The sequence below is a fragment of the Streptomyces sp. YIM 121038 genome (assembly GCF_006088715.1).
Lineage (GTDB): Bacteria > Actinomycetota > Actinomycetes > Streptomycetales > Streptomycetaceae > Streptomyces.
Map to the genome: position 1 here is coordinate 5,456,932 of NZ_CP030771.1, position 56,255 is coordinate 5,513,186.

53 protein-coding genes and 2 pseudogenes (2 of these 55 only partly in view) are annotated in these 56,255 nt (G+C 72.6%); 33 read left to right on the plus strand and 22 right to left on the minus strand.

From position 1 onward, the window contains the following. From dacB to folE, 6 genes are all read left to right on the plus strand, one after another. Nucleotides 1–701, plus strand: partial view of a D-alanyl-D-alanine carboxypeptidase/D-alanyl-D-alanine-endopeptidase gene (dacB, locus tag C9F11_RS23270; RefSeq protein ID WP_249401850.1) — the 3' portion only. It extends 823 nt beyond the left edge of the window; only the last 701 of its 1,524 coding nucleotides appear in the window; its start codon lies beyond the left edge, outside the window; the stop codon is at nt 699–701. A 92-nt stretch (nt 702–793) separates the two neighbouring features. Then, the gene (locus tag C9F11_RS23275) at nt 794–1,915 is read left to right on the plus strand and encodes a zinc-dependent metalloprotease (protein WP_138961095.1); all 1,122 of its coding nucleotides are present in this window, start codon (nt 794–796) and stop codon (nt 1,913–1,915) included. Nucleotides 1,916–2,152: 237 nt separating this feature from the next. After that, on the plus strand, nt 2,153–3,238 hold the full coding sequence (gene tilS / locus C9F11_RS23280) for a tRNA lysidine(34) synthetase TilS (protein WP_138961096.1): 1,086 nt from the start codon (nt 2,153–2,155) through the stop codon (nt 3,236–3,238). Between the two features lie 76 nt (nt 3,239–3,314). After that, complete coding sequence (hpt, locus tag C9F11_RS23285) at nt 3,315–3,875, plus strand: hypoxanthine phosphoribosyltransferase (RefSeq protein WP_030679974.1); 561 nt, start codon at nt 3,315–3,317, stop codon at nt 3,873–3,875. A gap of 203 nt (nt 3,876–4,078) precedes the next feature. Next, on the plus strand, nt 4,079–6,115 hold the full coding sequence (gene ftsH / locus C9F11_RS23290; protein WP_138961097.1) for an ATP-dependent zinc metalloprotease FtsH: 2,037 nt from the start codon (nt 4,079–4,081) through the stop codon (nt 6,113–6,115). Nucleotides 6,116–6,228: 113 nt separating this feature from the next. Next, complete coding sequence (folE, locus tag C9F11_RS23295) at nt 6,229–6,834, plus strand: GTP cyclohydrolase I FolE (RefSeq protein ID WP_138961098.1); 606 nt, start codon at nt 6,229–6,231, stop codon at nt 6,832–6,834. Nucleotides 6,835–7,020: 186 nt separating this feature from the next. On the opposite strand, the gene C9F11_RS23300 is transcribed toward folE, so the two are convergent. The 6 genes from C9F11_RS23300 to C9F11_RS23325 form a co-directional block, all read right to left on the minus strand. Next, entirely contained in the window at nt 7,021–7,509 is a 489-nt protein-coding gene (locus C9F11_RS23300) for a DUF3180 domain-containing protein (RefSeq protein WP_138961099.1), read from the minus strand. Nucleotides 7,510–7,568: 59 nt separating this feature from the next. Then, nucleotides 7,569–8,165 (minus strand): 2-amino-4-hydroxy-6-hydroxymethyldihydropteridine diphosphokinase, encoded by a 597-nt coding sequence (folK, locus tag C9F11_RS23305; protein WP_138961100.1) that lies wholly within the window; start codon nt 8,163–8,165, stop codon nt 7,569–7,571. After that, nucleotides 8,162–8,521: a dihydroneopterin aldolase gene (gene folB / locus C9F11_RS23310; protein WP_138961101.1), complete on the minus strand. Its 360-nt coding sequence runs from the start codon at nt 8,519–8,521 to the stop codon at nt 8,162–8,164. Before folB ends, folK begins: the two co-directional genes overlap by 4 nt. A 176-nt stretch (nt 8,522–8,697) precedes the next feature. Continuing rightward, complete coding sequence (locus C9F11_RS23315) at nt 8,698–9,327, minus strand: nuclear transport factor 2 family protein (RefSeq protein WP_249401851.1); 630 nt, start codon at nt 9,325–9,327, stop codon at nt 8,698–8,700. Next, nucleotides 9,324–10,208 carry a dihydropteroate synthase gene (folP, locus tag C9F11_RS23320; protein WP_138961102.1) on the minus strand — a complete coding sequence of 295 codons (885 nt, stop codon included), beginning with the start codon at nt 10,206–10,208 and terminating at the stop codon, nt 9,324–9,326. Before folP ends, C9F11_RS23315 begins: the two co-directional genes overlap by 4 nt. A gap of 30 nt (nt 10,209–10,238) precedes the next feature. Continuing rightward, nucleotides 10,239–12,056: a phosphatidylglycerol lysyltransferase domain-containing protein gene (locus tag C9F11_RS23325; protein ID WP_138961103.1), complete on the minus strand. Its 1,818-nt coding sequence runs from the start codon at nt 12,054–12,056 to the stop codon at nt 10,239–10,241. A gap of 280 nt (nt 12,057–12,336) precedes the next feature. On the opposite strand from C9F11_RS23325, the gene C9F11_RS23330 reads away from it, so the two are divergent. Further along, the gene (locus C9F11_RS23330) at nt 12,337–13,470 is read left to right on the plus strand and encodes an alpha/beta hydrolase-fold protein (protein WP_138961104.1); all 1,134 of its coding nucleotides are present in this window, start codon (nt 12,337–12,339) and stop codon (nt 13,468–13,470) included. 183 nt (nt 13,471–13,653) lie between these two features. On the opposite strand, the gene C9F11_RS23335 is transcribed toward C9F11_RS23330, so the two are convergent. Continuing rightward, entirely contained in the window at nt 13,654–14,811 is a 1,158-nt protein-coding gene (locus C9F11_RS23335) for a betaine/proline/choline family ABC transporter ATP-binding protein (RefSeq protein WP_138961105.1), read from the minus strand. A gap of 308 nt (nt 14,812–15,119) precedes the next feature. Between C9F11_RS23335 and C9F11_RS23340 the strand changes: the two genes are divergently transcribed. The 4 genes from C9F11_RS23340 to C9F11_RS23355 all read left to right on the plus strand — a co-directional run bounded on the left by C9F11_RS23340 (nt 15,120) and on the right by C9F11_RS23355 (nt 18,804). Then, the gene (locus C9F11_RS23340; RefSeq protein WP_138961106.1) at nt 15,120–15,860 is read left to right on the plus strand and encodes an ABC transporter permease; all 741 of its coding nucleotides are present in this window, start codon (nt 15,120–15,122) and stop codon (nt 15,858–15,860) included. Further along, a complete protein-coding gene (locus C9F11_RS23345; protein WP_138961108.1) occupies nt 15,857–16,537 on the plus strand; it encodes an ABC transporter permease in 681 nt (226 codons plus the stop codon). Before C9F11_RS23340 ends, C9F11_RS23345 begins: the two co-directional genes overlap by 4 nt. Nucleotides 16,538–16,608: 71 nt before the next feature. Next, a complete protein-coding gene (locus tag C9F11_RS23350; protein WP_138961109.1) occupies nt 16,609–17,571 on the plus strand; it encodes an ABC transporter substrate-binding protein in 963 nt (320 codons plus the stop codon). Between the two features lie 159 nt (nt 17,572–17,730). Then, complete coding sequence (locus C9F11_RS23355; RefSeq protein WP_138961110.1) at nt 17,731–18,804, plus strand: hypothetical protein; 1,074 nt, start codon at nt 17,731–17,733, stop codon at nt 18,802–18,804. Nucleotides 18,805–19,056: 252 nt separating this feature from the next. Here the strand turns inward: C9F11_RS23355 and C9F11_RS23360 are convergent, their stop codons facing one another. Then, nucleotides 19,057–20,343 carry a PH domain-containing protein gene (locus C9F11_RS23360; protein WP_249402217.1) on the minus strand — a complete coding sequence of 429 codons (1,287 nt, stop codon included), beginning with the start codon at nt 20,341–20,343 and terminating at the stop codon, nt 19,057–19,059. A gap of 68 nt (nt 20,344–20,411) precedes the next feature. Beyond that, nucleotides 20,412–20,924 (minus strand): PH domain-containing protein, encoded by a 513-nt coding sequence (locus C9F11_RS23365; RefSeq protein ID WP_138961111.1) that lies wholly within the window; start codon nt 20,922–20,924, stop codon nt 20,412–20,414. A gap of 114 nt (nt 20,925–21,038) precedes the next feature. Here C9F11_RS23365 and C9F11_RS23370 point away from each other — a divergent pair, with 114 nt between their 5' ends. Beyond that, a complete protein-coding gene (locus tag C9F11_RS23370; protein ID WP_138966889.1) occupies nt 21,039–22,181 on the plus strand; it encodes an NADH-quinone oxidoreductase subunit D in 1,143 nt (380 codons plus the stop codon). Here the strand turns inward: C9F11_RS23370 and C9F11_RS23375 are convergent. Next, on the minus strand, nt 22,146–23,174 hold the full coding sequence (locus C9F11_RS23375; RefSeq protein ID WP_138961112.1) for an SAM-dependent methyltransferase: 1,029 nt from the start codon (nt 23,172–23,174) through the stop codon (nt 22,146–22,148). The two genes, C9F11_RS23370 and C9F11_RS23375, sit on opposite strands and share 36 nt — an antisense overlap. 105 nt (nt 23,175–23,279) lie before the next feature. On the opposite strand from C9F11_RS23375, the gene C9F11_RS23380 reads away from it, so the two are divergent. Next, nucleotides 23,280–24,482, plus strand: a complete 1,203-nt coding sequence (locus C9F11_RS23380) for a sensor histidine kinase (protein WP_138961113.1) — start codon at nt 23,280–23,282, stop codon at nt 24,480–24,482. 149 nt (nt 24,483–24,631) lie between these two features. Continuing rightward, nucleotides 24,632–25,306: a response regulator transcription factor gene (locus tag C9F11_RS23385; RefSeq protein WP_138961114.1), complete on the plus strand. Its 675-nt coding sequence runs from the start codon at nt 24,632–24,634 to the stop codon at nt 25,304–25,306. A 34-nt stretch (nt 25,307–25,340) separates the two neighbouring features. On the opposite strand, the gene C9F11_RS23390 is transcribed toward C9F11_RS23385, so the two are convergent. After that, nucleotides 25,341–26,450 carry a DUF5937 family protein gene (locus C9F11_RS23390; protein WP_138961115.1) on the minus strand — a complete coding sequence of 370 codons (1,110 nt, stop codon included), beginning with the start codon at nt 26,448–26,450 and terminating at the stop codon, nt 25,341–25,343. Nucleotides 26,451–26,745: 295 nt separating this feature from the next. Here C9F11_RS23390 and C9F11_RS23395 point away from each other — a divergent pair, with 295 nt between their 5' ends. Further along, complete coding sequence (locus tag C9F11_RS23395) at nt 26,746–26,982, plus strand: hypothetical protein (RefSeq protein WP_138961116.1); 237 nt, start codon at nt 26,746–26,748, stop codon at nt 26,980–26,982. On the opposite strand, the gene C9F11_RS23400 is transcribed toward C9F11_RS23395, so the two are convergent. Continuing rightward, the gene (locus C9F11_RS23400) at nt 26,942–28,204 is read right to left on the minus strand and encodes a beta-eliminating lyase-related protein (protein WP_138961117.1); all 1,263 of its coding nucleotides are present in this window, start codon (nt 28,202–28,204) and stop codon (nt 26,942–26,944) included. The genes C9F11_RS23395 and C9F11_RS23400 overlap by 41 nt on opposite strands. Before the next feature lie 136 nt (nt 28,205–28,340). Between C9F11_RS23400 and C9F11_RS23405 the strand changes: the two genes are divergently transcribed. The 11 genes from C9F11_RS23405 (at nt 28,341) to C9F11_RS23450 (ending at nt 37,052) form a co-directional block, all read left to right on the plus strand. Next, a complete protein-coding gene (locus C9F11_RS23405; RefSeq protein WP_138961118.1) occupies nt 28,341–29,339 on the plus strand; it encodes a DUF2520 domain-containing protein in 999 nt (332 codons plus the stop codon). Next, the gene (gene panC / locus C9F11_RS23410; RefSeq protein ID WP_138961119.1) at nt 29,336–30,337 is read left to right on the plus strand and encodes a pantoate--beta-alanine ligase; all 1,002 of its coding nucleotides are present in this window, start codon (nt 29,336–29,338) and stop codon (nt 30,335–30,337) included. Before C9F11_RS23405 ends, panC begins: the two co-directional genes overlap by 4 nt. Nucleotides 30,338–30,392: 55 nt before the next feature. Beyond that, a complete protein-coding gene (locus C9F11_RS23415; protein ID WP_138961120.1) occupies nt 30,393–32,096 on the plus strand; it encodes an L-aspartate oxidase in 1,704 nt (567 codons plus the stop codon). Continuing rightward, complete coding sequence (gene nadC / locus C9F11_RS23420; protein WP_171075824.1) at nt 32,093–33,115, plus strand: carboxylating nicotinate-nucleotide diphosphorylase; 1,023 nt, start codon at nt 32,093–32,095, stop codon at nt 33,113–33,115. Before C9F11_RS23415 ends, nadC begins: the two co-directional genes overlap by 4 nt. 6 nt (nt 33,116–33,121) lie before the next feature. Beyond that, a complete protein-coding gene (locus tag C9F11_RS23425) occupies nt 33,122–33,928 on the plus strand; it encodes a type III pantothenate kinase (RefSeq protein WP_138961121.1) in 807 nt (268 codons plus the stop codon). 87 nt (nt 33,929–34,015) lie between these two features. Then, nucleotides 34,016–34,285: a hypothetical protein gene (locus C9F11_RS23430; RefSeq protein WP_138961122.1), complete on the plus strand. Its 270-nt coding sequence runs from the start codon at nt 34,016–34,018 to the stop codon at nt 34,283–34,285. 141 nt (nt 34,286–34,426) lie between these two features. After that, nucleotides 34,427–35,092 carry a hypothetical protein gene (locus tag C9F11_RS23435; RefSeq protein ID WP_242720602.1) on the plus strand — a complete coding sequence of 222 codons (666 nt, stop codon included), beginning with the start codon at nt 34,427–34,429 and terminating at the stop codon, nt 35,090–35,092. 13 nt (nt 35,093–35,105) lie between these two features. Beyond that, complete coding sequence (locus tag C9F11_RS47495) at nt 35,106–35,282, plus strand: hypothetical protein (protein ID WP_171075825.1); 177 nt, start codon at nt 35,106–35,108, stop codon at nt 35,280–35,282. Between the two features lie 163 nt (nt 35,283–35,445). After that, complete coding sequence (locus tag C9F11_RS23440) at nt 35,446–35,889, plus strand: BlaI/MecI/CopY family transcriptional regulator (protein ID WP_138961123.1); 444 nt, start codon at nt 35,446–35,448, stop codon at nt 35,887–35,889. A 9-nt stretch (nt 35,890–35,898) separates the two neighbouring features. Next, on the plus strand, nt 35,899–36,492 hold the full coding sequence (locus tag C9F11_RS23445; protein WP_138961124.1) for an amino-acid N-acetyltransferase: 594 nt from the start codon (nt 35,899–35,901) through the stop codon (nt 36,490–36,492). A 224-nt stretch (nt 36,493–36,716) separates the two neighbouring features. Next, entirely contained in the window at nt 36,717–37,052 is a 336-nt protein-coding gene (locus C9F11_RS23450) for an Lsr2 family protein (protein WP_030679881.1), read from the plus strand. Here C9F11_RS23450 and C9F11_RS23455 read toward each other — a convergent pair. Further along, nucleotides 37,031–37,687, minus strand: coding sequence for an SCO3374 family protein (locus C9F11_RS23455; RefSeq protein ID WP_249401852.1), 657 nt, complete (start codon nt 37,685–37,687; stop codon nt 37,031–37,033). The genes C9F11_RS23450 and C9F11_RS23455 overlap by 22 nt on opposite strands. Before the next feature lie 466 nt (nt 37,688–38,153). On the opposite strand from C9F11_RS23455, the gene C9F11_RS23465 reads away from it, so the two are divergent. Then, nucleotides 38,154–40,679: an ATP-dependent Clp protease ATP-binding subunit gene (locus C9F11_RS23465; RefSeq protein WP_138961125.1), complete on the plus strand. Its 2,526-nt coding sequence runs from the start codon at nt 38,154–38,156 to the stop codon at nt 40,677–40,679. Between the two features lie 82 nt (nt 40,680–40,761). Here the strand turns inward: C9F11_RS23465 and C9F11_RS23470 are convergent, their stop codons facing one another. Further along, nucleotides 40,762–41,739: a PDDEXK nuclease domain-containing protein gene (locus C9F11_RS23470; RefSeq protein WP_138961126.1), complete on the minus strand. Its 978-nt coding sequence runs from the start codon at nt 41,737–41,739 to the stop codon at nt 40,762–40,764. A 645-nt stretch (nt 41,740–42,384) separates the two neighbouring features. On the opposite strand from C9F11_RS23470, the gene C9F11_RS23475 reads away from it, so the two are divergent. Next, the gene (locus tag C9F11_RS23475) at nt 42,385–42,942 is read left to right on the plus strand and encodes a M23 family metallopeptidase (RefSeq protein ID WP_138961127.1); all 558 of its coding nucleotides are present in this window, start codon (nt 42,385–42,387) and stop codon (nt 42,940–42,942) included. A 24-nt stretch (nt 42,943–42,966) separates the two neighbouring features. Here C9F11_RS23475 and C9F11_RS23480 read toward each other — a convergent pair whose 3' ends face one another. After that, nucleotides 42,967–43,548, minus strand: coding sequence for a TetR/AcrR family transcriptional regulator (locus C9F11_RS23480; protein ID WP_138961128.1), 582 nt, complete (start codon nt 43,546–43,548; stop codon nt 42,967–42,969). Between the two features lie 274 nt (nt 43,549–43,822). Here C9F11_RS23480 and C9F11_RS23485 point away from each other — a divergent pair, with 274 nt between their 5' ends. Both C9F11_RS23485 and C9F11_RS23490 read left to right on the plus strand, forming a co-directional pair. Then, nucleotides 43,823–45,286, plus strand: a complete 1,464-nt coding sequence (locus tag C9F11_RS23485) for an MDR family MFS transporter (protein WP_249402218.1) — start codon at nt 43,823–43,825, stop codon at nt 45,284–45,286. A gap of 292 nt (nt 45,287–45,578) precedes the next feature. Beyond that, a pseudogene (locus tag C9F11_RS23490) lies at nt 45,579–45,797 on the plus strand (VOC family protein); the annotation flags it as partial. Nucleotides 45,798–45,840: 43 nt separating this feature from the next. Here C9F11_RS23490 and cseC read toward each other — a convergent pair. From cseC to C9F11_RS23515, 5 genes are all read right to left on the minus strand, one after another. Further along, nucleotides 45,841–47,439: a two-component system sensor histidine kinase CseC gene (gene cseC, locus C9F11_RS23495; protein ID WP_249402219.1), complete on the minus strand. Its 1,599-nt coding sequence runs from the start codon at nt 47,437–47,439 to the stop codon at nt 45,841–45,843. Beyond that, a complete protein-coding gene (cseB, locus tag C9F11_RS23500) occupies nt 47,328–48,041 on the minus strand; it encodes a two-component system response regulator CseB (RefSeq protein ID WP_138961130.1) in 714 nt (237 codons plus the stop codon). The genes cseC and cseB overlap by 112 nt, the downstream gene beginning before the upstream one ends. 87 nt (nt 48,042–48,128) lie before the next feature. Continuing rightward, entirely contained in the window at nt 48,129–48,743 is a 615-nt protein-coding gene (locus C9F11_RS23505) for a hypothetical protein (protein WP_138961131.1), read from the minus strand. A gap of 59 nt (nt 48,744–48,802) precedes the next feature. Then, the gene (locus C9F11_RS23510) at nt 48,803–49,342 is read right to left on the minus strand and encodes a SigE family RNA polymerase sigma factor (RefSeq protein WP_138961132.1); all 540 of its coding nucleotides are present in this window, start codon (nt 49,340–49,342) and stop codon (nt 48,803–48,805) included. A 256-nt stretch (nt 49,343–49,598) separates the two neighbouring features. Then, entirely contained in the window at nt 49,599–50,531 is a 933-nt protein-coding gene (locus C9F11_RS23515) for an A/G-specific adenine glycosylase (protein ID WP_138961133.1), read from the minus strand. A gap of 765 nt (nt 50,532–51,296) precedes the next feature. On the opposite strand from C9F11_RS23515, the gene C9F11_RS23520 reads away from it, so the two are divergent. Together C9F11_RS23520 and C9F11_RS23525 are read left to right on the plus strand one after the other, a co-directional pair. Then, the gene (locus C9F11_RS23520; RefSeq protein WP_249401853.1) at nt 51,297–52,868 is read left to right on the plus strand and encodes a histidine kinase; all 1,572 of its coding nucleotides are present in this window, start codon (nt 51,297–51,299) and stop codon (nt 52,866–52,868) included. Continuing rightward, nucleotides 52,865–53,551: a response regulator transcription factor gene (locus tag C9F11_RS23525; protein WP_138961134.1), complete on the plus strand. Its 687-nt coding sequence runs from the start codon at nt 52,865–52,867 to the stop codon at nt 53,549–53,551. Before C9F11_RS23520 ends, C9F11_RS23525 begins: the two co-directional genes overlap by 4 nt. Before the next feature lie 494 nt (nt 53,552–54,045). On the opposite strand, the pseudogene C9F11_RS23530 reads toward C9F11_RS23525, so the two are convergent. Then, nucleotides 54,046–54,666: pseudogene (locus C9F11_RS23530) on the minus strand (phosphatase PAP2 family protein); the annotation flags it as partial. Between the two features lie 229 nt (nt 54,667–54,895). Here C9F11_RS23530 and C9F11_RS23535 point away from each other — a divergent pair. Continuing rightward, on the plus strand, nt 54,896–55,729 hold the full coding sequence (locus C9F11_RS23535; RefSeq protein ID WP_138961135.1) for a hypothetical protein: 834 nt from the start codon (nt 54,896–54,898) through the stop codon (nt 55,727–55,729). An 82-nt stretch (nt 55,730–55,811) separates the two neighbouring features. Here C9F11_RS23535 and disA read toward each other — a convergent pair whose 3' ends face one another. Further along, a protein-coding gene (gene disA, locus C9F11_RS23540) for a DNA integrity scanning diadenylate cyclase DisA (RefSeq protein WP_138961136.1) crosses the window boundary here: on the minus strand, nt 55,812–56,255 show its 3' portion. The gene runs 681 nt beyond the window's last position; the window shows 444 of its 1,125 coding nt (coding positions 682–1,125); its start codon lies beyond the right edge, outside the window — the gene reads right to left on this strand; its stop codon occupies nt 55,812–55,814.

Here is a 56,255-nt window from a genome sequence, read left to right on the forward strand (position 1 = left end):
ACGACTCCACCTCGGGTCCCGCCCCGCGCAGCACCGACCCGGCGGCGGACGCCGCGCGGAAGTTCTCGGACCTGCTGCGCGAGCGGGGCGTCGACGTGCAGGGCGACCCCGCCCGCGGCGAGGCCTCCCCGCGCGCGGGCAAGCTGGCGCGGACCTCGTCGCCCGCCCTCTCCGTGCTCGTCGAGCGCATGCTGACCCACAGCGACAACGACATCGCCGAGGCCCTCGCGCGCGAGGCGGCCAGGGCGAGCGGGCAGCGGCCGAGCTTCGATGGCGGCTCCCGGGCGATCCGCGCCCGCCTGAAGAAGCTCGACCTCCCCTTGTCGGGGGCGAAGTTCGCCGACGGCAGCGGCCTCGACCGCGAGGACCGGCTCAGCGCGGACCTGCTCGCCGCGCTGCTCGCCCGCGCCGCCGACCGCGGCCACCCCGAACTGCGCTCCGTGGTCACCGGCCTTCCCGTCGCGGGCTTCACCGGCACCCTCGTCGACCGCTACCCGAAGGGGTCGCCGGGCACGGGCCTGGTCCGCGCCAAGACCGGCACGCTCACCGGTGTCAACGCCCTGGCCGGCACGGTCGTCACCGCCGACGGGCGGCTCCTGGCCTTCGCCTTCATGACGACGGGCACGACGGACGCGGTCGGGGCCCAGGCGGCCCTGGACGCCATGGCCTCGGCGACCGCCGCCTGCGGCTGCGCCCCGTAGCCGCGTTCACCGGGCCCGGCGCCGCCGCCGGGCCCGGCCGAAGGGCGCCCCAACCCGGTACGCGCGCGCGGCCGACCACGTACCGTTGACACATGACGAGCCTCGGTGGTGCGGAGATGGTCGACTGGAATCTCGCGGTGGCGACCGCGACCCGGCTCGTGCGGCCGGGCCCGGAGGTGAGCCGGGACGAGGCCCGCGCCGTGGTCGCGGAGCTGCGCCGGCACGCCAAGTCCTCGGAGGAGCACGTCCGTTCCTTCACCAGGATGGGTACGGACGCGACACACGACACACCCGTGCTCGTGGTCGACCGCGCGGGCTGGGTCCGGGCGAACGTGGCCGGGTTCCGGGAGGTCCTCAAGCCCCTCCTGGAGAAGATGAAGGACCGGCGCGGCGGCGGCCCGGGCGGCGCCGTACTCGGCGCGGTCGGCGGCAAGGTGACGGGTGTGGAGCTCGGCATGCTGCTCTCCTTCCTCGCGTCCCGCGTCCTCGGCCAGTACGAGACCTTCGCCCCCGCCACCCGCGAGCTGCCCGCCGGGGCGAACGGCGGCGGCAGGCTCCTCCTCGTGGCGCCGAACATCGTGCACGTGGAGCGCGAACTGGACGTCGACCCGCACGACTTCCGCCTCTGGGTGTGCCTGCACGAGGAGACGCACCGCACCCAGTTCTCGTCCGTGCCGTGGCTGCGCGACCACCTGGAGAGCGAGATCCAGGCCTTCCTCGGGGAGACCGAGGTGGACCCGATGACCGTCCTCGAGCGCATCAGGGAGGCCGCGCAGAGCCTGGCGGGCGGCCGCCCGGAGGCCGAGGAGGACGACGGCGGCCGCTCCTTCGTGGACCTGGTGCAGACCCCGACGCAGCGCGAGATCCTGGCCCGCCTGACGGCCGTGATGTCCCTCCTGGAGGGCCACGCGGACTACGTGATGGACGGCGTCGGCCCCGGTGTCGTGCCGTCCGTCGGCGAGATCCGCGAGAAGTTCAAGGAGCGCCGCCAGCGCGGCGCCAGCCGCCTCGACCAGGCCCTGCGCAAGCTCCTCGGCCTGGACGCCAAGCTGCGGCAGTACCGCGACGGGGAGCGCTTCGTGCGGGCCGTCGTCGACGAGGTCGGCATGGACGGGTTCAACCGCGTATGGACCTCTCCGAACACGCTTCCCACCAAGGCGGAGATCGCCAAACCAGCGGACTGGGTCGCGCGGGTGCACCGTAAGGCAGACTGAGCGAACAGATGCGGCCGACGGCAGGAGAACGCCCCCGTTATCACCCGTCCGAGGGACCGTGAGCCATGGGTAGGCGTGCAATGCTCGGGTAACGGCTCGGTTCTGTCACCATCGACACACTCTCAGTGACCGATTGTGTGGGGATCATGGGATCCGTACCTCGCGACCCCCACGCGAGGGCGCTGAGTGACAGCCCCGAGGCTCACCCCCCGAACTTCATGAAGGGAACCAACCGGAATGGGTCCCCATCCTGCGGTCGCGGCGATACGCCTGGCGGTCCGCCGCGTACTTCACGACGTACTGACCGACGTCGCCGCCCAGCGCGAACTCGACTCCCCGCACGCCCCCCACGCAGACGCGCACGCCTCCCCGACCTCACGTCCGACGCTCCCCGCACACGAGCCGCTCCCCTCGCCGCTCGTGCTCGTGGCGTGCTCGGGCGGCGCCGACTCCATGGCGCTCGCCTCCGCCCTCGCCTTCGAAGCCCCCAAGCTGGGCATCCGCGCCGGTGCCGTCACCGTCGACCACGGCCTCCAGGCGGGCTCCGACCTGCGGGCCGCCGAGGTCGTCGCGCGCATGACCGCCCTCGGCCTCGACCCGGTCGAGTCGCTCGCCGTGTCGGTGGGCCGCGGCGGCGGCCCGGAGGCCGCCGCCCGCGACGCCAGGTACGCGGCCCTCGACGCCGTCGCCGACCGCCACGGCGCCGCCGCCGTGCTGCTCGGACACACCCGCGACGACCAGGCCGAGACGGTCCTGCTCGGCCTCGCACGCGGCTCCGGCATCCGCTCCCTGTCCGGCATGGCCGCCGTGTCCGGGCGCCGGGGCCGCTACCGCAGGCCGTTCCTGCACATCGACCGGCAGACCGCGCGCAAGGCGTGCATGGTCCAGTCCCTGCCGGTCTGGGACGACCCGCACAACGCGGACCCGGCCTACACCCGCTCCCGCCTGCGCCACGAGGGCCTGCCCGCCCTGGAGAAGGCGCTCGGCAAGGGCGTCGTGGAGGCCCTCGCCCGTACGGCCCAGCTGTCCCGGGACGACGCCGACGCCCTTGACGCCTGGGCCGCCCAGGCCGAGACGTCCGTACGCGACGCGAACGGGCGCCTGGAGTGCGCGAAGCTCTACGCCCTGCCGCCCGCGGTGCGCCGCCGCATCGTGCGGCGGGCGGCCATCGACGCCGGTGCTCCGGCGGGCGCGCTGTTCGCCCGGCACATCGAAGAGGTCGACCGGCTCATCACCGGATGGCGCGGCCAGGGAGCCATCAATCTCCCGGGCAAAGTCGTCGCTCAGCGGCAGGGTGGCAGACTGGTGATCCGGCAAGGCTGACGCGGAAGACCGGTTACAACTGATTCCAGCTGTTTTCCCGACTCTTCTCCGCGGGCCGGTGGGACGACCGAAAGTGATGCGGGTGGACGCGAAAGACATGGGCACCGACCTCCAGTCGGTGCTCATCACCAAGGAAGAGATCGACGCGAAGCTGGCTGAGCTGGCCGCGAAGATCGACGCGGAGTACGCGGGCAAGGACCTGCTCATCGTCGGCGTGCTCAAGGGCGCCGTCATGGTCATGGCGGACCTGGCTCGCGCCCTGTCCACCCCGGTCACCATGGACTGGATGGCGGTGTCGTCGTACGGCGCGGGCACCCAGTCCTCCGGCGTGGTCCGGATCCTCAAGGACCTCGACACCGACATCAAGGGCAAGCACGTCCTGATCGTCGAGGACATCATCGACTCCGGCCTGACCCTGTCCTGGCTGCTGTCCAACCTCGGCTCGCGCGAGCCCGCGTCCCTCAAGGTGTGCACGCTGCTGCGCAAGCCGGAGGCCGCGAAGGTCGCGATCGACGTCGAGTGGGTCGGCTTCGACATCCCGAACGAGTTCGTCGTCGGGTACGGCCTGGACTACGCGGAGAAGTACCGCAACCTGCCGTTCGTGGGCACCCTCGCCCCGCACGTGTACGGCGGCTGACGGCGCGCGACTCGCGCGGGGAGGCCCGGGCGGCGTAAGACGCCCGGGAACCCCCAGCCGTTTCCCGCCGTTGGAGCATGCGAAGGCGGGATTGCCAGCCGTCCCGTGCGGCTTCGGGTGACAATGCTGGGGTACCGTCCGAAGAACAGTCTTTTATCAAACTCACTATGGCAGGAGGTACGGAGCGGCATCGCTCCGTGTGGATGGACGTGAAGCGATACTTCCGTGGGCCAGTCATGTGGATCGTGCTGGCCGTCCTTGCCGTGGTCGTGTTGATGCAGGTCGTCGGTTCGGGTGGCGGCTACAAGACAGTGGACACCGGCCAGGTCGTGCAGGCCATCAACGACAACAAGGTCGAGTCGGCCAAGCTCACGACCGGTGACGATCACACCATCAAGGTCGAGCTCAAGGACGGCCAGAAGGTCAAGGGCAGCAGCAAGATCCAGGCGAGTTACATCGGCGACCAGGGCGTCGACATCGCCAAGATGCTGCAGGCCAAGTACGAGGACAAGCAGATCCCCGACGGTTACACCGTCTCGCCGTCGAAGCAGAACCCCTTCGTCGGCATCCTGCTGTCGCTCCTCCCCTTCGTCCTGATCGTCGTCGTCTTCCTGTTCCTGATGAATCAGATGCAGGGCGGCGGCAGCCGGGTCATGAACTTCGGCAAGTCCAAGGCGAAGCTCATCACCAAGGACACCCCCAAGACGACGTTCGCCGACGTCGCCGGTTCGGACGAGGCGGTCGAGGAGCTCCACGAGATCAAGGAGTTCCTCCAGGAGCCCGCCAAGTTCCAGGCGGTCGGCGCCAAGATTCCCAAGGGCGTGCTGCTGTACGGCCCGCCCGGTACGGGCAAGACGCTCCTCGCGCGCGCCGTCGCGGGCGAGGCGGGCGTCCCGTTCTACTCGATCTCCGGTTCCGACTTCGTCGAGATGTTCGTCGGTGTCGGTGCCTCCCGTGTCCGTGACCTCTTCGAGCAGGCCAAGGCGAACGCCCCGGCGATCGTCTTCGTCGACGAGATCGACGCCGTCGGCCGCCACCGCGGCGCCGGCCTCGGCGGCGGTCACGACGAGCGCGAGCAGACGCTCAACCAGCTGCTCGTCGAGATGGACGGCTTCGACGTGAAGGGCGGCGTCATCCTGATCGCCGCCACGAACCGCCCGGACATCCTCGACCCGGCCCTCCTGCGGCCCGGCCGCTTCGACCGGCAGATCGCCGTCGACCGTCCGGACATGCAGGGCCGTCTGGAGATCCTCAAGGTCCACCAGAAGGGCAAGCCGGTCGCCCCGGACGTCGACCTCGCGGCGGTCGCCCGCCGCACCCCGGGCTTCACCGGCGCCGACCTGAGCAACGTGCTGAACGAGGCGGCGCTGCTCACCGCCCGCAGCGACAAGAAGCTCATCGACAACCACATGCTGGACGAGGCCATCGACCGCGTCGTGGCGGGCCCGCAGAAGCGGACCCGGATCATGTCCGACAAGGAGAAGAAGATCACCGCGTACCACGAGGGCGGACACGCCCTGGTCGCGGCGGCTTCCCCGAACTCCGACCCGGTGCACAAGATCACGATCCTGTCCCGCGGCCGTGCCCTCGGCTACACGATGGTCCTCCCGGACGAGGACAAGTACTCCACCACGCGCAACGAGATGCTGGACCAGCTGGCGTACATGCTGGGCGGCCGCGCGGCGGAGGAGCTCGTCTTCCACGACCCGACCACCGGTGCGGCGAACGACATCGAGAAGGCCACCGCCACGGCCCGCGCGATGGTCACGCAGTACGGCATGACCGAGCGGCTCGGCGCGATCAAGTTCGGCGGCGACAACACCGAGCCGTTCCTCGGGCGCGAGATGGCGCACCAGCGGGACTACTCGGAAGAGGTCGCGGCGCTGGTCGACGAAGAGGTCAAGAAGCTCATCGAGACCGCGCACAACGAGGCCTGGGAAATCCTCGTCGAGAACCGCGACGTCCTGGACAACCTGGTCCTCGCGCTGCTCGAGAAGGAGACCCTCGGCAAGGAGGAGATCGCCGAGGTCTTCGCCCCGATCGTCAAGCGCCCGGCCCGCCCGGCCTGGACGGGTTCCACGCGGCGCACGCCGTCGACCCGCCCGCCGGTGCTCTCGCCCAAGGAGCTGTCCCTGACGAACGGTGCGAACGGGGCCTCTCCCGCGGTGACCGCCTCCAGCGGTTCCGGCGGAGAGACCAAGTCCCTCGAGGTGGCCCCGGAGGACCGCCCCGAGAGCTGATCCCGCGCGCCTCAGCAGGCCCGGAATGGATGCCGTGCCCCCCTGGTTCTAGCCTGGGGGGCACGGCTCTTTTCGGCCGTCCGCAAGTACCAGGAACCAGGAACGAGGCATAGATGACCGACCCCGTGACGCTGGCCGGCGAGGGCTCGATCGGCGAGTTCGACGAGAAGCGGGCCGAGAACGCCGTGCGGGAGCTGCTGATCGCGGTCGGCGAGGACCCGGACCGTGAAGGCCTGCGCGACACTCCGGCCCGGGTGGCGCGCGCCTACCGGGAGATACTCTCCGGGCTCCGCCAGGAGCCCGAGGACGTCCTGACGACCACGTTCGACCTGGGCCACGACGAGATGGTCCTGGTGAAGGACATCGAGATCGTCAGCCTCTGCGAGCACCACCTGCTGCCGTTCCACGGCGTGGCGCACGTCGGCTACATCCCCGCGGACTCCGGCAAGATCACGGGTCTGTCGAAGCTGGCCCGGCTCGTCGACGTGTACGCCCGCCGCCCGCAGGTCCAGGAGCGGCTGACCACGCAGATCGCCGACTCCCTGATGCGCATCCTCGAAGCGCGCGGCGCGATCGTCGTCGTGGAGGCCGAGCACATGTGCATGTCGGTACGGGGCATCCGCAAGCCCGGTGCCAAGACCACGACGTCGGCGGTGCGCGGCCAGCTCAGGGACGCGACGACCCGGGCCGAGGCGATGAGCCTGATACTGGCGCGCTGAGGCCGCTGAGAGGCCCGTACACGGCGTAACGGCCCTCCGGAGGAGCGGGAGCTCCTGCGGGGGGCCGCAGGCGTCTGTGGGGCCGGTGAGGCGCTGCGGGGGCGCCGGTGTCACGCCGCCGGGACAGCCTTGGGGGCCGCCGGGGCGGGCGGGGCTCCGCCGGGCCACCGCGACGGTGCTGTCGGGTCAGGCCGCCGGGGCCGCGCCGCCGTGCTCGTCGTCGCCGTTCTCCGGCAGCCTGCACACGCGCTCCAGGAAGAACGCGGCCGCTATCACGCCGATGCCCGCGACCACCGAGAAGGCCGCGTAGTACGCCTGGTCGCGGCGGTCGGGGATGTCGAGGAAACCGAGCAGGAAGACGCCCACGCCGCCGTACATCCCGCACACCAGGGCCGCGACCAGGGCGCTCGCCTGGCCGAAGACCACCGCGCGGGCCGCCATCAGCGGCTCGACGCCCTTGGCTCCGGGCCGCCGCTCGCGCTGGGCCCGCAGCCGGGCGCGCAGCGAGATCGCCGTGGCGAGGAGCACCACGGCGATCACCGCCAGGACGATGGGCGCGGCGAGGGGCACGCGCGGCAGCGTGTCCACGGAGTTCCACAGCCGGGCGCCCGCCCAGGAGAGCACTCCGGCGACGACGAAGAGGCCTGCCAGCGTCCTCACGCGCAGTTGCTTCATTCCGGAGGTCGCCCCTTTTGCCTGTGTCCCGCTGCCGCCTTCTCGGTAGACCCTAACGACTACTCGGGCAGGCGGAGTTCCAGGTCGGGGCGCGGCGTGACGCCTTCGCGGGTGACGTCCTGGAGCAGGTCCGCGACCGGGCCGCGGCCGGTGATCCGTGCCTCCGGCTCCACGTCGTGCCACGGGACGAGCACGAAGGCCCGCTCGTGCGCGCGCGGGTGCGGCAGGGTGAGCGCCGGGTCGTCCGAGACGACGTCGGCGTACGCCACGATGTCCACGTCGAGCGTGCGGGCGCCCCAGCGCTCGTCGCGGACCCGGTGGAAGGCCTCCTCGACGGCCTGCGCGCGCTCCAGGAGCGAGGCCGGGGGGAGGGTGGTCTTCACGACCACCACCGCGTTGAAGTACGACGGCTGCGAGCCGGGCTCGACGCCCCAGGGCTCCGTCTCGTACACGGGGGAGACCGCTTTGACGCGCAGGCCCGGGGTGTCCTCCAGGGCGTCGACGGCGCCCTGGAGGGTCTCCAGGCGGTTGCCCAGGTTCGCGCCGAGGGAGAGCACGGCGCGGTGGGGGTTGGAGAGCGTGGTGTCGGCGGCGTCCACCTGCTCCACCACGGAGGCGGGGACCGGCTGGACGGTGGGGTCGCTGTGGGGGCTCATACGCGGCTCCGGGTGATGGTGACGGTCACGTCGTCGAACGGGACGGTGATCGGGGCGTCCGGCTTGTGCACGGTGACCTCGACCTCCAGGACGCCGTCGTGCTTCAGACAGGCCTGGGCGATGCGCTCGGAGAGCGTCTCGATGAGATTCACCGGCTCGCCCTCCACGACGGCCACGACCTCCTCCGCCACGATGCCGTAGTGCACGGTCTTCGCCAGGTCGTCGTCGGCAGCGGCCGCACGGGTGTCCAGACCCAGGACCAGGTCCACGATGAAGGTCTGGCCCTCCTCGCGTTCCCGCGGAAAGACACCGTGGTGCCCGCGGGCCTTCAGGCCGCGCAGCGCGACACGATCCACGCGAATCACTCCTGACAGTCGTCGGTACGGCCGGTCCCTGCCGAGTGCGGTCGGCACCCCAGCCACATTCGAATCTACCTGCGGGCACCGACAGCGTTCGCCCGCGGGGCCGCCGGAAGGCCCCGCCACCGGCGTCCGCCGGTGCCCCTACCCACTCGGGGCGGGGCCCCACCCCCTCAGGAGGGGCTCTCGTCGTCCTCGTCGTCGCCGGACTCGGCGAGTACGGGTGACGCGTGGTGCGACCACAGCTTCCAGCCGTCGGACGTGCGGCGGAACACGTTCGTGGCGACCACGAGCTGTCCGACGAGCGGGCCGAGCTCGTCGCCTTCGCGGGGCGCCGGGCCGCCGCTGAGGATGTTCTCCGTGCAGCTCACCAGGGCCGTGTCCCCGGCCACGCTGACGCGCACGTCGGTGAGGAAGAACTGGATGTACTCGGTGTTGGCCATGATCAGCGCGTACGACCGCAGGACCTCGCCGCGGCCGGTGAGGACCGGCCAGCCCGGGTGGACGCAGGAGATCGCGGCGCCGTCGTCCGCGTCCTCGCCGAATCCGTCGGCGCCGCCGTCGCGGCTGTCGTCGTCCGTTCCGTCGGGAGCGCCGGGGTCCTCGTCGTCCTCCAGGTCCACGGGGAGGCGGGAGAGGGCGCTGGTCAGGCTCGACGGGCCGCCGCTGCCGGTGCCGTCCGCGAGGTCCGCCGGGTCCAGCCAGAGGTCCGTGACCGCGTCGAAGTCGCCGCGCTCCAGCGCTTCGTAGAAGGCGGTGTTCGCCCTTTCGACCTGCTCGATGTCCGTTCTGGCGCGGGTCACCGAGCGCCCGCCGCTCCGGCCGAGCCCGCGTCCGTCACGGCCTGCGCCACGCGTACCGCGTCCGCCGTCGCGCGTACTTCGTGCACCCGGACCGCCCAGGCGCCCTGGTGGGCGGCGATCGCGGAGACGGCGGCCGTGGCCGCGTCCCGCTCGCGGGCGGGGGGCGGCGAGCCGCCGGGGCCCGCGAGGACCCGGCCGAGGAAGCGCTTGCGGGAGGCCGCGACGAGCACCGGGCGGCCGAGGTCGCGCAGCCGCTCCAGATGGGCCACGAGGGCCAGGTCGTGCTCGGCGTCCTTGGAGAAGCCGAGGCCCGGGTCGACGACGATCCGCTCCGGGGCGATGCCGCCCGCGATCGCGGCCTCCACGCGCGCGTGGATCTCGTCGACGACTTCGGAGACCACGTCCTCGTACACCGGCTTGGCGTGCATGTCCGTGAGGAAGCCGCGCCAGTGCATCACCACGAACGGCGCGCCCGCGGCGGCCACGGAGGGGACCATGTCCGGGTCGGCGAGTCCTCCGGAGACGTCGTTCACGAGCACCGCGCCCGCGGCGAGCGCCTGGCGGGCCACGGTGGCGCGCATGGTGTCCACGGACACCGTGACGCCCTCGGCGGCCAGGTCCCGTACGACGGGCACGACGCGCCGCAGCTCCTCGTCCTCGTCCACGCGGGGGGCGCCCGGACGGGTCGATTCGCCGCCCACGTCGACCAGGTCGGCGCCCTGGGCGACCAGGTCGACGCCGTGCTTGACGGCGGCCGTGGTGTCGAACCAGCGGCCGCCGTCGGAGAAGGAGTCGGGGGTCACGTTCACGACACCCATGACCGCACAGCGGTCCCACTGGGGGAGCCCCTCGACCGATCCCCGCCCGCGCAACGTACTCATGCCTCCAGCCTAGGCCCGGGTGCGCGGGTGTTACGCCGCGCGGACCTCGTGCTGCTCGGCCGAGCGCACCGACTGGTGCGGGCAGGGGCGGGGCCCCGCCGTGCGGCGGCGCAGGAACCGCGGCAGCGCGAGGGTCACGAAGCCCTCCGCCTGCATGGCCGCGAAGCCGATCCGGGGAAGGTCGCGGCTGGAGCGGTAGACCACGAAGCGCGGCTCCCAGCGTGGCTGGAACTTGGCGTTGAACTTGTACAGCGACTCGATCTGGAACCAGCGGGAGAGGAAGACGAGCAGTCCGCGCCAGGCCCGCAGGACCGGCCCCGCGCCCAGCTTCTCGCCGCGCGCGAGGGCGGCGCGGAACATCGCGAAGTTCAGCGACATGCGCGCGATGCCGAGCTGCGGGGCGGCCTGCAGCGCGGCCACGATCAGCAGCTCGTTCATGCCCGGGTCGGCGCTGCGGTCACGGCGCATCAGGTCGAGCGACACGCCGTCCTTGCCCCACGGCACGAAGTGCAGCACGGCCTTCAAGTCGCCGTACGGACCGGGCTGTTCGTCGGTCTTGTGGGCGGTCGCGATCAGACAGTCGCCGTCCGAGGGGTCGCCGATGCGGCCGAGGGCCATGGAGAAGCCGCGCTCGGTGTCGGTGCCCCGCCAGTCGTCGGCGGCCCGCTGGATGCGCTCCAGCTCCTGCTCGCCGAGGTCACGGATGCGCCGTACGCGCGTCTCGTAGCCATTGCGCTCGATCCGCTTGACCATCTGGCGCACGTTGCGCATCGCGCGCCCGGACAGGGAGAAATCCGCGACCTCCACCACCGCCTCGTCACCCAGCTCCAGGGCGTCGAGGCCGGTCTCGCGCGTCCACACCTGGCCGCCCGTCTCGGAGCAGCCCATGACGGCGGGCGTCCAGGAGTGGGCCTTGGCCTCGTCCATGAAGCGCTCGATGGCGCCCGGCCAGGCCTCGACGTCGCCGATGGGGTCACCGGAGGCCAGCATCACGCCCGACACGACGCGGTACGTGACCGCGGCCTTGCCGCTCGGCGAGAACACCACGCCCTTGTCGCGGCGCAGCGCGAAGTGGCCGAGGGAGTCGCGGCCGCCGTGCTTGGCGAGCAGCTCGCGCAGGCGGGTCTCGTCGTCCTCGGTGAGGCGTGCCGCCGGGTGCTCCGGGCGGAAGGCCAGGTAGATGGTGGTGAGGGCGGTGAGCAGGCCCAGGGCGCCGAGGGAGAAGCCGACGGTCCAGGGGGTGCGGCCCGTGTAGTCCACGGGGCCCTCGACGCCGAAGAGGCCGTACAGGACGTGCATCAGGCGCTCGGAGATGCTGGGGTCGCCCACGACCTTGTCCGGGTGCACGCTGACGATCACCAGACCGAGCGCGAGGGACCCGGCGCCGAGCACCACGAAGTTGGCGAGCGCCCGCCAGCGGCTGCGCGGGTCGGGCAGCGCGGCGAACTCCTTGCGGTGCCGGAGCAGCAGCACGAGCAGCGCGATCGGGATCAACACGCCGATGAACGAGTGACGGTATGTGAACTGTGCCACGGCGCCCAGCGGCAGCAGCACCACGGCGGCGCGCCACGCCCGGCGCTTGTTGCGGCGCAGACCGTGCGCGAGGAGCAGGAGCAGCACGCCGCAGCTGAGCGCGAGCGCGGCGGCGAACGGCCCGAACAGACCGGGCAGGACCTCGGCGAACGTGTGCAGACGGCTGTGGCGGAAGCGGGGGAACACCCCCGCCGCCACGTTCAGGAGCCCTACGAGCGTGCAGGCTCTGGCGACCAGGGTGGGGACGGCTTCGGGGCGGGGGCCGCGGAGGATGCGGCGCAGCCCACCCTTACCTTCTGGAACCACACCCGACATTTCCCCATCTATCCTGACAGACATCGCATCCCGTAGTTCCGCGAGAGAGCTTCGATCCGGTGCCAAAACCGGCAACCGGCAATATTGCGCCCTCTAGGACGGTCCTTCGGGGACACGGGTTCACTCCGAACCGGAAAACCAGCTCAAAGCTGGCGGAAAAGGCATGGCAAGGCCGAGGAAAGCCCCGGCCAAACCCGGGCCAGGGCTCTGACCCGAGTCCGGAGCCCGCCCTTCCGGCCCCCGGGAGTGAACAGGCAGAAAGCGCAGGCAGGATCTTCCCATGGGTCTCACGAGCAACAAAGTGCTGGCACTCGCGATCGCGCTGGCCGTGCTGCTGTTCATCGGCACGATCTGGCTGTGGCCGCGGCTCGCACGCCGCAGCTGGCGCGCCATCACCGGGCGCGTCGGGCTGCTCCTCGCCACGCAGGTCGCGGTCTTCGCCTCCATCGGTCTCTACACCAACCAGGCGTTCGGGTTCTACGCCAGTTGGGCGGACCTGCTCGGCCAGGAGACCGAACAGGGCGTCGTCGTGGACCACGACGTGCTCAAGGGCGAGAAGGGCCCGGTCAAGGTGACCGACACCCAGACCGTGGACGTCCCCGGCGGCGAGACGCCCCGTGTCGGCGGCCAGATCCAGAAGGTCCAGGTCCAGGGCCGGAACTCGAAGATCGCCAGCCCTGCGTACGTCTACCTGCCGCCGGAGTACTTCCAGCCGCAGTACAAGCACCGCACCTTCCCCTCGGCCGTCGTCCTGACCGGCTACCCCGGCACCGCCGAGGCGCTCATCAAGGGCCTGCACTACCCGCAGACCGCCCACAAGCAGGTCCGGCAGGGCAAGATGCAGCCGATGATCCTGGTCATGCTCCGGCCGACCGTGGCGCCGCCGCGCGACACCGAGTGCGTGGACATCCCCGGCGGCCCGCAGGCGGAGACCTTCTTCGCCCGCGACCTGCCGGACGCCATCACCCAGCACTACCGCGCGGGCAAGAAGCCCGACTCCTGGGGCATCATCGGCGACTCCACCGGCGGCTACTGCGCGCTGAAGCTCGCGATGCACCACCCCGACGTGTACGGCGCAGGGGCGAGCCTGTCCGGCTACTACAAGGCCGCCCAGGACGTCACCACGGGCAACCTCTTCCACGGGGACAAGGACCTGGAGAACCAGGCCAACCTCATGTGGTACCTCGACCACATGCCGCCCCCGAAGACCTCCCTGCTGCTCAGCAGCAGCAAGAAGGGCGAGGGCAACTACAAGGACACCCTGAAGTTCATCGACAAGGTGAAGCCGCCGACGCGCGTCTCGTCGATGATCCTCGACAGCGGCGGCCACAACTTCAACACGTGGCGGCGGGAGATCCCGGGGTCCCTGGTGTGGATGAGCGAACGCCTTACGGGGGGCTCGGACGTGCGGTAGCCCTCGGGGCCCGTTTGTGGAGGGCTGAAACGGTTGCTCGGCACCCGGGGCCCGCTGCGGGCGGCTGAAAGGGCTGCTCAGCACCCCGGTGCCGCTGCTGGCGGCTGGAAGGGTCGCTCGGCACCTGGGGCCCCTGCGGGCGGCTGAAAGGGCTGCTCAGCGCCCCGGTGCCGAGCGGTCGTTTCAGCCGCCCGTCACCGTAGCCACGCTCTCCAGCTCGACGTCCCCGCGCGCGATGTCCAGCGCGTCCGCCGTCGTCGAGCGCCGCAGCGCCTCGTGCAGCCGCGCCGGCGTCAGCACCCCGAGGAACCGCCCCTCGCTGTGCTCGTCGATGACCGCGATCCACCCCGCGTCGTGCTGGAGCATCGTGGAGAACGCCTGCTTCAGGCTCGCGCCCACCGGCAGCCACGCCTCCATGCGCCGCGCGTGCTCGCGCACCGTACCGGTGCCCCCGCGCGCGTGCTCCGCGGAGATCCAGCCGTGCAGGTTGTTGTCGCCGTCCAGGACGACGGCCCAGCGGGCGTCCAGCTCCCTGGGCAGCGCGTCGTCGAGGTGCACGACCGGCGGCTGCTCCAGGTCGCCCTCCTCGATCGGCGTCACGGAGAGGCGCTTCAGGCCCCGGTCCGCCCCGACGAAGTCCGCGACGTACTCCGTGGCGGGCGCGCCGAGGACGGTCGACGGGGTGTCGAACTGCTCGATGCGGCCGTGCCCGTAGACGGCGATGCGGTCGCCGAGCCGGACGGCCTCCTCGATGTCGTGCGTGACGAACAACACGGTCTTGCGCACGGCCTGCTGGAGGCGGAGGAACTCGTTCTGGAGGCGCTCGCGCACCACCGGGTCGACCGCGCCGAACGGCTCGTCCATCAGGAGCACCGGCGGATCGGCCGCCAACGCCCGCGCCACGCCCACGCGTTGGCGCTGGCCGCCGGAGAGCTGCTCGGGGTAGCGGTCGCCGTACACCGCCGGGTCGAGGCCCACGAGGTCGAGGAGTTCGGCGGCGCGCTCACGGGCCTTGGCGCGCTTGACGCCGAGGAGGTGCGGGACGGTCGCGGTGTTGTCCAGCACCGTCTTGTGCGGGAACAGGCCGACCTGCTGGATGACGTAGCCGATGCGGCGGCGCAGTTGGACCGGGTCGATGTCCGATATGTCGTCACCGTCGAGGAATATCCGGCCGCTGGTGGGCTCGATGAGCCGGTTCACCATCTTCATCGTCGTGGTCTTGCCGCAGCCCGAAGGGCCGACGAGTGTGACCAGTTCACCCTCGTTGACCTCGAAGGACAGGTCGTCGACGGCCGTCGTGCCGTCCGCGTACCGCTTGGTCACATGCTCGAACCGGATCATGAGTCCCCATTGTGGCGCGTGTGCTGAGAGGGCCATGGTGCGCCCGCGTCTGTGAAGGCCGTGTTGCGCCCGCACGACGAGTCTCGGCGATTGTCAGTGCTCGGCGTTAGGGTCGCGGGACAGATGGACGTGTGCGTTTGGGCACGTGTCACGGCCCGTGCGGGGCCCGGGTGGAGGGGCCGCGCACGGTCGGCGCACGCGGCCCGCGCACCGGGTCGGCCTGTGCGGTCGACAGGACACGCGGCACGTGTGCGATGGAGCACACGTCCGATCGGCATGGCTTCGGGGAATCGGGGGAGGCGGGGCGGGTGAGCAAGCGGAACTGTCTCGTGACGAACGACTGGATCTGCGGCGAGTACGTCCGCTCGCGCAGTCAGGAGTTGATCGACGCGACGGTGCAGCACGTCGGCATCACGGCGGCGTCCGTGGCGATAGGCGTGGCGGTGTCGCTGCCGCTCGCCCTGCTCGCGCGGCGCTGGCGCTTCCTCGCCGCGCCGATCCTCGGCGTGACGACGGTGCTGTACTCGATCCCGTCGCTCGCGATGTTCTCGCTGCTGCTCCCGTTCTTCGGTCTGTCCGCGTCGCTCGTGGTCACGGGCCTCGTCCTGTACTCCCTGACGATCCTCGTGCGGAACATCCTCGCGGGCCTGCGCGCGGTCCCCGAGGAGGCGCGGGAGGCCGCCAAGGGCATGGGGTACGGCCCACTGCGGCTGCTGTGGGAGGTCGAACTGCCGCTCGCGCTGCCCTCGCTGCTCGCCGGGGTGCGCATCACCACGGTCTCGACGGTGGCGCTCACCACGGTCGGCGCCATCGTGGACAAGGGCGGTCTGGGCACGATGATCCTCGACGGCCTCGACACCCAGTTCAAGGCCCAGGTGCTCACGGCGTCGGTGCTGTGCGTCCTGCTCGCGCTCGCGGCCGACCTGCTGCTGCTCGCGCTCCAGCGCTGGCTCACCCCGTGGACCCGGGCGCATCGAATACGTACGAGCCGTTTCTCGCGCAAGGCGGACGCGGCCCCCGGTGTGGGCAAGGTGGCTGAGCCCGTATGAACGCGATATCCGGTGCCTATGAGTGGCTGACCACGTCCGCCAACTGGCAGGGCGAGAAGGGGGTGTGGCACCGGCTCGCCGAGCACCTCTACTTCAGCGGGGTCTGCCTCGCCGTGTCGTGCGCCATCGCGCTGCCGATCGCCCTGCTGCTCGGGCACATCGGCAAGGGCGGCGCCCTCGCGGTGAACATCTCGAACGTGGGGCGCGCGGTGCCGACCCTCGCCGTGCTCATCCTGCTCACGCTCACCCCGCTCGGGGAGCACGGGGACGTGCCGACGCTGATCGCCCTGGTCCTGTTCGCCGTGCCACCGCTCCTGACGAACGCCTACGTGGGCATGCGCGAGGTGGACCGCTCGGTGGTCGAGGCAGCGCGCGGCATGGGGATGAGCGGCCGTCAGGTCTTCGGGCGGGTCGAGCTGCCGCTGGCGTACCCCCTGATCATGACGGGGGTGCGGTCGGCCGCGGTGCAGGTCGTCGCCACGGCGACGCTCGCCGCGATGGCGGGCGAGGGCGGCCTGGGCCGGATCATCACGGCCGGGTTCAATCTGCAGAACACGCCGCAGGTGGTCGCGGGCGCCTTCTTGGTGGCGCTGCTGGCCCTGGCGGTGGAGGGTGTGCTCGTCGCGGTGGGGTGGGCCTGCGACCCGATGCGGGGGCGGTCCCGTATGCGTGCCTGAGCGCCTGACGGGGCCTGGGGCCCCCTCTCTTCACACCCGTGGTCTTGAAACTCTCGAATGGTGGTTCACCGATGAACAGCAGAACGCGTCGCGCGCGACGGATGGCAGGGACGGCCGTGGCCGTCGTGACGCTGGGCGCGGGCCTCGCCGCGTGCGGCGGCGACAGCCTGGAGGACGACAAGGACTCGGTCGGCGGCAAGGGCGCGATCGTGGTGGGCTCGGCACGGTTCACCGAGCAGAAGGTGCTCGCCGAGCTGTACGCGGGCGTGCTGCGGGACGCCGGATACGACGCGTCGGTGAAGACGGTGCAGAACCGCGAGGTGTACGAGCCGGAGCTGAAGAAGGGCTCCATCGACGTCGCCCCCGAATACGCGGCCACGCTCACGGAATTCCTGAACCTGAAGAAGAACGGCTCGGACGCCGAGCCGGTCGCGTCCAGTGACCTCGGGGCCACGGTCAGCGAACTGGCCAAGCTGGCGAAGCCGCGCGGCCTCAAGGCGCTTCCGGCGGGCGGCGCGGTCGACCAGAACGCGTTCGCGGTGACCAAGGATTACGCGAAGGAGCACAAGCTCAAGACGCTTTCGGATCTTGGCAAGTCCGGCGAGAAGGTCAGGATCGCCGCCGGTGACGAATGCGAGACGCGGCCGTTCTGCGCCCCCGGCCTGAAGAAGAAGTACGGCATCGACGTCGCCGGAATCGACCCCAAGGGCGTCGGCACCACCCAGTCGAAGCAGGCCGTGAAGAACGGCACGGACCAACTGGTCCTGACGACGACCACGGACGCGACGCTGAAGAACTTCGGCCTCGTGATCCTGGAGGACGACAAGAAGCTCCAGAACGCCGACAACATCCTTCCCGTCGTGAACGAGAAGTCGGCGGGCGACAAGGAGATAGCCGACGCGCTCGGCAAGCTCACCAAGACGCTCACGACGGACGATCTCATCGAACTGAACCGCAAGGTCGACGAGGAGCGCCAGAAGGAAGGCGATGTCGCGAAGGACTATCTGAAGTCCAAGGGCCTGATCGAGAAGTAAGCGCGGAGATCGCGTGCCGGGTTGCGGAATCCGGCCGGAGGCGGTGAAGTGGCCGGTCGGAGAAGAAGTGGCTCGGCGGGGTGGGGAGTTGCGGTGGGGGCACCGGGATTTTGGCGGGCGGGGCACCAGACTTCGCCTACGCGCGGTAAGTTTCTGGCCATGCCACGTGGACGTCACCGCCATTCCCCACCACTGCACAGGCTGCTTCCTCCGTCGGCGGTCGCAGGCTTCTCCCTCGCCGCGGCCGGCGGCGCCTGGCTGTTCGCGGAACCCGTCGTGCTGCGCGGGCTCGCCGCCGCCGCGGCCGCGAGCGCCGTCCTGGGCTCCGTCGTCATGCGCCGCTGGGACCGGGCCGCGGGCAAGCGGGTCGCGGAGCTCGGCCGGGCGCGCGCGAGCGAGGAGTGGCGTTACGAGGAGCGCATAGCGGAGTGCGAGTCCGACCTCGACGAGGCGCGTGAGCTGCGCTCCAAGCTGGAGAACAAGCTGCGCTCCAAGCGGGCGGAGCTGGCCGCGCTGCGCAACGAACACGCCGCGCTGCTGCGCCGGTACGCCACGGCGGAGACCGAGCGGGCCAGTGCCCTCGAAGGGCGGCGGCTGCTCGCCATCGAGGCCACGACGTCCACACGGGCGCTCCCGGCGGGCTCTGCGGAGGACGCCGAGGAAGACACGCCCGAGGCTTCGCTGTACGAGCGGGCCAACGCGGCGCTCGACCGCCTGACGGGGCGGCACGGCGAGGCCGAGGCCGAGATCGAGGTCGAGGTCGAGGTCGAGGCCGTTGAGGACCTCGACGCCTCCGACGCCCCGGAGGCCGAGGCGGACGACAAAGAGCTGAGCGCCCCTGAGGCGGCCGAGGCAGCCGACGAGCCTGAGGCGGCCGACGAGGCCGTGGACGGCCACGAGCGCGCGGCGGGCGCACACCTGCTGGTTCCGGCCGCGGCGGCCGTCGTGCCGCCCGCGCAGGCCCGCAGGACCGCCGGAGAGGGCGGCTTCGACTTCTTCGGCACGAAGGGCGCGGCCCCGGCCGCCCTCGACGCCGTGCAGAACGAGGACCTCGCCGACGTCGTGGGCGAGGAGGCCCTCGCGGTCCACAAGGCGGAGGCCGAGGCCGAGTTCAAGCCGTCGGACGCGACGACCGACGCGGAGCGCGGCGTGGGCCAGGTCATCGACCTGACCGCCCACGACGAGACGGAGCAGATCGACCTGAAGGGCCTCCGCACGGCGCTGCGCGCCTGATGCAGAGGGCCCGGCGAGGGCCGTTGGAGACAGACCCACCCGCAAGCGCTTCGCGTCGGGGCCGGGCCTCGTGAGGCCGGGGAGTTCCGGGTGGGAGGGTGGGAAGCTCCGCCGCGGTAGCGGCGGTGCCGCCCACTCGGCGGCGGCGCTTCGCGTCGGGGCCGGGCCTCGTGAGGCCGGGGAGTTTTGGGTGGGAGGGCGGGAAGCATCCGCCGCGGTAGCGGTGGCGCTGCCCGCGGAGGGCAGGCAGGGTCAGGCCATCCACCGGTCGGGCCGCGCGGCCCGGCGCCCCGTACGGGAGCGCTCCGCCTGCCCCCGCAACAGCTCCGCCGCCTCCCCGGAGGGCCGCAGCCGAGCCGTCACCGTACGGCCCGCCCCGGTGTCCACCTTCACGTCGGCGACGCCCTTGAACCGCTCCCAGGGCCCCTGCACCAGGCGCACGCTCTGCACCTTCGCGTGCGGCACCAGCGAGAGCCGCCGCCGGAGCAGACCGTGCCGCGCGGCGAACACCGCGTCGGTGACGGCGAGCCCGTGTCCCTTCCACCACACCGGGACGCACCACGACGCGCGCGCGGGCGGCCGCGAAAGCTCGTCCGGGCCCGGCACCCGCACCCCCGGCAGGACCTGCGCGATCACCGACTCGGCGAGCGCGCGCGGGGCGACCGGGACGAGCACGCCGTTCGCCGACCCGGCCACGTCCAGCTCGACCCGCACCCAGCCGAACCGGCGCCACAGCAGCGGCTCCACGAGCCGTACGGACTGCACGCGGCCCGGCGGCACCGTCTCGTGCGCCTTGTCGAGCAGCCCGTGGTCCAGGCGCAGACCGTCCGGGGACTCGCCGACCGTCCAGTCGTACTCCCCGACGAAGCGGCCGACGCTGCTGGCGAAGGCGCCGCCGAGCATGGGGAGGCCGGTCACGATGACCGTCCACACGCTGTGCGTCAGGAACCACAGGACGGTCGGGACGACGAGCGTGGCGAGCAGCAGCAGCCAGGGCGCGCCGGTGAGCAGGACGGAGACGGCGAGCATGCGCGGCGGCACGTGCAGCAGCTGCCGCGAGGGCGCCTCGCCGACCTCGTGGGCCGTCTCGGGGGCGAAACCGGCCGCCCGCGCGAGGAGCTCGGCGCGCAGCGCGGTGGCGTCGCGCTCGCCGAGATAGGCCAGTTCGTCCTTCTTGTCCGTGCCGACGACGTCCAGCTTCAGCTTGCTGACGCCGGCGACGCGGGCCACGAGCGGCTGGGTCAGGTCGACGGCCTGGAGCCGGTCGAGCCGGATGTGCGCGGTGCGCCGGAACACCAGGCCCGTACGGATGCGCAGTTCGGTGTCGGTGACGGCGTAGTGCGTGTACCACCAGCTGAGGAAGCCGTACAGGGAGCCGCCGACGACGACCGCCGTGGCGACCAGGGCGAGCGAGGTGGCGGTCATGTCGGCCATGCGGCGCTGGGCGCCGTCCGGGTCGTGGAAGGCCCAGCCCATGAGCACGGCGACGGGCGCCCAGGCCCGCCGCAGCGGTGTCACGGGATGCAGCCGCCGCTCCACCGGGCCGTCCCCGCCGGCCTGCGGCTCGGGCGCGGCCTCCGCGCGCGGCCCGGCGGCCGGCTCCCCGGTCACAGCCCCGCCGATCGGGCCTCGCCGAGCTCGGTGAGGCGGTCGCGGAGGCGCTCGGCCTCCTGGGGCTCCAAGCCGGGGATGCGCGCGTCCGTGGCGGCCGCCGCGGTGTGCAGCTGGACACCCGCCAGGCCGAAGTAGCGCTCCACGGGCCCCGAGGTCACCTCGACGAGCTGCATGCGGCCGTACGGCACGACCGTCTCCTCGCGCCACAGCACGCCGCGGCTGATGAGCAGGTCGTCGACCCGCTCCGCGTACCGCCAGGAGCGCCAGTTGCGCTCCAGGAGGACCCAGCCCCAGGCCGCGAGGGCGAGCGGAAGGGCCGCGAGGACGGCCCAGACGGGTCCGGCGAACAGGCCGAGCAGCACCCCGAGCGCCACCGCGATCGGCACCAGCCACACCACGAGCAGCATCCGGCGCATCTTCAGCAGCCCGCGCGGCAGCCCGGTCCACACCGGCTCGCCCGCGTCCGCGCCGGGCGCCGTCCCCGGCGCCCCCGTCCCCGTCTCCATGCCCCCAGCCTACGTACGGCATCTGACAGTGGCGTGGCCGCGCCCGTGCGTCAGACTGTGCGCATGAGCCCCACGACGGAGCACGGGAAGACGCGGACAGTGGCGGGTACGGAGCTGACCGAGACGACGGTCGGGGTCGGCGGTGCCGCCGAGAGCACGGACATGGTGCTGAACATCGGGCCGCAGCACCCGTCCACCCACGGCGTGCTGCGCCTGCGCCTCGTCCTGGACGGCGAGCGCATCCAGCACGCGGAGCCGGTCATCGGCTATATGCACCGGGGCGCGGAGAAGCTCTTCGAGGCGCGCGACTACCGGCAGATCGTGATGCTGGCCAACCGCCACGACTGGCTGTCGGCGTTCTCGAACGAGCTGGGCGTGGTGCTCGCCGTGGAGCGGATGCTCGGCATGGAGGTGCCCGAGCGCGCGGTGTGGACGCGCACGCTGCTCGCCGAGCTGAACCGCGTGCTGAACCACCTGATGTTCCTCGGCTCGTACCCGCTGGAGCTGGGCGGCATCACCCCGGTCTTCTACGCCTTCCGGGAGCGCGAGGAGCTCCAGAACGTCATGGAGGAGATCTCCGGCGGCCGGATGCACTACATGTTCAACCGGGTCGGCGGCCTCAAGGAGGACCTGCCCGCGGGCTGGACCGCCCGCGCGCGGGCGGCCGTCGCCTCGGTGCGTTCCCGCATGGACGTGTACGACCGTCTGGTGCTCGGCAACGAGATCTTCCGGGGACGCACGCGCGGCGTGGGCGTGCTCTCCGAAGAGGCGGTGCATGCCTACGGGGTGAGCGGTCCCATCGCCCGTGCCTCCGGAGTGGACTTCGATCTGCGCCGCGACGAGCCGTATCTGGCGTACGGCGAGCTGGGTGACGTCCTGAAGGTGGTGACCCGCGAGGAGGGCGACTGTCTGGCGCGCTTCGAGTGCCTCCTGGAGCAGACGCACAACGCCCTCGACCTCGCGGATGCCTGTCTGGACCGGATCGCCGACCTCCCCCAGGGGCCCATCAACCAGCGTCTGCCGAAGGTGCTCAAGGCCCCCGAGGGCCACACGTACGCGTGGACGGAGAACCCGCTCGGCATCAACGGCTACTACCTGGTGTCCAAGGGCGAGAAGACCCCGTACCGCCTCAAGCTCCGCTCGGCGTCGTACAACAACATCCAGGCGCTCACCGAGCTCTTGCCGGGACAGCTGGTCGCCGACATGGTGGCGATCCTGGGGTCACTGTTCTTCGTGGTCGGCGACATCGACAAGTAGCGGGTCCGGGATCCCCACCGGCTGCGTCAGCCAGCCGAAGTCCCCGAGCCCGCCCCGCGCGGTCAGCTCCGCCGCCTCGCCCGCGCGCGTGAGGGCGCGTACGTACGCGGCCGGATCGGCGGAGGCCAGGGCCAGCGGCGGGCGGCCGCCGCGCACCCCCAGGGCGGCGAGCGCGGCCCGCTGGGTGAGCAGCCGTCCGCCGGGCAGGGCGCAGGCGTCGAGCGCCACGTGGGCGGTGATGTCGCAGCCCCCGTCCGGCACGGGCACCGTCTCGCGGCCCTCGCGGAAGCCCGTCAGCGTCCCGAAGGGCGGCCGCGCGTCCCGGGTGTGGGCGTAGTCGACGGCGACCGCGAGGCCGCGGTCCAGCGTCGCGACGGCCGCCGCCCAGGCCGCGTCCCTGGGGCGGCCGATCTCCGCCCGCAGGCCGGGCTCGGGGCCCAGGGGCCACCACCGGGCGAGCCAGTCGGCGTCGGGGCCCGCCAGGGGGCCGCCGAGCTCCTCGGCGCCGTCCTCGTGGACGAGGACCTGGCGCACCGAGCCGTCGGGGGCGGTCTCCGCGACGTCCAGGGGGACGTTGTCGAGCCACTCGTTGGCGAAGAGCAGGCCGCTCGTCCCGGCGGGCGGGGCGGCACACCACCGCACGCGCGGATCGAGGCCTTCGGGGCGTGCGGCGCGTTCCACCGCGTACGCGCGCGTGCGGGCCGCCACGTCGGCGGGCAGCTCCGCGAGGACGCCCGTCGTCAGCTCGCCGCGGCCCGCGCCCACGTCCACGAACGCCAGCTCCCGGGGGTGCCCGAGCGCGGCGTCCACGCGGCGCAGGAGCCGGGCCACCGCGGCCGCGTACAGGGGCGAGGCGTGCACGGAGGTGCGGAAGTGCCCCGCGGGGCCCTCGGGCCTGCGGTAGAAGCCGTACGGCCCGTACAGGGCCTCCTCGGTGGCCTCCCGCCAGCCCCGCGCGGGGTGTCCTGCCGCTCGCTGTGCCTCGTGCGTCACAGCGAGAAGGCTATGCGGCCTCCACCTTGGGGAGTACGAGACGGCCGTACGGATCGCACCTCGGGTTGACCCGGGGGCCCGGACCGGTTGCCTACGCTGGGTTACGTGCAGCGCCTCTATGACTTTCTCCGCAGACACCCGACGGGGGTCGACGCCTTCTGGGCGTTCGTTCTCCTCGGTCTCTCCGGGCTGAGCGTGGTGGCCGTCGCCGACTCGGATGGCCACGACCCCACGTTGGTGGTGATCCCGGTCGTCATCGGCCTGTGCCTGGTGGTGGCGCTGCGCCGCCGGTTCACGGAGCACATGCTGGTGCTCGCCGCGGTGATCGGCCTCGTGCAGATGGCCGGCGACGTGCGGCCGAACATGGCGAACTTCGCGATGCTCGTGATCATCTACACGGCGGCCGCCGACGGCCCCAAGTGGGCCTCGCGGTTCGCCCTCACCGGCGGCCTCGCGGCCGCGCCGCTGTCACAGCTGCGCTGGCCGGAGACATCGGCCGGAATGTGGGGCAAGGTGCTCTACACCGTCTTCATGATCGTTCCGTTCGCCCTCGCCTGGGTGCTCGGTGACTCGATCCGCACCCGCCGCGCCTACCTCGCGCAGCTGGAGGAGCGCGCCGCCCGCCTGGAGAAGGAGCGCGAGGCGCAGGCCAAGGTCGCGGTCGCGGCCGAGCGCGCCCGCATCGCCCGCGAGCTGCACGACGTCGTCGCGCACAACGTGTCGGTGATGGTCGTCCAGGCCGACGGCGCGGCATACGTCCTGGACGCGGCGCCCGACCAGGCCAAGCAGGCCCTCGCGACGATCTCCGGCACCGGCCGCCAGGCGCTCGCGGAGATGCGCAGGCTCCTCGGCGTGCTGCGCACCGGTGAGCACGAGGAGAGCGGGGAGTACGTCCCGCAGCCGGACGTCGAGCAGCTCGACGAGCTCATCGAGCAGGTGCGCGGCGCCGGTCTGCCCGTCGACTTCAAGGTCGAGGGCACCCCGCGCCCGCTGCCCAGCGGCGTGGAGCTGACCGCGTACCGCATCGTGCAGGAGGCCCTCACCAACACCCGCAAGCACGGCGGTGAGAACGCCGGGGCCAGCGTCCGGCTCGTCTACTTCGACGACGGCCTCGGGCTGCTCGTGGAGGACGACGGCAAGGGCGCCCCGCACGAGCTGTACGAGGACGGCGGCGCGGACGGCAGCGGCCACGGCCTGATCGGCATGCGCGAGCGCGTCGGCATGGTCGGCGGCACCCTGGACGCGGGCCCGCGTCCGGGCGGCGGATTCCGCATCAGCGCGCTGCTGCCGCTCAAACCCGCACACTGACACCTGTCACCGGCGCATCGGGACCGGGCGTCCCGGTGCACCGCCACCGCGCGTCCGTGGTTGACTCCGCCCGTGGGGTGCTGCTTCGGCCCGCTCCCGCCCGTTCCGCCGATGTCCTTGCCGCCGATCCACCCTGAAGGGACCGTGTGATGTCCATCCGCGTGATGCTCGTCGACGACCAGGTGCTGCTGCGCACCGGATTCCGGATGGTGCTCGCCGCCCAGCCGGACATGGAGGTCGTCGCCGAGGCGGGCGACGGCGTGGAGGCCCTGCAGGTGCTGCGGGCCACGGCGGTCGACGTGGTCCTGATGGACGTGCGCATGCCGAAGCTGGACGGCGTGGAGACGACGCGCCGCATCTGCTCCGAGGCCAACCCCCCGAAGGTGCTGATCCTGACGACCTTCGACCTCGACGAGTACGCCTTCTCGGGTCTGAAGGCGGGCGCGTCCGGGTTCATGCTCAAGGACGTGCCGCCCGGGGAGCTGCTCGCCGCGATCCGGGCCGTGCACAGCGGTGACGCGGTGGTCGCGCCGTCCACGACGCGGCGGCTGCTCGACCGGTTCGCGCCGATGCTGCCGGGCACGGCGGGGCAGCCGCAGCACAAGGGCCTCGAGCGGCTCACCGAGCGCGAGCGCGAGGTCATGGTGCTCGTCGCCCAGGGCCTGTCGAACGGCGAGATCGCGGCCCGCCTCGTGCTGTCCGAGGCGACGGTGAAGACCCACGTGGGCCGCATCCTGACCAAGCTGGGGCTGCGGGACCGGGTCCAGGTGGTGGTGCTCGCCTACGAGACGGGCCTGGTGCGCGCGGGCGGCGGCGGGGGCTGACCCCCTGGGGCCCCGGGCGGGCCCCAGGCACGGCCTACCGGAGCACGCCCTCGATGAACTCGCTGCCGAGCCGCGAGACCACGCCCAGGTCCAGCTGGTGCTGCACGTACCTGCCGCGGCGGCGGGTGGTGATCAGCTCGGCCTTCTTCAGGACGCTGAGGTGCCGGGATATCTCCGGGGCCGTCATGCCGTGGGCGTCCGCAAGCTCACCCGTGGTGTACGCCCCGCGGGCCAGGTGGCGGCACAGGCGCATCCGCACCGGGTGCGAGAGCGCGGCCATGCGGCGGGTGAGCTGCTCCACGGAGGCGGGCTCGGTCAGGCCGGGGGACCTGATGGGGTAGGTGATCGAGGACTGCCAGCCATAGCGGTGCAGGACCATCACGTGCGGCCAGCCGAGGCTGGTCGGCACCAGGACGAGGCCGCCCTCGGCCGTCCTGGTGTGGCCCGAGGCCATCTTGTCGACGGTGATCCGCCGGGCCTCCTCGTCCAGGGTCACCGCCCCGGACATCGCCTTCAGGGCCTCCCCGAGGCCCTTGCGGCGCAGCAGCTCGGTCTTGTGCCGGGCGTCCGCCGCGAGCTGGTGGCTCAGCCGGGCCCAGGTGTCCGAGAAGAACGCCTCGTCGCAGTCCTGCATCAGCTGGCGGAACCAGGCGCGCACGGCGGGCGGGTCGTCCAGGAGGCGCTCGGTGAACGCCACTTGGTGCTCGCCCCGGGCGGCGGCCAGCTCCAGGGCGTGGCGGCGCATCTTCGGGTCGTTCAGCGGGTCCGTCACGCGGTTCTGGTCGTAGGCGAGCTGGCAGGTGAACTCCAGGGCGGCGTCCACGAACTGCTCGTCCGTCAGCTTGTCCAGCTGGTCGAGCTCCTCGGCGAGCGTGGCACCGGGCAGCGCCCGCTTGCCGGGGATGCCCGCGAACGGCGCGAAGACGTCCGAGAACGTCGTCCGCCACAGGAAGTCCGCCTCGCACAGGCGGTCCGCGAGGCTCTGGTCCAGACGCGCGTTGACCGCCGTCGCCCAGCCCTGCAGCCCCGGGTGGTGACCGGGCTCGGACAGGGCGTGCAGCGCCATGCCGAGCTCGGCGAGGGGCGAGGGCACGACATGGACCCGCTCCGGCGCCAGGCCGGTGATGTCGATGCTCACGCTCATGGTCCCCATGGTGCACCGGGCCACTGACATCGCCGCCGCCGATTGACGACTGACGTCAATCGACGGGACCTGGCCGCCCGGCCTGGCGCAGGCTTGTGTCATCGACGGGGCGCCGATGTCGCCGCCCCGCCCCGACGGTGCCGCTCTCCCGGCCCGGCCCGGCTCGTTCCCCTCCTCCTGGCCCTCTCTCCGCTTCCCGCTCACCGGTCCTCGGGGCCCTGCCCCGGACGTCCGACGGGTTCCGCTTCCTCCGCGCCGCCCGTTAAGTACCATTTGACATGAAAGGTCGTACGTCATGAGCGTCACCCAGCAGTTCCTGCTCGACAGCTACCGCGCCGCCCAGCACGGCGAGGCCGCGCCGCCCGCGCCCGGTGCCCACGACTGGCAGGTCGTGCGCGAGGTGCGCGACTACGGGCGGTTCCACGCCGTGGTCCACGAACGCCCCGCGCACGGACGCCTGCGGGCCGCCCTCCGCCGGGCCCTGCACGGCCTCAGGGGAGGCGCCGTACGAAGTCCGCGACCGCTTCCCTGACGTCGTCGGCCGTCCACGCCAGTCCCGGCCCGGCCACGGTGACCTCCGTGACGGACAGGCCCGGCGGGCCGTCCGGGAACCAGCGCCAGAACAGCAGGGTCTTCGTCTCCTCGGCCTGCGCGAGGGCCGCCTCGTTCAGCACGTCGGGCGGGTACGGCAGCCACACCTGGAACTGATGGGTGTGCGGCGGCTGCGGGTGCACGCGCGACCACGGCACCCCGGAGGCCTCGAAGGCCCCGCGCAGCGCGTCGGCGACCACGCGCGCGTGGGCGACGTACTCCGGCAGGCGCGGCAGGACGTTCCGCAGGCCGAGCAGCGCCGACAGGGCGGTCGGGAACTGCTGGAAACCGAGCCCTCCGTAGCGGTGCCGCCAGGCCCGTGCCTCCTCGACGAGCGTCTGCGGGCCGGCGAGCGCGGCGCCCGCGATGCCCTCCAGGGACTTGTAGAACGACACGTACACGCTGTCCGCGAGCCCGGCGATCTCGTCCAGGGGGCGGCCGAAGTGCGGCGCGCACTCCCACAGCCGGGCGCCGTCGAAGTGGACCACGGCGTCCCGCTCGCGTGCCGCGGCCACCACCTCCTGGAGCTCGTCCCACGTGGGCAGCAGGAAACCGGGCTCCCTGAGGGGCAGTTCGAGCATCAGCGTGCCGAAGGGCTCCTCGAAGTCCCGCACCTCCTCGGCCGTGGGCGGGCGCGGGGCGTCCGTGGGGTGTGCCGTGCGCAGACCGCTCACCGTGACCAGGGCGTCCCGTTCGTGGACCTCCGGGTGGGAGCGCGGGTGCAGCGCCACGGTCGCGTTGCCGGTGCGGCCCGCCCAGCAGCGCAGCGCCACCTGCTGCGCCATCGTGCCCGTCGGGAAGAACGCGGCGGCCTCCTTGCCGAGCAGCCGCGCGACCTCGTCCTCCAGGTCCTCGACCACGCCGTCGCCGTAGAGGTCGGCGGGCCCTTGCAGGTCCGCGACGTCCGCCGCGCCCGCGGCGAGGGCGGCGAGGTGCTCGCCGAGCGGAACGGTCACCGGGGGGCGGGCGAGGAGCCGCCGCGCGCCCCGGGCCGCCGCGATGCGCCGCTCCCGCTCGTCGGGTTCGCCCCGGCCTTCGGGCCCGGCCGCCCCGGGGTCCTCCTGCGGGGTCTCCGGCCCGGCCGCCCGGGGGCTCTCCGGCCCGGCCGCCGGAGGGCTCTCCTGCGGAGTGGGCGCGTCGTCCTGCGCGTCGTGTGCGGTCATCCACAGATCATCCCGCGCGGTCGTACGAATGCCCACAGCCTGTGGACAGCCGACGGCGCCGCGCGGACGGATAGCGTTAGCATGACGAGAAATCGTCCGGTACCCCGAGCGGACTGGAACGGGAAGGCGTCATCGCGTGAACGCACCTCACCGGCCGGAGCCCCACTCCGACCCCCGGGCGGGCCACGGCCCCGACCCCAAGGACCGGCCCGCGCGGCTCACCGTGGGCGTCGTCGGCGCGGGCCGCGTCGGCCCCGCCCTCGCCGCCGCGCTGCAGCTCGCCGGGCACCGTCCGGTGGCCGTCTCGGGCGTCTCCGACAGCTCCGTCAGGCGGGCCGCGGCCATGCTCCCGGACGTGCCCGTGGTCACCCCCGCACAGGTCCTCGAGCGCGCCGACCTGGTGCTCCTGACCGTGCCCGACGACGCCCTTCCCGGCCTCGTCGAAGGCCTCGCCGAGACCGGCGCGGTGCGCCCCGGACAGCTCCTCGCGCACACCTCCGGGCGGTACGGCACGAAGATCCTCGACCCCGCCCTGCGCGCAGGCGCGCTGCCGCTCGCGCTGCACCCCGCGATGACCTTCACCGGCACCCCCGTGGACGTCCAGCGCCTGGCCGGGTGCTCCTTCGGCGTGACCGCGCCCGACGAGCTGCGGCTCGCCGCCGAGGCCCTGGTCATCGAGATGGGCGGCGAGCCCGAGTGGATCGCCGAGGACGCCAGGCCGCTGTACCACGCGGCGCTCGCGCTCGGCGCCAACCACCTGGTGACCCTGGTCGCCGAGTCCATGGAGCTGCTGCGCGGCGCTGGCGTCGCGGCCCCCGACCGCATGCTCGGCCCGCTGCTCGGCGCGGCCCTGGACAACGCCCTGCGCTCCGGTGACGCCGCGCTGACAGGACCGGTCGCGCGCGGGGACGCGGGCACCGTCGCCGCGCACGTCGCCGAGCTGCGCAAGCACGCGCCGCAGACCGTGGCCGGGTATCTGGCGATGGCCCGCGCCACCGCCGACCGCGCGCTGGCGCACGGCCTCCTCAAGCCGGAGCTCGCCGAGGACCTCCTCGGCGTGCTCGCGGGCCCCGGGGGAGCCGCGGGCGGCACCGAGGGATTCCGCGACGGCGGAGCGGACGGAGGAGACCGATGAGCGGCGCACCGATCCGGCTGCTGCACACCGCCGACGACCTGCGCGCACGCACGCGTACGGGCCGCCGGGCCGTCGTCATGACCATGGGGGCCCTGCACGAGGGCCACGCCACGCTGATCCGCGAGGCGCGGCGCGCGGCGGGCGCCGACGGCGAGGTCGTCGTCACGGTCTTCGTGAACCCGCTCCAGTTCGGCGCGGGCGAGGACCTGGACCGCTATCCGCGCACCCTCGAAGCCGATGTGAAGACCTCCGAGCAGGCGGGCGCCGACGTCGTGTTCGCGCCCTCCGTAGAGGAGGTCTACCCCGGCGGCGAGCCCCAGGTGCGCGTCGGCGCGGGCCCCATGGGCACGGTCCTCGAAGGCGCCACGCGCCCCGGGCACTTCGACGGCGTACTCACCGTCGTCGCCAAGCTGCTGCACCTCACGGCCCCCGACGTGGCGCTGTTCGGCCAGAAGGACGCCCAGCAGCTCGCCCTGATCCGCCGCATGGTGCGGGATCTGAACTTCCCCGTGGAGATCGCCGGCGTGCCGACGGTCCGTGAGGAGGACGGCCTCGCCCGCTCCAGCCGCAACCGCTATCTCTCACCTGCCGAGCGGCACACCGCCCTCGCGCTCTCCCGCGCCCTGTTCGCGGGCCGCGACCGGCACGCCGCGCAGGAGGCCCTGCGCGCGCGTGCGGCACTCGCCCCGGCCACCCCGGCACGCGCGGACGCGCTGAACGCGCTCGGTGAGTCCCGCGCGGCGGCCGACGCCCACGCGGTCGCCCAGGCCGCGCCCGCGGGCCCCGAGGCCGTCCTCGCGGCCGCGCGGCAGGTCCTCGACGAGGCGGCACGTCTTCGGCCCCCGCTCGTCCTGGACTACGCCGCGCTCGTCGACCCGTCGGACTTCCGGCCGGTCGTGCGCGGCCACCAGGGCGACGCGGTGCTCGCCGTCGCCGCCAAGGTCGGCGCGACCCGCCTCATCGACAACATCCCGCTGACCTTCGGAGGTCCGGCGTGACCGCGCCCACCGGGGCCGCCACGCGCCCCCGTACGACCGTGATCGGAGCCCTCGCATGAGCGGTACTGGCATACGGCTGCACGCTCCCGCCCCCGGCTGGTCGCTGACCGCCGACGTCGTGGTCGTCGGCTCCGGAGTGGCCGGTCTGACGGCCGCGCTGCGCTGTGCGGCGGCGGGCCTGGAGACCGTCGTCGTCACCAAGGCGCGCCTGGACGACGGCTCCACGCGCTGGGCGCAGGGCGGCATAGCCGCCGCGCTCGGCGAGGGCGACACTCCCGAGCAGCACCTCGACGACACCCTCGTGGCGGGCGCGGGCCTGTGCGACGCGGAGGCGGTGCGCCTCCTGGTCACCGAGGGCCCCGACGCCGTGCGCCGCCTCATCGAGACGGGCGCCCGGTTCGACGCGGCCGCCGGGGGCGGTCTCGCCCTGACCCGCGAGGGCGGCCACCACCGCAGCCGCATCGCGCACGCGGGCGGCGACGCGACCGGCGCGGAGATCTCCCGCGCCCTCGTCGAAGCGGTCCGCGAGCGCGGCATACCCACCGTCGAGAACGCCCTGGTCCTGGACCTCCTGACGGACGCCGACGGGCACGCGGCAGGCGTGACCCTGCACGTCATGGGGGAGGGCCAGCACGACGGCGTGGGCGCCGTGCGCGCGCCCGCCGTGGTGCTCGCCACCGGCGGCATGGGCCAGGTCTTCTCGGCGACGACGAACCCGTCCGTGTCCACGGGCGACGGCGTGGCCCTCGCCCTGCGCGCCGGCGCGGAGGTCTCCGACCTGGAGTTCGTGCAGTTCCACCCGACGGTGCTCTTCCTGGGCGCCGACGCCGAGGGCCAGCAGCCGCTGGTGTCCGAGGCCGTGCGCGGCGAGGGCGCCCACCTCGTGGACGCGGACGGCGTGCGCTTCATGCTGGGCGCCCACGAGCTCGCCGAGCTGGCCCCGCGCGACATCGTCGCCAAGGGCATCACGCGCCGCATGCTGGAACAGGGCGTCCAGCACATGTACTTGGACGGCCGCCACTTCGGCGCCGACATGTGGGCCACGCGCTTCCCCACGATCCTCGCCGCCTGCCGGGCCCACGGCATCGACCCGGTGACCGAGCCGATCCCGGTCGCCCCCGCCGCCCACTACGCCTCCGGCGGCGTCCGCACCGACCTGCACGGCCGCACCACCGTGGCGGGCCTGTACGCGTGCGGCGAGGTCGCCTGCACGGGCGTGCACGGTGCGAACCGGCTGGCGTCCAACTCCCTCCTGGAGGGCCTGGTCTACGCCGAGCGCATCGCGGCGGACATCGCCGCCCGGCAGGCCGCGGACACCTTCCACGCGCGCGTGCCCGCCCCGGTGGCGGCCCCGGAGCAGCCCGCCCACCCGCTGCTGCCCCCGGAGGCCCGCTTCGCCATCCAGCGGGCCATGACCGAGGGCGCCGGAGTACTGCGTTCCGCCGCCTCGCTCGCCGAGGCCGCCGAGCGGCTCGCCGGGATCCACGCGGCCGCGGCGGGCGCGCTCGCCGAGGACGGCAAGACCGCCGAGCCGGGCGTCGACGCCTGGGAGACCACCAACCTCCTGTGCGTGGCCCGCGTCCTGGTGGCGGCGGCCCAGCGGCGCGAGGAGACTCGTGGCTGCCACTGGCGCGAGGACCACGGGACCCGCGACGACGAGGCGTGGGGACGCCACATCGTCGTCCGCATCAATCCGGATCGCACCCTCGCCGTACGCACCACCGACAACGCCAGCTTCCCCAGCACCCAGGAGCAGTGACCGACGTGAGCACCACCGGCACCCCCGAACTCCCCCTCGCCGACAGCGGCTGCGGCGACGCCTGCGGCTGCGGCGACGAGGCGCCCGACGCCATGGCGTGCGGACTCGACCCGTCGCTCGCCCAGCTCCTCGCCGACGCCGGGCTCGACCCCGTCCAGGTCGAGGACATCGCGCACCTCGCGATCGCCGAGGACATGGAGTTCTCGCCGGACGCCGTGGACGTCACGACGGTCGCCACCATCCCCGAAGAGGCCGTCGCCACCGCCGACTTCACGGCGCGCCAGGCGGGTACCGTCGCGGGCCTCAGGGTCGCCGAGGCCATCGTCTCCGTGGTCTGCGCCGACGAGTTCGAGGTCGAGCGGCACGTCGAGGACGGCGAGCGCGTCGAGGCCGGTGACGTCCTGATGAGCATCACCACCCGCACCCGCGACCTGCTCACCGCCGAGCGCAGCGCGCTGAACGTGCTGTGCCGCCTGTCCGGCATCGCGACCGCCACGCGCGCGTGGGCCGACGCCCTGGAGGGCACCGGCACGAAGGTCCGCGACACCCGCAAGACGACGCCGGGCCTGCGCTCCCTGGAGAAGTACGCCGTCCGCACGGGCGGCGGCGTCAACCACCGCATGTCGCTCGCCGACGCGGCCCTCGTCAAGGACAACCACGTGGTCGCGGCGGGCGGCGTGGCCCAGGCCTTCAAGGCCGTCCGGGACGCCTTCCCGGACGTGGCCGTCGAGGTCGAGGTCGACACCCTGCACCAGCTGCGCGAGGTCGTGGAGGCGGGCGCCGACCTGATCCTCCTGGACAACTTCACGCCCGGGGAGACCGCGGAGGCCGTCGCGATCGTCGGCGGCCGCGCGCTCCTGGAGTCCTCCGGCCGCCTCACCCTGGAGAACGCCAGGGCGTACGCGGAGACGGGCGTCGACTTCCTCGCGGTGGGCGCGCTCACGCACTCCTCGCCGATCCTGGACATCGGCCTCGACCTGAGGGACGCCGCCGAGGCCCCCGCGCGCGGGACGGAGTAACCCGCCATGCTGCTCACGATCGACGTCGGCAACACCCACACCGTCCTCGGGCTCTTCGACGGCGAGGACATCGTCGAGCACTGGCGCATCTCCACCGACGCCCGGCGCACCGCCGACGAACTGGCGGTGCTCCTCAACGGCCTGATGGGCATGCACCCCCTGCTCGGCGAGGAGCTGGGCGACGGCATCGACGGCATCGCGATCTGCTCCACGGTCCCGTCCGTCCTGCACGAGCTCCGTGAGGTCACCCGCCGCTACTACGGCGACGTCCCGGCCGTCCTCGTGGAGCCCGGCATCAAGACCGGCGTCCCCATCCTCATGGACAACCCCAAGGAGGTCGGCGCCGACCGCATCATCAACGCGGTCGCGGCGGTTGAGCTCTACGGAGGCCCCGCGATCGTCGTGGACTTCGGTACGGCGACGACGTTCGACGCGGTCTCCGCGCGCGGGGAGTACGCGGGCGGCGTCATCGCCCCCGGCATCGAGATCTCCGTGGAGGCCCTCGGCGTCCGCGGCGCGCAGCTACGCAAGATCGAGCTGGCCCGGCCGCGCAGCGTCATCGGCAAGAACACCGTGGAGGCCATGCAGGCGGGCATCCTGTACGGCTTCGCGGGCCAGGTCGACGGCGTCGTACGGCGGATGGCCCGCGAGCTCGCGGGCCCGCACGGGGAGCCCGGCGACGTCACGGTCATCGCCACGGGCGGGCTCGCGCCCATGGTGCTCGGCGAGGCGTCGGTCATCGACGAGCACGAGCCGTGGCTGACGCTGATCGGCCTCCGTCTGGTCTACGAGCGGAACGTGTCGCGTACTTGACGTCCCCTCAGGCAACCTGGAACCGCCCCGTGGAGTCTCCCCAGGGAGGGGTTCTGAGCGGGTGTGGGGGCTGGGTGCCTGATGGGCGTGGGACGCAGGAAACGTAGGGGGCGGTGGGGTGCCGCGGCGGCCCTGGCGGTGGCGACGCTGACGGCCGCCGCGCCGGCCTCGGCACAGGAGCCGCCGCCCGGGCCCGCCCTGTCCACGGTCGAGCCCTCCGCGCCCTCCGGGCCCCGCCCGGACGGCCGCATGGCCGAGACCGGCGCGGGGGTGCTGCCCTGGGCCGCGGCCGCCGGGGCCGCGGCCCTCGGCGTGGGCGCGGTCGCCTTCGCCACGACGCGGCGCCGCTCGGAATAGGCCGCCCGGCGAGGCCGGGGAATTTCGGGCGGACGGGTGGGGAGGCAGAGCCCACCACCCGGACAAGCGCGGCCGCAGGCGCGTGTCGCGCAAACGGGTGAGTTAAGACGATTTTGTCCTTTGCGCGCGTATCGTCACCCCATGCCCACGCCATACGGATCCCGGGGCGGCATGGCCTTCGGCGCTCAGGAGCTGCGCGTGCTCCGCCGCGCCCTGGCCCTCGCCCTGCACCCCAGTACCGCTCACGCCCTCGACGACCAGGCCGTGCAGGACTGCGTGCGCCTCGCCGACGACATCGACGAGACGGTGCGCGAAGGCGCACGGCTGCGCGCCTTCCTGGTGGCCGACCTCGCGCGCTACCGGGCGGCGCTGCCCGGCACCGCCGCCGGCTACCTGGAGCTCCTGGAGGACGTGCTCGCCACCGGCTACCGGCCCGCCCCCGACGACCTCGCCGCGCTGCGCGCCCTGCGCGGCACTCCGCGCGCGGCCGCCCTGCTCGCCCGCTGCGAAGGCCTCGCCGAGCGGGCCCTGCGCGCCCGCCTCGCGGCGGCGAGCGAGGCCCGGGCGGCGGACGGCCGCACCGCGCCCCCGCCCCGGCCCCTCGTGCCGCAGTCCCGCACCCGGCTCCTGGCCCTGCCCGGCGGCCGTGCCGCCGACGGGGACAAGCCCGCGCCCCGGCCCGAGCCGCCCGCCGAGCGCCCCGCCCCGCCCGAGCGGCCGCGCCCGGTGCCCACCCCGGCCGAGGTGTTCCCGCCCAAGCGCCCGGCACAGCCGCCCGCCCCGTCGCAGCGGCTCGCGGCGGGCTAGCTACGCTGGGGGCATGGAATACGTCTCCGCGCTCGTGCCCCCGGTAGTGATGGCCGTGTTCTTCATCGGCCTCATCGTGACGATCGTCAAGACCCAGGGCGGCGCCAACAAGGCCAAGGAGGACGCCGCCGTCGACGCGGCGATCGCCGGAGCCGAGTCCGTCCGGCAGTCACCGAAGGCCGGCGCCTGACCCAGGCGCCCCTCCAAGGCCCCTCAAGGGCATACGGTTCCCCTCGCGCGCGAACCGTATGCCCTTTTTGTCATAAAAGTCGACGCTATGGGGTGCCCGCCCCTCTCATCCCGCCTTTCGCGGCTTCAGTGACTTAGGTCACTTCGCCCACTATTGTTCTGCTGTGCCTCGCCCCTTGGGAGAACTCGAAGACGCAGTGATGACGCGGGTGTGGAAGTGGAACCGCCCCGTGACCGTTCGAGAAGTCCTGGAAGACCTGCAACAGGAACGGTCGATCGCGTACACCACGGTGATGACCGTTCTGGACAATCTCCATCAGAAGGGCTGGGTACGCCGCGAAGCGGAAGGCCGCGCCTATCGATATGAGGCGGTCTCCACACGCGCCGCCTACTCGGCCGCACTCATGAACGAAGCCTGGTCGCAGAGCGACAACCCCGCGGCCGCTCTCGTCGCCTTCTTCGGCATGATGTCGCCACAGCAGCGGGAAGCCCTCAGTGACGCGGTCCGCATGGTCGAATCCCATGAGAGCCCCGCGAGCCCGGCGAACCCGGCGAACCCCGAGAACCCCGCGAACCCCGACGCTCCGGACCGCGTGACCGAGCGATAGCGTCCGCCCATGCCAGCCGAGCCCGACGAACTCCCCGCGGAGCGTGCCGAAGTCCCGCCGCTCAGCGACTCCACGCCAAATGCCGTCTCCGTGCGCAGGGCGCGCACCACGGATGTGCCCGCCGTGCGGTCCCTGCTCGACTCGTACGCCCGCCGGGGTGTCCTGCTCGACAAAGCGACCGTCACGCTTTACGAGGACATCCAGGAGTTCTGGGTCGCGGAACGCGGTGGCGGCAACGGCAAAGCGGGGGCGGTGGTCGGCTGCGGGGCCCTGCACGTGATGTGGGAAGACCTGGCCGAAGTCCGTACCCTCGCGGTGAATCCTCAGGTCAAGGGTGCGGGCGTGGGGCATCAGCTGCTCGGTAAGTTGCTTCAGACCGCGCGCTGGCTCGGTGTCCGGCGCGTTTTCTGCCTCACCTTCGAAGTCGACTTCTTCGCCAAGCACGGCTTCGTGGAGATCGGCGAGACGCCCGCCGATACCGTCGACACAGATGTCTACACGGAGCTCCTTCGTTCCTATGACGAGGGCGTAGCGGAGTTCCTGGGCCTCGAACGAGTGAAACCGAACACCTTGGGCAACAGCCGGATGCTTCTGCATCTGTGATCGTGACGGGACTATTCCGGGCTGTCACATGCCCGGTGCCCTATGTCCGAAACGCGCATGTTTCCCGGGATCTCGTGGAGCCGGTCTCTCCCAGGGGTTTGTGTTTTTCCAGGAAAAGCGGTTTGCTTTCCGACGTACTGCAGTGCTGCATATAACAGGGGGCGGCGAATCGGCGGCGCAGGCCGCGTGGCCCGGCCCTGAAGTTATCGATGAAAGGAAATCCGGTGGCACAGAAGGTTCAGGTCCTTCTTGTCGATGACCTCGACGGCGGCGAGGCGGACGAGACCGTGACGTTCGCCCTCGACGGCAAGAGCTACGAGATCGATCTCACCACCGCCAACGCAGACAAGCTCCGCGGACTCCTCGAGCCGTACCTCAAGGGCGGTCGGCGTACCGGAGGCCGTGCGAGCGGTCGTGGCAAGGGGCGCGCCCCGGCGGCGAGCCAGAGCCAGGACACCGCGCAGATCCGCGCCTGGGCGAAGGAGAACGGCTTCGAGGTCAACGACCGCGGCCGCGTCCCCGCGTCCATCCGCGAGGCCTACGAGAAGGCCAACGGCTGATTGCTCGCACGCCGCAAGCGGACCCGGTGGCACTGCGTCGCCGCCGTGTCCACGAGCCGTACGAGATCGGAGCCCGCGGCGGAGCCGGAATGGGGGTCGGTTCCGCTGCCGTCCAGGGCCCGCGCCGCCGCCCGTGGCGCCAGGGCCGCCAGAGTCGTGAGCGACGGCAGCGCGGCTTCCACTTCGTGTCCGGGCTCCGGGGGGCGCAGCCACACGGCGGCCCCTCGTGAGCCGGGCAGGCCCGGCGGCGTCGGAGCGTCGATCAGGCCGCCCGAGCCGATCGCGGTGAGGTCCAGGGGGATGTCCCCCCACTCCAGCCAGTCGAGCAGCCCCGGCAGCTCGTCGGCGCTGCCCGCGGCCATCAGGAGCCGCATCGTCCCGCCGTGCAGGGCCACGGGGGCCTTCGGGCCCAGGTGGCGCAGCGCGGCGAAGCCCGCCTCGGCCGGCAGCTGAAGGACGTCGAAGCGCACGCCTGTGACCAGGCGGAGGGCGGCCCCTGGCCCCGGCCCGGGGCGCACCGGCCAGCCGAGCTCCCGCTCGTACCACCGCCGCACCGGGTCGTCCCGCAGCGCCCCCGCGCGCCGGGTACGCGGTTCGGCGGACGGCCGGGGCTGCGGAACGCTGGGAAGGGCCATGCCAGGAGCAACCGCCCGGGGCGTACGGGAGTTACGGCGCATGTCACGCAGGGTGGTGCACTGGTTGCGTACGGTGGCGAAAGTGGGGGCGTGTCAGGACGCTCTCCGGCGCAAGGGTGTTCGCCCGTAGCGGAGGGAACCAGTGTGCGCCGCATGGAGTGTCCGTGCATACGGGTAAGACATCCCTAGTGGGGAGGGGCGACACGCGGTGTTCAGGCGTCTCACGTTCGCCAACGGCGTACTGATGGCGAGGGTAACTGCCTGGCCTGCGGGAACATCGTCTCGCACCATCAGGTTGGAGCATGTGTCGGCGTATGAGTCAGGAAGCGTTCCCTACCGTAGTGAGGGTGATCCGACCGGTGTCGGCAGTTGGAATGAGCGGTCCCCGCTTGCGGGACTAAGCTGCGGAAGGACAGGGAGGGGACCGACCCCTTTACTGCCTGACCGCTCTGAGGAGCGATTAACGATGTTCGAGAGGTTCACCGACCGCGCGCGGCGGGTTGTCGTCCTGGCTCAGGAAGAAGCCCGGATGCTCAACCACAACTACATCGGCACCGAGCACATCCTCCTGGGCCTGATCCACGAGGGTGAGGGTGTCGCCGCTAAGGCCCTGGAGAGCCTCGGGATTTCGCTCGAGGCGGTCCGCCAGCAGGTGGAGGAGATCATCGGCCAGGGCCAGCAGGCCCCGTCCGGCCACATCCCCTTCACCCCCCGTGCCAAGAAGGTCCTGGAGCTGTCGCTCCGCGAGGCCCTTCAGCTGGGCCACAACTACATCGGCACGGAGCACATCCTGCTCGGCCTGATCCGCGAGGGCGAGGGCGTCGCCGCCCAGGTCCTGGTCAAGCTGGGTGCCGATCTCAACCGGGTGCGGCAGCAGGTCATCCAGCTGCTCTCCGGCTACCAGGGCAAGGAGACCGCCACCGCCGGCGGTCCTGCCGAGGGCACGCCCTCCACGTCCCTGGTCCTCGACCAGTTCGGCCGGAACCTCACCCAGGCCGCTCGTGAGTCCAAGCTCGACCCGGTCATCGGGCGCGAGAAGGAGATCGAGCGGGTCATGCAGGTGCTGTCCCGCCGCACGAAGAACAACCCGGTCCTGATCGGTGAGCCCGGCGTCGGCAAGACCGCCGTCGTCGAGGGGCTCGCGCAGGCCATCGTCAAGGGCGAAGTGCCCGAGACGCTCAAGGACAAGCACCTCTACACGCTGGACCTCGGCGCCCTGGTCGCCGGCTCCCGCTACCGCGGTGACTTCGAGGAGCGCCTGAAGAAGGTCCTCAAGGAGATCCGCACCCGCGGCGACATCATCCTGTTCATCGACGAGCTGCACACGCTCGTGGGTGCGGGTGCCGCCGAGGGCGCCATCGACGCGGCGAGCATCCTCAAGCCGATGCTGGCCCGCGGCGAGCTCCAGACCATCGGCGCGACCACCCTGGACGAGTACCGCAAGCACCTGGAGAAGGACGCGGCCCTCGAGCGCCGCTTCCAGCCGATCCAGGTCGCGGAGCCGTCCCTGCCGCACACCATCGAGATCCTCAAGGGCCTGCGCGACCGCTACGAGGCCCACCACCGCGTCTCGATCACGGACGAGGCCCTCGTGCAGGCGGCCACCCTCGCCGACCGGTACATCTCGGACCGCTTCCTGCCGGACAAGGCGATCGACCTGATCGACGAGGCCGGTTCCCGGATGCGCATCCGCCGGATGACCGCGCCGCCGGACCTCCGCGAGTTCGACGAGAAGATCGCGGGCGTGCGCCGGGACAAGGAGTCGGCGATCGACTCCCAGGACTTCGAGAAGGCCGCGTCCCTGCGCGACAAGGAGAAGCAGCTCCTCGCCGCGAAGGCCAAGCGCGAGAAGGAGTGGAAGGCCGGCGACATGGACGTCGTCGCCGAGGTCGACGGCGAGCTGATCGCCGAGGTCCTCGCCACGGCCACCGGCATCCCGGTCTTCAAGCTGACGGAGGAGGAGTCCTCCCGTCTGCTCCGCATGGAGGACGAGCTCCACAAGCGCGTCATCGGCCAGAAGGACGCCGTCAAGGCGCTCTCGAAGGCGATCCGGCGTACGCGTGCCGGTCTGAAGGACCCGAAGCGCCCCGGCGGCTCGTTCATCTTCGCGGGCCCGTCCGGCGTCGGTAAGACCGAGCTGTCCAAGGCCCTCGCCGAGTTCCTCTTCGGTGACGAGGACGCGCTGATCTCCCTCGACATGTCGGAGTTCAGCGAGAAGCACACGGTGTCGCGTCTCTTCGGCTCGCCCCCCGGCTACGTGGGGTACGAGGAGGGCGGCCAGCTGACCGAGAAGGTCCGCCGCAAGCCGTTCTCCGTCGTCCTCTTCGACGAGGTCGAGAAGGCCCACCCGGACATCTTCAACTCGCTGCTGCAGATCCTGGAGGACGGTCGCCTGACCGACTCCCAGGGCCGGGTCGTGGACTTCAAGAACACGGTCATCATCATGACGACCAACCTCGGCACCCGGGACATCTCCAAGGGCTTCAACCTGGGCTTCGCGGCCTCGGGCGACAAGAAGACCAACTACGAGCGCATGAAGAACAAGGTCTCGGACGAGCTCAAGCAGCACTTCCGCCCCGAGTTCCTCAACCGCGTCGACGACGTCGTCGTCTTCCCGCAGCTGACCCAGGACGACATCCTCCAGATCGTCGACCTCATGATCAGCAAGGTGGACGAGCGCCTGAAGGACCGGGACATGGGCATCGAGCTCTCCCAGTCCGCCAAGGAGCTCCTCGCCAAGAAGGGCTACGACCCCGTCCTGGGTGCCCGGCCGCTGCGCCGCACCATCCAGCGCGAGGTCGAGGACACGCTCTCCGAGAAGATCCTCTTCGGTGAGCTGCGTCCGGGCCACATCGTGGTCGTCGACACGGAGGGCGAGGGCGAGACCGCCACGTTCACCTTCCGCGGCGAGGAAAAGGCCGCGCTGCCGGACGTGCCGCCGATCGAGTCGGCCGCCGGTGGCTCGGGCCCGAACCTGAGCAAGGAGGCGTAGCTCTTCGAGAGCACGCCGAAGGGGCTGCCCCGGACCGTTTCGTACGGTCCGGGGCAGCCCCTTTTCCGGCCCTGGCGCCGGCTCAGAGGTGTGGGGTGGCGTCGGCCGGGGCGACGGCCTCTCGCAGGACGCGGGCCAGGTCCTCCTCCGTGGGCAGGAGCTGGCGGCCGCGCGGGGGGAGCGAGGTGTAGGTGGCCTGGCCGCTGCTCGTCTCGATGAGGACGCCGATGGTGGGGGCGTCCCGGTCGGGGTCGCGGACCAGGTCGTCCACCGCCCGCACCTGGGCGTCCAGGCGGGTGAGGTGGGTGGGGCGCGTGGTGGTCGTACCGAGCGCGCAGGCCACGTAGCGGCGCAGGGAGAGGTGGTAGAAGAGCAGGTCCACGCGGTGGTACTGGTCACCGGCGAGGACGGGGTAGCGGCAGCCGACGAACGCGAAGCCGCTGCCGAGGCCGGTGAGGACGCGGACCATCCGGTTCGCGATCGACTCCTCGTACGTGGGGTCGGCCGGGCGCTGGTCGTCCAGGCGCAGGAAGTCGAGGCGGTAGGGGTCGCAGGCGAGTTCGGCGAGGGCGGGGGAGCCCGCGGGCAGGGTCACGTCGTCCGGGAGCGGCGGGGTGGCGCGCTGCGGGAGGTGCAGGCGCTGGCGGATGGCCAGCGTCAGCTGTGCCCGTGACCAGCCGTTGCGCACGGCCTCGGTCGCGTAGAAGTCCCGCTCCGCGCGGGTGTGCAACTTGTCGAGCAGCACCGTGATGTGACTCCAGGGGAGCTGCGCGACCGGGCGCTGGGCGATGAGCGCGGGCCAGGTGTGCGCCATCTTCGGGGTCTGCACGAGGTTGCGGTACGAGAAGATCCGCTGCCGCGGGAAGGCGCCCCGCAGGTCCGTGGCGAGCCGGGCCACGATGCCGGTGCCCCAGCCGTCCTCTGTCTGGCGGGCCAGGATCAGCTTGCCGATCCGCCAGTACATCTGGACCAGTTCGGCGTTCACGGCCCTCCGGGTGCGGAGGCGGGCGCCCTCTGCCGTGGCCTTCGCTTCGGCCAGCAGATCTTCGTACTTGTGCATGGGCCGAGGCTGGCGCAGCGGGCGCTTTACAGGGGCGGGAACCCTGTGGGGTCATCCGAACGTGTGGGGGTGGTTTGGGAGTTCGGCTCCCCGTGGGGCCCGGATCGGCTGTTTCGGCCAGGGGGCGAGTGGAGGAGGTCCGGGTCCCGTTCGCTGTGCCCGCCGTGCAGGTCCTTGTCCGTCGGCTTCTGGCGCTCTCCCTGAAGGAGACCGGGAAGTCGATATGTATGGGTTTGTCCACCGGGGCGGCGTCGGGTCAGGGGGTGCGCGAGGCGGATGCCGACGGCCGCGGGTTCCCTGCGCGCGAGCGTAGCGCCGGTCACATCCCGCCGATGGTGGATCTTGGCGGCGGTGACATGGGGCACAGGGCATACGTCACATACGAGGACGGGTAGTGGTGCCGTTCGGCGCTGTGGCAGGGACTTTCGGCCCGCAACGCGCCCCCGGAGCTACGGCCGCCCCTAGTAGAAGCGCGTTTTGGGCGCCGGGCGGGCTGGGGGTTACCAAGGGATGGCCATCCGGCACGCACCCCCAAGCGTGCCGGATTCGCTTTGCCGTTCTTGTCTTGTACGTCCCCAGCGTGCGAGCCGCGCCCCCCGCGGCCCGTGCCCGGCACCCCGTGTGCCGCCCGCCCCGGAGGTCTCCATGTCGAAGCGCTCGAAGTCCCACCCTTCCGGCCGCCCGTCCTGCCGCGTCCGCGCGGCCGTCGTCGCCGTCGGCGTCGGCGCGGTGACGGCGCTCGGGGCGGGTGCCGCGGGCGCCGCCGTGAAGGCCCCCGCCGCCCCGTCCTGGCAGGACCCGGTCGACCGCTACCGCCTCTCCGCGACCTTCGGCCTGGGCGGCAGCATGTGGGCCCACAAGCACTCCGGCCAGGACTTCGCCGTCCCGAGCGGCACCGTGGTCAAGTCCGTGCACGCCGGGACCGTCGTGAAGGCGGGCCCGAACGGCGCCGGTGACGGGCCCGCGTACGGCAACGCCGTCGTCATCAAGCACGCCAACGGCACGTACTCGCAGTACGCGCACCTCTCCCGCGTCGAGGTGCGCGTCGGCCAGGCCGTCACCGGCGGCCAGCGCATCGCCCTCTCCGGCAACACGGGCAACTCCAGCGGCCCCCACCTGCACTTCGAGATCCGTACGACGCCGAACTACGGCTCGGCCGTCGACCCGGTCTCCTTCCTGCGCCAGCAGGGCGTGCGCGTGTGATCCCCTCCGCGCGCACGCTCTGACTCAGACGCCTTCGTGCGCCTGGGTCACCAAGTCGATGGCGACCTCGAGGATGGCTTTCCGCTTCTCCTCGGGGTCGCCTTCGGCGTCCTTGAGCACGAACATCCCGCCGTGCATGGTGAACAGCGCGCTGAAGCAGCGCACCTGCGCGGTCATCGGCGTCGCCGGATCGTCGCTCTTGAGGATGTCCAGGAGCTGGAGCATGCGGTCCTTGAAGCTCTCACCGGTCTTCAGGTCGCGCATCGTCGCCTGGTTCTCCTGCATGAAGCGGAAGAGCGGGGCGGCGTTCGTGAGGATCTCGCTGTAGCGCGTGAGGATCGCCCGCTTGGTGTCGAGCGTGCGCGGCTGCTCCTTGCCCCACTCGATCAGCTCGTCGATGGGGCGGGTCATGTCGTCGAAGATGCTGGTGAGGATGTCTTCCTTGGTCTTGAAGTGGTAGTACAGCGCCGCCTTCGTGACCTCTAGACGCTCGGCGATCTCCCGCAGCGACGTCTTCTCGTACCCCTGCTCGGCGAACAGTTCGAGTGCCACGTCCTGGATGCGCTGGCGGGTGTCACCGCGGCGCTGCTGCTTCCCTGTGCCCATGGGGCGATCCTCGCACTCCTTCTCCGCCCGAGGGAGCTCCGCTTTTTACGGTCCCTTGGGACGTGCTTGACGCCCGGCCAGCCTACTTACTTGACGACCGGCTAGTTGGGGGTCTACCTTCCCTCAGTGTAGTCAACTTGCCGGGCGGCAAGTAAGTAGCTGGCGAGCGGGGAGCGACATGGCGAGTGCCGTAGCAGTCGGGCCGGGCAGCAAGGAGCAACGGGCGGCACAGGAGCCACCCCAGCGGAGCGTGCGGGTGGTGATCTTCGCGCTGATGGTCGCGATCCTCCTCGCGATGCTCGACAACATGATCGTGAGCCCCGCGATGCCGACGATCGTCGGTGACCTCGGCGGCCTGGAGCACCTGTCCTGGGTGGTCACCGGGTACACCCTCGCCACCGCCGCCTCCACCCCGATCTGGGGCAAGCTCGGCGACATGTACGGGCGCAAGGGCGCCTTCCTCACCTCCATCGTGATCTTCCTGATCGGCTCCGCGCTCAGCGGTCTGGCCCAGGACATGGGGCAGCTCATCGCCTTCCGCGCGGTCCAGGGGCTCGGCGCGGGCGGCCTGATGGTCGGCGTCATGGCGATCATCGGCGAGCTGGTGCCGCCCCGTGAGCGCGGCAAGTACATGGGCATGATGACCGGCGTCATGGCGGTCGCGATGATCGGCGGCCCGCTCGTCGGCGGCACCCTCACCGACCACCTCGGCTGGCGCTGGGCCTTCTACATCAACCTGCCGCTCGGCATCGTCGCCCTGTTCATGGTGAGCGCCGTGCTGCACCTGCCGAAGAAGCAGGCCGGCGGCCGCATCGACTACCTGGGCGCGGCGCTGCTCACCGTCGGCATCACGTCCTTCGTCCTGGTGACCACCTGGGGCGGCACCGAGTACGCCTGGGACTCGGCCGTGATCATGGAGCTCATCGGCCTCGGCGTCGCCTCGCTCGTCGGCTTCTACTTCGTCCAGCAGAAGGCCGCCGAGCCGCTCATGCCGCTGCGGATCTTCCGCAGCCGCAACTTCACGCTGATGTCGGTGATCAGCTTCCTGACCGGCTTCGTGATGTTCGGCGCGATGCTCTTCCTGCCGCTGTACCAGCAGGCCGTGCAGGGCGCCTCGGCCACCAACTCCGGCCTGCTGCTCATGCCGATGCTGCTCGCCATGATGGCCGTGTCGAACGTCGCGGGCCGCGTCACCACCTCCACCGGCAAGTACAAGGTGTTCCCGATCGCCGGCAGCGTCCTGATGGCCGTGGGCCTCTTCCTGCTCGCCCAGATGGACACCGAGACCTCCCGGCTGACCTCCGGGATCTACATGGCGGTCCTCGGCGCGGGCATGGGCTGCCTGATGCAGATCACCATGCTCGTCGCGCAGAACAGCGTCGAGATGAAGGACATGGGCGTCGCGTCCTCCTCGGCCACGCTGTTCCGCACGCTCGGCTCGTCCTTCGGCGTCGCCGTCATGGGCGCGCTGTTCAACAACCGGGTGCAGGACGAGATGGCCGAGCGGGCCGGTGCCGCGGGCGGCAAGGTCACCGAGCAGTCCGCGCAGCTCGACGCGGCGAGCCTCGCCAAGCTGCCGGACGTGGTCCGCGACGCCTACCAGCACGCGGTCTCCTCCGGGACGCACGCCGCCTTCGTGCTCGGCTCCGTGATGGCCGTGGCCGCGCTGTGCGCCGCGGTGTTCGTTCGGGAGACGCCGCTGCGGGGTTCGGCCCCCGCGGCCCCCGCCGACCAGTAGCAGCCGGGAGCGCGGAAGGGGACTCCGCGCGCGGGGCGGGAGCGACGGCCGCAGAGCCGTCCGAGCAGCCGCCCCGCACCCCGGCCCACCGCGGCCCCGGCACGAATTGCCGGGGCCGTGGTCTCGTGCGGTGACCGTAACCATCAATTGAGGAACCACGACGGCGAGTGACCAGGTCCGCGAGAGCGGCGGCGGTTCAGCCGCAAAGGACGCCCGTGACCGGGATGACCCTGACCTCGACCTGGCCGAGGACATGCTGCGCTCGGCCGACCTCGCGGTCACGGAGGTGTGCGAGCTGGTCGGCAAAGGCACCCTCGGCGCGGCCCTGAGCACGGACGACGTCCACGGGGACTACGAGAAGCTCAAGGCCCGGGGCGTCGAGTTCCTCCAGGAGCCCCAGGAGCGCCCGTACGGCATCGAGGCGATCTTCCGCGACGACTCCGGGAACTGGTTCTCGTTCACCCAGCCGCGCGAGGGCGGCCTCGACCTCGACAAGGACTGGGGCTGCTGAGGCCCCGACAAGAACTGGGGCTGCTGAGGTCCCGCCCTCGCCCTCAGCCGAGGTCCGGCAGCTGGAGCATCGGGTAGCTGCCCGTGTTCGTCGGCGCGTGTTCGGGCAGCCACAGGACCGCCACCGCCCCCACCGCGGGCCCGTTCGTGGACTCCCCGGGCGGGCGCACGTTGCGGAAGGTCAGCCGGGCGCCGAGCACCCGCGCCTGGCCCGCCGCGATGGTCAGACCCAGGCCGTGGCCGCGGCCCGCGCGGTCCGCGGAGCCGGTGCGGAAGCGGCTCGGGCCCTCGGCGAGCAGCGCCTCGGGGAAGCCGGGGCCGTGGTCGCGCACCCGCACCACGCGGCCCTCCACGCTCACCTCGATCGGCGGCTTGCCGTGCTTGGCGGCGTTGGTGACCAGGTTGTACAGGATGCGCTCCAGACGGCGCGGGTCGGTGGTGACCTCCGACTCGTGCACCACGGTCACCGTCACCTCGACGGGCAGCGTGGCCATCCGCCGGCTCACGAACTCGCCGAGCAGGATGTCCTGCAGCTCGGCCCGCTCCGACGCGGAGTCGAGCCGGGCCACCTCCAGGACGTCCTCCACGAGCGTGCGCATCGCCTGCGCGCGGTCCTTGACCAGCTCCGTGGGGCGGCCCGGCGGCAGCAGCTCGGCGGCCGTGAGCAGCCCGGTCACCGGCGTGCGCAGCTCGTGCGCGATGTCGGCGGTCACCCGGCGCTCGGCCTCCAGGCGCTGCTTGAGCGCGTCCGCCATGGCGTCCACGGCCTGCGCGAGCTCGTCGGTCTCGTCGCGCACGACGCCGCCGATGGCGTCCCGTACGGACACCTCGGTCTGGCCCTGCGCGACCTCGCGCGCGGCCGTCGCCGCCTTGCGCAGCCGCCGCGCCATCTGGCCGCCGATGAGCACGCCGACCGCACAGCCGCCGAAGACGACCGAGATGGAGCCGATGACCAGGGCCTGGTCGAGGTCCTTCATGATGGTGGCGCTGCGGTCGGTGAAGCGGGTGTGCACCGAAAGGACGTGGCCGTCGCTGAGCGGCACGGCCGCCCAGATGTCGGGCGTGCCCCCGCCGCGCTCCTGCACGTAGGTGGCGCGGCGCCCCTTGAGGACCTGGCGGCGCAGCTCCTTCGGCAGCTCCGGATCGTCGACCTTGGTGCCGTAGATGGCGGTGGTGGTGCCGCGCGCCTCGTAGTTGCGCTGGGCGATCTGGACGCGCTCGTCCTGGAGGTCGCGCGCGTTGTCGAGCATGGACACCCGGGCGGCGTTGTGCACGACGAGGCTGAGCGCGACCGCGATCAGCGCGCCGACGAAGCCGATGGCGGTGGCGATCTTCCACCGCACGCCGGTCCGCAGCCGCGTCCCGACCAGGCCGAGGAGCCGGTCCCGCAGGCCACCGGCCCGGCCGCCGAAGCCGGTGCGGGCGTCCCGCCCGCGCCGCGCCGCCCCGCTCATGTCCGCCCCCTGGACCGCCGCGCGGGCACCGCCGCGGCGGACCCGGCGCGCAGCGCCTCGTATCGCATCCCGCAAGCTCACGCCTTGAGCTTGTAGCCGAAGCCGCGGACCGTCTCGATGCGGTCCTGGCCGACCTTCGTGCGCAGCCGCTGCACATGGACGTCGACGACGCGCGTGTCGCCGCCCCAGCCGTAGTCCCAGACGCGCTCCAGGAGCTTGTCGCGGGAGAGGACGGTGCCCGGGGCGGAGGAGAACTCGAGCAGCAGCCGCATCTCCGTCGGCGTCAGGGCGACCGGCTGGCCGCCGCGGCGCACCTCCATGCCCTCGGTGTCGATCTCCAGGTCGCCGAAGGTCAGCACCCCGCCGTCCCCGGGACCCTGGTCCTGGGACGCGGCCGCCCCCGTGCCGGAGCCGCTGGCGTGCCCGAAGCGGCGCAGGACGGCGCGGATGCGGGCGACCAGGACGGCGCCGTCGAACGGCTTGGTCACGTAGTCGTCGGCGCCCGCCTCCAGGCCGAGGACGACGTCGATGGAGTCGGCCCGGGCCGACAGCATGATGACCGGGACCGTGGACTCCTCGCGGATGCGGCGGCACAGCGAGACGCCGTCCATGCCGGGCACCATCACGTCGAGCAGCGCGATGTCGGGCCGGTCGGCCCGGAACGCGTCCAGGCCGAGCAGTCCGTCGGGCATGGCGGTGACCACGAAGCCGTCGCGCTCCAGGGCGAGCTGCGTGGCTTCGCGGATGACGTCGTCGTCCTCGACGAACAGGACATGGGTGTGTTCTGCCATCGGGTGCTCTCAGTTCGAGGTGGTCAGGGCGGTCGGGGTGGTCACTGTCCGGTCCGGGTGGGTCTCGGGTCGTGCGGCGGGCGTGGCTCAGTTGTCGCTCGAAGGGGTGGGCTCGCCGCCCACCGCGCTGCTGTAGTTGTTGCGGACGCGGCCCCGCTCGGTGAAGTGGTCCGTCGCCCAGCGGTACGTGATGACGTCCTCGCCCGTGGGCTCCGCCACCGAGCCGTCCTTGCCGTACAGCTGCTTGCTGACGACCAGGTCGCCGCGGTCGATCTCGGCATAGACGGGAGGCTGCTCGTCGACGAAGACATTCTTGTACTTCTTGCCGTCGGGGCGATACACGTAACTTCCGATGCCCACGGCGTCACCACAGGTCAGCACGTTCACGACGATGTCGGACGACGCTGCTCCGGTCAGGTTGCCGTACGAGACGTCCACCGGGTACTCGTCCTCGGTGCACGGCTTCAGGTCCCGCTTCACGGCGAGGCTGACCTTCGGGTCGCTCTTCACGAGCTGGACCGCGTCGACGTTCTTGGGGGCGGGGGACGGCGACTCCGAGGGGGAGGCCGAGGCCACGGCCCCGGTGCGCGCCGGGCCCTCGTCACGGGTGCCGGAGCCGCCCGCGGAGCAGCTCGTCACGGCGAGCAAAAGCCCGAGGGCGGCGAGCACGGCCACCGCCGTACTCCCCGCCTTCGGACTCACACCCGTTCGTCTGTCCTGTCCCGCCCGACCGGTCCGGCCGGTTCGGGTGGCCCGGGCACTCAGGCCGCGCAACGCTCCCGCTCCTCACGTTCGAACACGCGGGCGTCCAGGTCGCGGCTCTCCAGCTCCTGGCGGAGCCGGGCGAGCGCCCGGTGCAGCGTGCTCTTGACCGTCCCGGCCGACATGCCGAGCGCGGCGGCCGTCTCCTCGGTGGACATCTGCTCCCAGTGTCGCAGCACGACGACGCTGCGCTGCTTGGGGGCGAGCACCTTCATGATGTCCATCAGCAGGGCGCGGTCCGCGTGCTGCTCGGTGGAGTCGTCCACGGAGGCGTCCGGCAGCTGCTCGGTCGGCACCTCTTCGAGCTTGCGGGCACGCCACCACTCGGTACGCGTGTTGATCATGACGCGGCGCAGATAGGCGTCCGCGAGCCGCTTGTCGGCTATGCCGTCCCAGCGGCCGTACGTCCGCACGAGCGCCGTCTGCAGCAGGTCCTGGGCGTCCACGGGGTCCGGGACGAGCCGTCGGGCGCTGCGCAGCAGGGCGTCCTGCCGAGTGCGGACGTACTCTTCGAACTCGAGCACCTCGCCGTGCGCCATTCCCAACCGCCTCCGTTCCCGTTCGTCCCCGGTTCGCTGACCGCGATCCCTTGTCTGTGCGGTACGGGAATGAAGTTACGGAGGCGTTGTCACGGCGCTGTGCGGAGCAGCCAGCGGCGGACGCACGGCTGTACGTCGGTTGTGTAACAGAAGTAGGACAGACGTAAATCCGCAGCTCCATGTGGGAGAGGTTGCCCGTTTTGTCGCCAGGGGGCTTGTTGCGGACGCCCTGCGGCGGCCCCCGGGGCGACCGGTCTCAGGTCAGCGGCAGCCGGTAGAACCCGTCCGGCAGGGGCTCCACCAGACCGTCGGCGACGAGCCCGTCCAGCGCGCGGGCCCGCTGCACCGGCTCGTCCCACACCCGGTCGAGCGCCGACTGCGGCACCGGCGTCACGGCCTCGCGGAGCACCGCGAGCAGCTTGCCGCGCACCTGGCGGTCCGTACCGGCGTACGTCTGGCCGCGGCGCGCGGGGCCCTCGTGCGCGGGCTTGCCCGCCGTGAGCCACGCGCAGTGCGCGGCGATCGGGCAGCGCCCGCAGTCCTCGTTCTTGGCGGTGCACACCAGCGCGCCCAGCTCCATGGACGCGGCGGCCCAGCGCGCGGCGGTCGCCTCGTCCTCGGGCAGCAGCGCGCGGGCGAGCTTGCGCTCGGCGGCGGTGGTGGCGTTCGGCGGGTACTGCACGCCGGTCACGGCCCGCGCGAACACGCGCCGCACGTTCGTGTCGAGCACGGCGTGCCGCTGCCCGTACGCGAAGGACGCGACGGCCGCCGCCGTGTACTCGCCGATGCCGGGCAGCGCGAGCAGCTGCGCGTGCTGCGTCGGTACGTCGCCGCCGTGGCGCTCCGTTATGGCGACGGCCGCCCCGTGCAGGCGCAGCGCGCGGCGCGGATAGCCGAGCCGCCCCCAGGCGCGCACGGCCTCACCGGGCGCCTCCTTGGCCAGGTCGGCCGGGCGCGGCCAGCGGGCGACCCACTGCTCGTACACGGGCAGGACCCGGGCGACGGGCGTCTGCTGGAGCATGAACTCGCTGACCATGACCCCCCAGGGCCCGGCGTCCGGACGACGCCACGGCAGGTCACGCGCGTGTGCCTCGAACCAGGCGATGACGGGGGAGTGGAGCCGGCCGTGGGACGAGGGCCCCTCTGCGGCTCGGCTGTCGGCTCGGTCGGCGGCGAGTGCGGTCGGCATGCCCACGATCCTGCCACGGAGCGCCCGGGGCCCGGGCCAACGGCGCGGCACGCTGTGCAGCGCGCTGAACCCTCGGCCCCACCCCGGCGGGCCCCGCCCCAGGCGCGGCCGGCCCCCGCACGCCGGCTCTTCCCCCACCCACCCGCCCTTCTCAGGCCAAACCCCGGCTTCGCCTGGTGGGCCCTGTCCCGGGTTCCGCTGCGCGTCGGCTTTTCCCCCACCCGCCCGCCCTTCTCAGGCCAAACCCCGGCTTCGCCTGGTGGGCCCTGTCCCGGGTTCCGCTGCGCGTCGGCTTTTCCCCCACCCGCCCGCCCTTCTCAGGCCGAACCCCGGCTTCGCCCGGTGGGCCCTGTCCCGGGTGCCGCTGCGCGTCGGCTCTTTCCCCACCCGCCCGCCCTTCTCAGACCGGACCCCGGCTTCGCCCGGTGGGGCCCGTCCCGGGTGCCCCTGCGCGCTGGCTTCCCCCACCCGCCCGCCCTTCATCAGCCAGACCCCGGCTCCGTCCCGGCGGGTTCCGCTGTGCGCCGGCTCTTTCCCCGCCCGCCCTTCACAGGGCGGACCCCGGTAGCCGACGAACGCGGCCAGCGCCCCGCTCCAGCCCGTCCGGCGTTTGAGGACGAGCGCGTCAGCGCGGTGGGGTGACGGGCGGCAGCGGAGGACGCGAGGACGGGCGCGGAGCGTGGCGGAAGGGCGGGTGGGCGGGGGAGCGAAGCCCCTGCCGATCGACAGGTACGGACGCGGCCGCGGGCACGTAGCGTCAAGGGGGTGAGAACCCGACGCCATGTGGACGCCCTGCTGTGGCTGGCCCTGGCCACCCCCGCGGCGACGGCCGACGCGATCGGCCTGAACGAACCCCGCACGGCCTGGCAACAGCTCGGCGGCCTCGCCGCCCTCGCCGCGGCCGCCGCGATCTGGCGCCGCCGCCCCACCCTCGCGTTCCTGCTCGCCGCGGCCCCCGGCGAGGCCACCGCCCCCTCCCTGTTCACGGTCTCGTACGGCATGGCCCTGGCCGCCTTCGCGTTCCTGCTCGGCAGGCACGGCCCGCGGGCCAGGCCCGCGCTCCTGGCGTTCGCGGCGGTCGCGGCGGCGGGCACCGCCAAGGTGGTGGTGCGCGACGTCGACCCGGTCGTCGAGTGGCTGGTGCTCATGGCCACGCTCCTGTTCGGCGCGGTCTTCCCCTGGCTCGCGGGCCGCTACCTGCGGCAGAGCCGCGCCCTGACCGCGTCCGCGCTCGCCCGCGCCGACCAGCTGGAGCGCGAGCAGCGGATCGTCGCCGACCGGGCCCGGCTGCGGGAGCGGGCCCGCATCGCGCAGGACATGCACGACTCGCTGGGCCACGAGCTGAGCCTGATCGCGGTGCGCGCGGGCGCCCTCCAGCTGGCCGCCGACCTGCCGGAACACCATCGCGCGGCGGCCCGCGACCTGCGCGTCGCCGCCGCCGACGCCACGGACCGGCTGCGCGAGATCATCGGCGTACTGCGGGACGAGGGCGACGAGCCCGCCCCGCTCGCGCCGCCCGGCGAGACGGTGGCGCAACTGGTGGCGCGCGCGGGCGAGTCGGGCCTGCGGGTGCGGTACGTCGCGGAGGGCGCCGAGGAGCCGGGCCCGGCGGAGCGCCTCGCCTACCGCGTGGTCCAGGAGGCCCTGACCAACGCGGCGAAGTACGCGCCCGGCGCCCCCGTCACCGTCGCGGCGACCCGCGCGGACGCCCGTACGACGATCACGGTCACCAACGGCCCGCCCCGGGAGCCCGGTTCACCCCCCGGCGGCGGCTCCGGCCTCGCGGACCTGCACACCAGGCTGGCGGCCCTGGGCGGCGACCTCGACGCGGGGGCGCACGCGGGGGGCTTCCGGGTGCGCGCGGTGATTCCGGCGGACGCGGGCGTCGCGGTGGCGGCCCCCGCCCCCGCGGACACCGTGCCGCTGCCCTCCGGGACGCTCGCGCACGCCCGGCGCCGCACCGTGCTCGCCTTCGGGGCCGCCGCCGCGACCGGCGCCGTGCTGATCGCCGGGACCTTCGGCTGGTACGCGTACACGAAGACGCACTCCGTCCTGCGGCCCGCCGACTTCGCGGCGCTGCGCGTGGGCGCCGCGCAGGCCGACGTCGCGGCCGTGCTGCCGGAGCGCGGCGTGAGCGACCCGCCCGTGGACCGGGCGCCGGGCCCGCCGCCCCCGGGCGCCGACTGCCGCTACTACCGCTCCAGCGGTCAACTCTTCACCTCCTCCGCACACTTCAGGCTCTGCTTCGAGAACGGAAAGCTCGTGGACAAGACAGTGATCCCCAAGCCGGGTGCGTCCGGCGGCCCCGGCACGGGCGGCGACGGGGGGCGACGGTGATCCGGGTCGTGCTCGCCGACGACGAGGCGATGATCCGCGCGGGAGTGCGGGCCATCCTCACCGCGGGCGACGGCATCGAGGTCGTCGCCGAGGCCGCCGACGGCCGGGAGGCGATCGAACTGGCCCAGGCGCACCGCCCCGACGTGGCGCTCCTCGACATCCGCATGCCCCGCCTCGACGGCCTCGCCGCGGGCGAGGAGATCGTACGGACGCTGCCGGGCACGGCGGTCGCGATGCTGACGACGTTCTCCGAGGACGCGTACGTCGCCCGCGCGCTCGGCGGCGGCGCCACCGGCTTCCTGCTGAAGTCGGGGGACCCGCACGAACTCATCGCCGGCGTACGGGCGGTGGCGGGCGGCGCCGCGTTCCTGTCGCCGAAGGTGGCCCGGTACGTCATCGACGGGCTCGGCGGGCGGCGCATCGGCCGCGAGTCGGCCGCCCGCACGCGCGTGGCCGCGCTGACCCCGCGCGAGCGCGAGGTCCTGGGCCTGGTGGGGGCGGGCCTGTCCAACCCGGAGATCGCCGCGCGCCTGCACCTCGTCGAGGGCACGGTCAAGGCGTATGTGAGCGCGGTCCTCGACCGCCTGGAGGTCAAGAACCGCGTCCAGGCGGCGATCGTCGCGTACGAGGCGGGGCTCGTCGCGGACGACGGCGCGCGGACCGCCCCGGGCGCCCCCGGCTGATCCGGCCACGGGCCGGTGCGTCAGGGGCGGTGCGACAGGGCCGGTCCGTCGGGGGCAGTGGCTCAGGGGCGGTGCGTCGGCGGCTGCTGGTAGTCGCCCTGCTGGTAGTCGTCCTGGTAGTAGCCGCCCTGGTGGTAGCCGCCCTGCTGGGGGCGCGGCACGTAGGGGTCCGCGCTCTGCGCCGGGTACGCCGCTTCTCCGTAGGGGGCCTGCGGGTCGTAGGGGGCCTGCGGGTCGTACGGGGCCTGCGCGCCGTTGCCGTACGCGTACGGCGTCGCGTCGCCGTACGGGGCGTGGGTGCCGTCACCGTACGGGGCGTGGGTGGCATCGGAGTGCGCTGCCGCGTGCGGGGTCGCCTGTGCGCCGTCGGCGTACGGCGAGTAGGGCGCGTACGTCGGCGACGTGTCGTACGCCGACGAAGCGCCGTAGGGCGAGGGCGTGTCGTACGCCGTGGACGCCGCGTACGCGGGCGCGGGTGCGGCCGACGGCCCCGACGCGTGCGCCGTGGCCGGGCCGGGGCCCGCGAACCAGGTGACGAGCGCCGCGCGCGACCCCCGCATCGTCTCGGCGACCCGCGCCACGGGGCGCGTGGCGAGCCGCACCACGAGGAACGCGACGACCGCGCCGAGCACCAGGCCGACGGCCACGTCGTGCGGGTAGTGCACCCCCACGAAGACCCGCGAGAAGGCCATGAGGACCGCCATCGGCAGCGTGAAGGCGGCGATGCGCGGCCAGGCGAGCGCGAGGCCGACGGCGGCGGCGCCCGCGATCGTGGAGTGGTTGCTGGGGAAGGACCAGTCGCCGTGCGGCGGGCACTCGACGAGCGGCGTGAGCGCGCCCTTCACGGCCCGGCACGGCCGTTCCTCGTCCACCACGGACTTCGCCGCCTCGCTGATCACATACGCGAGGGCCGTGCCCAGGGGGGCCAGGACCGCCACCGCGAACGCGCGCGAGTCCCCGCGCCGGGCCCGCCACCAGGCGACGACGAACAGCGCGCCGAAGAGCAGCAGGCCCAGTTCCGTCCACACCTCGGCGATGTGCTGCACCCAGCCGGGGGTGTCGTGGGCGAACTCGGTGATGTCGAGGTAAAGGCCGGAGGAATCCATGGTGTCCATGATTACGGACCGTACGTAGGGATCTCGAATCGTCACATCCAGCGATGGACCGATATCCGACCTGACGAAAGACAGGGAGGGAACGGGGCGCGAGCGGGACGGCAGGCCGGGCGTGGGGCGGGTGCGGGGCGGTGCGCGTGGCCGGAACCGTGATGATGATCCGCAAAAGTTGTGGCCCTGGGCGGCGGGTGGGGCCAGAGAACGCGCCGTTCTCTCGTAAGGTTTGGGCGTGGGATCTCTGCGCAATCCGATCGGGCCGCTTCCCTCCTCCATCTACTGGCGCCGGAGGGCCGTTCTGCTGTCCGTGCTCGGACTCCTCTTGCTCCTCGTCATCTGGGCCCTCGCCTCGGGCGGGGGCGGCGGGAAGACCGGTGCTGACGGGCCGTCGGGCAACGGCCCCGCGACGTCCATCACGCCGGGCCCCTCCGGCTCGGGCCCCGCGATCAGCGAACACCCGGGCGGGCGGGACGAGTCGGAGGGCTCCGGCGGCTCCGGCGGCTCCGGTGGTTCCGGCGGGTCCGGCGGGTCGGGCGGCGGCGGGGACTCCGGCTCCGGCGGCGGCTCGGGCGAGGACTCCGGCGGCGCCGGTTCCGGCTCCGACGACGGCGCGAAGGGCGGCGGCGGCTCCGGCAGCCGGCTCCCGGCGGGCTCGACGCTCCCCAACTGCGCGCCGGGCGCCGTGAAGTTGAAGCTGCGCAGCCTGCGGAACGAGTACGAGGCCGGGCAGAAGCCGAAGCTCGAACTGACCGCGGTGAACACCGGCAGCAAGGCCTGCAAGGTCGATCTCGGCGCCAAGGGCGCGGTCCTGACGATCACTCAGTCCGGCTCGGGCGACGAGATCTGGTCGTCCGACGACTGCCCCGCCGCGGGCGGTACGAGCCTGCTCTTCCGGGTTCCCGGCGGCGGCCGGGTCTCGCACGTCGTCGAGTGGGACCTGAAGGCCAGCGCGCCCCAGTGCGCCACGCCTCCCGCGGGGACGGCGAAGCCCGACACCTATCTGGTGGAGGCCAAGTCCGAGGCCCTCGGCTCGGACCGCGCGTCCTTCGTCCTGACCGCCGACTGACCGGCCGGCCGGGGAGAGCCCCGTCGCGGAGCGACGGAAGGGGCGCCGGGGCCCGACCCCGGCGCCTGCGGCCCGCTGAAGGCTAGACGTACCGCTCGAGGATCGACGACTCCGCGAGCCGTGAGAGCCCCTCGCGCACGCTGCGCGCCCGGGCCTCGCCGACGCCGTCCACGGTCTGGAGGTCGTCGACGCTCGCGGCCAGCAGCTTCTGGAGGCCGCCGAAGTGCTCCACCAGGCGCTCGATGATGGCGCCGGGCAGCCGGGGCACCTTCGCCAGGAGGCGGAAGCCGCGCGGCGAGACGGCGGAGTCGAGGGTCTCGGGCGAGCCCGTGTAGCCCAACGCGCGGGCCACGGTGGACAGTTCCAGGAGCTCGGCGTGGGTCAGGGAGTCCAGCTCGGCCAGTGCCTCGTCGACGGTGCGCGAGCGCTTGGCCGTGGGCTCGGGGACGTAGTCCCGGACGACGAGCTCGCGCTCGGGCTCCACGCCCGCGATCAACTCGTCGAGCTGGAGGGCGAGGAGACGGCC

Bases quoted from the DNA above. Each gene is read 5' to 3' on its own strand.
- C9F11_RS23275 (WP_138961095.1), top strand. From the start codon at position 794: ATGACGAGCCTCGGTGGTGCGGAGATGGTCGACTGGAATCTCGCGGTG.
- tilS (WP_138961096.1), top strand. From the start codon at position 2,153: ATGGGTCCCCATCCTGCGGTCGCGGCGATACGCCTGGCGGTCCGCCGC.
- hpt (WP_030679974.1), top strand. From the start codon at position 3,315: ATGCGGGTGGACGCGAAAGACATGGGCACCGACCTCCAGTCGGTGCTC.
- ftsH (WP_138961097.1), top strand. From the start codon at position 4,079: ATGGACGTGAAGCGATACTTCCGTGGGCCAGTCATGTGGATCGTGCTG.
- folE (WP_138961098.1), top strand. From the start codon at position 6,229: ATGACCGACCCCGTGACGCTGGCCGGCGAGGGCTCGATCGGCGAGTTC.
- C9F11_RS23300 (WP_138961099.1), bottom strand. From the start codon at position 7,509: ATGAAGCAACTGCGCGTGAGGACGCTGGCAGGCCTCTTCGTCGTCGCC.
- folK (WP_138961100.1), bottom strand. From the start codon at position 8,165: ATGAGCCCCCACAGCGACCCCACCGTCCAGCCGGTCCCCGCCTCCGTG.
- folP (WP_138961102.1), bottom strand. From the start codon at position 10,208: ATGAGTACGTTGCGCGGGCGGGGATCGGTCGAGGGGCTCCCCCAGTGG.
- C9F11_RS23325 (WP_138961103.1), bottom strand. From the start codon at position 12,056: ATGTCGGGTGTGGTTCCAGAAGGTAAGGGTGGGCTGCGCCGCATCCTC.
- C9F11_RS23330 (WP_138961104.1), top strand. From the start codon at position 12,337: ATGGGTCTCACGAGCAACAAAGTGCTGGCACTCGCGATCGCGCTGGCC.
- C9F11_RS23335 (WP_138961105.1), bottom strand. From the start codon at position 14,811: ATGATCCGGTTCGAGCATGTGACCAAGCGGTACGCGGACGGCACGACG.
- C9F11_RS23345 (WP_138961108.1), top strand. From the start codon at position 15,857: ATGAACGCGATATCCGGTGCCTATGAGTGGCTGACCACGTCCGCCAAC.
- C9F11_RS23350 (WP_138961109.1), top strand. From the start codon at position 16,609: ATGAACAGCAGAACGCGTCGCGCGCGACGGATGGCAGGGACGGCCGTG.
- C9F11_RS23355 (WP_138961110.1), top strand. From the start codon at position 17,731: ATGCCACGTGGACGTCACCGCCATTCCCCACCACTGCACAGGCTGCTT.
- C9F11_RS23365 (WP_138961111.1), bottom strand. From the start codon at position 20,924: ATGGAGACGGGGACGGGGGCGCCGGGGACGGCGCCCGGCGCGGACGCG.
- C9F11_RS23385 (WP_138961114.1), top strand. From the start codon at position 24,632: ATGTCCATCCGCGTGATGCTCGTCGACGACCAGGTGCTGCTGCGCACC.
- C9F11_RS23390 (WP_138961115.1), bottom strand. From the start codon at position 26,450: ATGAGCGTGAGCATCGACATCACCGGCCTGGCGCCGGAGCGGGTCCAT.
- C9F11_RS23395 (WP_138961116.1), top strand. From the start codon at position 26,746: ATGAGCGTCACCCAGCAGTTCCTGCTCGACAGCTACCGCGCCGCCCAG.
- C9F11_RS23400 (WP_138961117.1), bottom strand. From the start codon at position 28,204: ATGACCGCACACGACGCGCAGGACGACGCGCCCACTCCGCAGGAGAGC.
- panC (WP_138961119.1), top strand. From the start codon at position 29,336: ATGAGCGGCGCACCGATCCGGCTGCTGCACACCGCCGACGACCTGCGC.
- C9F11_RS23415 (WP_138961120.1), top strand. From the start codon at position 30,393: ATGAGCGGTACTGGCATACGGCTGCACGCTCCCGCCCCCGGCTGGTCG.
- C9F11_RS23425 (WP_138961121.1), top strand. From the start codon at position 33,122: ATGCTGCTCACGATCGACGTCGGCAACACCCACACCGTCCTCGGGCTC.
- C9F11_RS23435 (WP_242720602.1), top strand. From the start codon at position 34,427: ATGCCCACGCCATACGGATCCCGGGGCGGCATGGCCTTCGGCGCTCAG.
- C9F11_RS47495 (WP_171075825.1), top strand. From the start codon at position 35,106: ATGGAATACGTCTCCGCGCTCGTGCCCCCGGTAGTGATGGCCGTGTTC.
- C9F11_RS23445 (WP_138961124.1), top strand. From the start codon at position 35,899: ATGCCAGCCGAGCCCGACGAACTCCCCGCGGAGCGTGCCGAAGTCCCG.
- C9F11_RS23455 (WP_249401852.1), bottom strand. From the start codon at position 37,687: ATGGCCCTTCCCAGCGTTCCGCAGCCCCGGCCGTCCGCCGAACCGCGT.
- C9F11_RS23465 (WP_138961125.1), top strand. From the start codon at position 38,154: ATGTTCGAGAGGTTCACCGACCGCGCGCGGCGGGTTGTCGTCCTGGCT.
- C9F11_RS23470 (WP_138961126.1), bottom strand. From the start codon at position 41,739: ATGCACAAGTACGAAGATCTGCTGGCCGAAGCGAAGGCCACGGCAGAG.
- C9F11_RS23475 (WP_138961127.1), top strand. From the start codon at position 42,385: ATGTCGAAGCGCTCGAAGTCCCACCCTTCCGGCCGCCCGTCCTGCCGC.
- C9F11_RS23480 (WP_138961128.1), bottom strand. From the start codon at position 43,548: ATGGGCACAGGGAAGCAGCAGCGCCGCGGTGACACCCGCCAGCGCATC.
- C9F11_RS23485 (WP_249402218.1), top strand. From the start codon at position 43,823: ATGGTCGCGATCCTCCTCGCGATGCTCGACAACATGATCGTGAGCCCC.
- cseB (WP_138961130.1), bottom strand. From the start codon at position 48,041: ATGGCAGAACACACCCATGTCCTGTTCGTCGAGGACGACGACGTCATC.
- C9F11_RS23510 (WP_138961132.1), bottom strand. From the start codon at position 49,342: ATGGCGCACGGCGAGGTGCTCGAGTTCGAAGAGTACGTCCGCACTCGG.
- C9F11_RS23515 (WP_138961133.1), bottom strand. From the start codon at position 50,531: ATGCCGACCGCACTCGCCGCCGACCGAGCCGACAGCCGAGCCGCAGAG.